The 53,593-nt window shown below is 44.1% G+C and carries 47 protein-coding genes and 1 riboswitch; of the genes, 22 read left to right on the forward strand and 25 right to left on the reverse strand.

The features are described from left to right. Nucleotides 1-755: 755 nt before the first annotated feature. From NNC77_RS03735 to NNC77_RS03765, 7 genes are all read right to left on the reverse strand, one after another. Nucleotides 756-2,741 (reverse strand): heavy metal translocating P-type ATPase, encoded by a 1,986-nt coding sequence (locus NNC77_RS03735; protein ID WP_254969913.1) that lies wholly within the window; start codon nucleotides 2,739-2,741, stop codon nucleotides 756-758. 92 nt (nucleotides 2,742-2,833) lie between these two features. Then, on the reverse strand, nucleotides 2,834-3,652 hold the full coding sequence (locus NNC77_RS03740) for a Fic family protein (RefSeq protein WP_117693879.1): 819 nt from the start codon (nucleotides 3,650-3,652) through the stop codon (nucleotides 2,834-2,836). Further along, nucleotides 3,645-4,325: a hypothetical protein gene (locus tag NNC77_RS03745; protein WP_254969912.1), complete on the reverse strand. Its 681-nt coding sequence runs from the start codon at nucleotides 4,323-4,325 to the stop codon at nucleotides 3,645-3,647. The genes NNC77_RS03740 and NNC77_RS03745 overlap by 8 nt, the downstream gene beginning before the upstream one ends. A gap of 2 nt (nucleotides 4,326-4,327) precedes the next feature. Next, the gene (locus tag NNC77_RS03750; protein WP_254969910.1) at nucleotides 4,328-5,212 is read right to left on the reverse strand and encodes an NAD-dependent protein deacetylase; all 885 of its coding nucleotides are present in this window, start codon (nucleotides 5,210-5,212) and stop codon (nucleotides 4,328-4,330) included. A 14-nt stretch (nucleotides 5,213-5,226) separates the two neighbouring features. Continuing rightward, entirely contained in the window at nucleotides 5,227-6,054 is an 828-nt protein-coding gene (locus tag NNC77_RS03755; protein WP_367379666.1) for an MBL fold metallo-hydrolase, read from the reverse strand. A 124-nt stretch (nucleotides 6,055-6,178) separates the two neighbouring features. After that, entirely contained in the window at nucleotides 6,179-7,072 is an 894-nt protein-coding gene (locus NNC77_RS03760) for a helix-turn-helix domain-containing protein (protein ID WP_117693873.1), read from the reverse strand. A gap of 328 nt (nucleotides 7,073-7,400) precedes the next feature. Next, nucleotides 7,401-7,838 carry an Hsp20/alpha crystallin family protein gene (locus NNC77_RS03765; protein ID WP_022121596.1) on the reverse strand — a complete coding sequence of 146 codons (438 nt, stop codon included), beginning with the start codon at nucleotides 7,836-7,838 and terminating at the stop codon, nucleotides 7,401-7,403. Nucleotides 7,839-8,162: 324 nt separating this feature from the next. On the opposite strand from NNC77_RS03765, the gene NNC77_RS03770 reads away from it, so the two are divergent. From NNC77_RS03770 to NNC77_RS03780, 3 genes are all read left to right on the forward strand, one after another. Next, nucleotides 8,163-8,378 carry a fibronectin type III-like domain-contianing protein gene (locus tag NNC77_RS03770; protein WP_117729723.1) on the forward strand — a complete coding sequence of 72 codons (216 nt, stop codon included), beginning with the start codon at nucleotides 8,163-8,165 and terminating at the stop codon, nucleotides 8,376-8,378. Between the two features lie 228 nt (nucleotides 8,379-8,606). Then, nucleotides 8,607-11,261 (forward strand): SusC/RagA family TonB-linked outer membrane protein, encoded by a 2,655-nt coding sequence (locus NNC77_RS03775; RefSeq protein ID WP_437183273.1) that lies wholly within the window; start codon nucleotides 8,607-8,609, stop codon nucleotides 11,259-11,261. Between the two features lie 12 nt (nucleotides 11,262-11,273). Further along, the gene (locus NNC77_RS03780; RefSeq protein WP_254969908.1) at nucleotides 11,274-12,956 is read left to right on the forward strand and encodes a RagB/SusD family nutrient uptake outer membrane protein; all 1,683 of its coding nucleotides are present in this window, start codon (nucleotides 11,274-11,276) and stop codon (nucleotides 12,954-12,956) included. Between the two features lie 74 nt (nucleotides 12,957-13,030). On the opposite strand, the gene NNC77_RS03785 is transcribed toward NNC77_RS03780, so the two are convergent. Next, nucleotides 13,031-15,079: an outer membrane beta-barrel protein gene (locus NNC77_RS03785; RefSeq protein ID WP_254969907.1), complete on the reverse strand. Its 2,049-nt coding sequence runs from the start codon at nucleotides 15,077-15,079 to the stop codon at nucleotides 13,031-13,033. 193 nt (nucleotides 15,080-15,272) lie between these two features. Here NNC77_RS03785 and NNC77_RS03790 point away from each other — a divergent pair, with 193 nt between their 5' ends. Together NNC77_RS03790 and NNC77_RS03795 are read left to right on the forward strand one after the other, a co-directional pair. Beyond that, complete coding sequence (locus tag NNC77_RS03790; RefSeq protein WP_254969905.1) at nucleotides 15,273-16,793, forward strand: sensor histidine kinase; 1,521 nt, start codon at nucleotides 15,273-15,275, stop codon at nucleotides 16,791-16,793. A gap of 87 nt (nucleotides 16,794-16,880) precedes the next feature. Then, entirely contained in the window at nucleotides 16,881-17,612 is a 732-nt protein-coding gene (locus tag NNC77_RS03795) for a response regulator transcription factor (RefSeq protein ID WP_254969904.1), read from the forward strand. A gap of 142 nt (nucleotides 17,613-17,754) precedes the next feature. Here NNC77_RS03795 and NNC77_RS03800 read toward each other — a convergent pair whose 3' ends face one another. After that, complete coding sequence (locus NNC77_RS03800; RefSeq protein ID WP_022121591.1) at nucleotides 17,755-18,030, reverse strand: hypothetical protein; 276 nt, start codon at nucleotides 18,028-18,030, stop codon at nucleotides 17,755-17,757. Nucleotides 18,031-18,264: 234 nt separating this feature from the next. Here NNC77_RS03800 and NNC77_RS03805 point away from each other — a divergent pair, with 234 nt between their 5' ends. The 5 genes from NNC77_RS03805 (at nucleotide 18,265) to NNC77_RS03825 (ending at nucleotide 25,323) form a co-directional block, all read left to right on the forward strand. Continuing rightward, nucleotides 18,265-19,353, forward strand: a complete 1,089-nt coding sequence (locus tag NNC77_RS03805) for a glycerate kinase family protein (protein ID WP_254969903.1) — start codon at nucleotides 18,265-18,267, stop codon at nucleotides 19,351-19,353. Nucleotides 19,354-19,404: 51 nt separating this feature from the next. Continuing rightward, complete coding sequence (locus tag NNC77_RS03810; RefSeq protein ID WP_254969902.1) at nucleotides 19,405-20,043, forward strand: HAD family hydrolase; 639 nt, start codon at nucleotides 19,405-19,407, stop codon at nucleotides 20,041-20,043. An 85-nt stretch (nucleotides 20,044-20,128) separates the two neighbouring features. Beyond that, nucleotides 20,129-20,348: riboswitch (cobalamin riboswitch) on the forward strand. A 75-nt stretch (nucleotides 20,349-20,423) separates the two neighbouring features. Then, nucleotides 20,424-22,415, forward strand: a complete 1,992-nt coding sequence (locus NNC77_RS03815) for a TonB-dependent receptor (protein ID WP_254969901.1) — start codon at nucleotides 20,424-20,426, stop codon at nucleotides 22,413-22,415. A 5-nt stretch (nucleotides 22,416-22,420) separates the two neighbouring features. After that, complete coding sequence (locus tag NNC77_RS03820; RefSeq protein WP_254969900.1) at nucleotides 22,421-24,481, forward strand: YncE family protein; 2,061 nt, start codon at nucleotides 22,421-22,423, stop codon at nucleotides 24,479-24,481. A 38-nt stretch (nucleotides 24,482-24,519) separates the two neighbouring features. After that, a complete protein-coding gene (locus NNC77_RS03825) occupies nucleotides 24,520-25,323 on the forward strand; it encodes a DUF4465 domain-containing protein (protein WP_254969898.1) in 804 nt (267 codons plus the stop codon). Between the two features lie 134 nt (nucleotides 25,324-25,457). Here NNC77_RS03825 and ettA read toward each other — a convergent pair whose 3' ends face one another. Both ettA and NNC77_RS03835 read right to left on the reverse strand, forming a co-directional pair. Further along, on the reverse strand, nucleotides 25,458-27,155 hold the full coding sequence (gene ettA / locus NNC77_RS03830) for an energy-dependent translational throttle protein EttA (protein WP_254969896.1): 1,698 nt from the start codon (nucleotides 27,153-27,155) through the stop codon (nucleotides 25,458-25,460). Nucleotides 27,156-27,299: 144 nt separating this feature from the next. Further along, the gene (locus NNC77_RS03835; protein WP_118064019.1) at nucleotides 27,300-28,220 is read right to left on the reverse strand and encodes a thioredoxin-like domain-containing protein; all 921 of its coding nucleotides are present in this window, start codon (nucleotides 28,218-28,220) and stop codon (nucleotides 27,300-27,302) included. Between the two features lie 186 nt (nucleotides 28,221-28,406). On the opposite strand from NNC77_RS03835, the gene NNC77_RS03840 reads away from it, so the two are divergent. Then, nucleotides 28,407-29,060, forward strand: a complete 654-nt coding sequence (locus NNC77_RS03840) for an MgtC/SapB family protein (RefSeq protein ID WP_119227246.1) — start codon at nucleotides 28,407-28,409, stop codon at nucleotides 29,058-29,060. Between the two features lie 59 nt (nucleotides 29,061-29,119). Here the strand turns inward: NNC77_RS03840 and NNC77_RS03845 are convergent, their stop codons facing one another. The 6 genes from NNC77_RS03845 to NNC77_RS03870 form a co-directional block, all read right to left on the reverse strand. After that, a complete protein-coding gene (locus NNC77_RS03845; protein WP_117693838.1) occupies nucleotides 29,120-29,845 on the reverse strand; it encodes a class I SAM-dependent methyltransferase in 726 nt (241 codons plus the stop codon). Nucleotides 29,846-29,882: 37 nt separating this feature from the next. Continuing rightward, complete coding sequence (locus NNC77_RS03850; protein WP_254969895.1) at nucleotides 29,883-30,572, reverse strand: DUF4476 domain-containing protein; 690 nt, start codon at nucleotides 30,570-30,572, stop codon at nucleotides 29,883-29,885. 191 nt (nucleotides 30,573-30,763) lie between these two features. Continuing rightward, nucleotides 30,764-32,467, reverse strand: coding sequence for an acyl-CoA dehydrogenase family protein (locus tag NNC77_RS03855; RefSeq protein ID WP_254969894.1), 1,704 nt, complete (start codon nucleotides 32,465-32,467; stop codon nucleotides 30,764-30,766). A 35-nt stretch (nucleotides 32,468-32,502) separates the two neighbouring features. Then, complete coding sequence (locus tag NNC77_RS03860) at nucleotides 32,503-33,525, reverse strand: electron transfer flavoprotein subunit alpha/FixB family protein (protein ID WP_006847062.1); 1,023 nt, start codon at nucleotides 33,523-33,525, stop codon at nucleotides 32,503-32,505. 13 nt (nucleotides 33,526-33,538) lie between these two features. Further along, nucleotides 33,539-34,408 carry an electron transfer flavoprotein subunit beta/FixA family protein gene (locus tag NNC77_RS03865; RefSeq protein ID WP_235305062.1) on the reverse strand — a complete coding sequence of 290 codons (870 nt, stop codon included), beginning with the start codon at nucleotides 34,406-34,408 and terminating at the stop codon, nucleotides 33,539-33,541. A 271-nt stretch (nucleotides 34,409-34,679) separates the two neighbouring features. Then, the gene (locus tag NNC77_RS03870) at nucleotides 34,680-35,282 is read right to left on the reverse strand and encodes a riboflavin synthase (protein ID WP_022120073.1); all 603 of its coding nucleotides are present in this window, start codon (nucleotides 35,280-35,282) and stop codon (nucleotides 34,680-34,682) included. A gap of 168 nt (nucleotides 35,283-35,450) precedes the next feature. Here NNC77_RS03870 and pepI point away from each other — a divergent pair, with 168 nt between their 5' ends. Next, nucleotides 35,451-36,332, forward strand: a complete 882-nt coding sequence (gene pepI / locus NNC77_RS03875; protein WP_254969893.1) for a proline iminopeptidase — start codon at nucleotides 35,451-35,453, stop codon at nucleotides 36,330-36,332. An 11-nt stretch (nucleotides 36,333-36,343) separates the two neighbouring features. Here pepI and NNC77_RS03880 read toward each other — a convergent pair whose 3' ends face one another. From NNC77_RS03880 to NNC77_RS03910, 7 genes are all read right to left on the reverse strand, one after another. Next, the gene (locus tag NNC77_RS03880; RefSeq protein WP_118154102.1) at nucleotides 36,344-36,664 is read right to left on the reverse strand and encodes an outer membrane beta-barrel protein; all 321 of its coding nucleotides are present in this window, start codon (nucleotides 36,662-36,664) and stop codon (nucleotides 36,344-36,346) included. A 141-nt stretch (nucleotides 36,665-36,805) separates the two neighbouring features. Beyond that, nucleotides 36,806-37,414, reverse strand: a complete 609-nt coding sequence (locus tag NNC77_RS03885) for a hypothetical protein (RefSeq protein ID WP_147346976.1) — start codon at nucleotides 37,412-37,414, stop codon at nucleotides 36,806-36,808. Nucleotides 37,415-37,508: 94 nt separating this feature from the next. After that, nucleotides 37,509-37,655 carry an ATP-binding protein gene (locus tag NNC77_RS03890; protein WP_117693818.1) on the reverse strand — a complete coding sequence of 49 codons (147 nt, stop codon included), beginning with the start codon at nucleotides 37,653-37,655 and terminating at the stop codon, nucleotides 37,509-37,511. A gap of 189 nt (nucleotides 37,656-37,844) precedes the next feature. After that, nucleotides 37,845-37,976, reverse strand: a complete 132-nt coding sequence (locus tag NNC77_RS03895) for a hypothetical protein (RefSeq protein WP_254954980.1) — start codon at nucleotides 37,974-37,976, stop codon at nucleotides 37,845-37,847. Nucleotides 37,977-38,206: 230 nt separating this feature from the next. Then, a complete protein-coding gene (locus tag NNC77_RS03900; protein WP_254969891.1) occupies nucleotides 38,207-38,932 on the reverse strand; it encodes an ATP-binding protein in 726 nt (241 codons plus the stop codon). Between the two features lie 57 nt (nucleotides 38,933-38,989). Continuing rightward, nucleotides 38,990-39,337: an AlbA family DNA-binding domain-containing protein gene (locus NNC77_RS03905; RefSeq protein ID WP_254969890.1), complete on the reverse strand. Its 348-nt coding sequence runs from the start codon at nucleotides 39,335-39,337 to the stop codon at nucleotides 38,990-38,992. Nucleotides 39,338-39,379: 42 nt separating this feature from the next. Beyond that, nucleotides 39,380-39,979, reverse strand: a complete 600-nt coding sequence (locus tag NNC77_RS03910; RefSeq protein ID WP_254969889.1) for an HU family DNA-binding protein — start codon at nucleotides 39,977-39,979, stop codon at nucleotides 39,380-39,382. A gap of 1,154 nt (nucleotides 39,980-41,133) precedes the next feature. Here NNC77_RS03910 and NNC77_RS03915 point away from each other — a divergent pair. From NNC77_RS03915 to NNC77_RS03960, 10 genes are read left to right on the forward strand one after another with little or no spacing between them, the layout of a single operon-like run. Continuing rightward, complete coding sequence (locus tag NNC77_RS03915) at nucleotides 41,134-41,871, forward strand: UpxY family transcription antiterminator (protein WP_254969888.1); 738 nt, start codon at nucleotides 41,134-41,136, stop codon at nucleotides 41,869-41,871. A 33-nt stretch (nucleotides 41,872-41,904) separates the two neighbouring features. Beyond that, a complete protein-coding gene (locus NNC77_RS16680) occupies nucleotides 41,905-42,675 on the forward strand; it encodes a zinc-ribbon domain-containing protein (RefSeq protein ID WP_367398721.1) in 771 nt (256 codons plus the stop codon). Between the two features lie 26 nt (nucleotides 42,676-42,701). Beyond that, the gene (locus NNC77_RS03925) at nucleotides 42,702-44,051 is read left to right on the forward strand and encodes a protein kinase domain-containing protein (RefSeq protein ID WP_254969886.1); all 1,350 of its coding nucleotides are present in this window, start codon (nucleotides 42,702-42,704) and stop codon (nucleotides 44,049-44,051) included. A gap of 13 nt (nucleotides 44,052-44,064) precedes the next feature. Continuing rightward, complete coding sequence (locus NNC77_RS03930; protein WP_254969885.1) at nucleotides 44,065-45,600, forward strand: FHA domain-containing protein; 1,536 nt, start codon at nucleotides 44,065-44,067, stop codon at nucleotides 45,598-45,600. Between the two features lie 8 nt (nucleotides 45,601-45,608). Further along, nucleotides 45,609-46,529 carry a hypothetical protein gene (locus NNC77_RS03935; protein WP_254969884.1) on the forward strand — a complete coding sequence of 307 codons (921 nt, stop codon included), beginning with the start codon at nucleotides 45,609-45,611 and terminating at the stop codon, nucleotides 46,527-46,529. Further along, a complete protein-coding gene (locus tag NNC77_RS03940; protein ID WP_254969883.1) occupies nucleotides 46,529-47,962 on the forward strand; it encodes a PP2C family protein-serine/threonine phosphatase in 1,434 nt (477 codons plus the stop codon). Before NNC77_RS03935 ends, NNC77_RS03940 begins: the two co-directional genes overlap by 1 nt. A 2-nt stretch (nucleotides 47,963-47,964) precedes the next feature. Beyond that, nucleotides 47,965-49,488 carry a serine/threonine protein kinase gene (locus NNC77_RS03945; RefSeq protein ID WP_254969882.1) on the forward strand — a complete coding sequence of 508 codons (1,524 nt, stop codon included), beginning with the start codon at nucleotides 47,965-47,967 and terminating at the stop codon, nucleotides 49,486-49,488. Between the two features lie 3 nt (nucleotides 49,489-49,491). Then, nucleotides 49,492-50,190: a hypothetical protein gene (locus NNC77_RS03950; RefSeq protein WP_254969881.1), complete on the forward strand. Its 699-nt coding sequence runs from the start codon at nucleotides 49,492-49,494 to the stop codon at nucleotides 50,188-50,190. 4 nt (nucleotides 50,191-50,194) lie between these two features. Next, nucleotides 50,195-51,154, forward strand: a complete 960-nt coding sequence (locus tag NNC77_RS03955; RefSeq protein WP_254969880.1) for a hypothetical protein — start codon at nucleotides 50,195-50,197, stop codon at nucleotides 51,152-51,154. 27 nt (nucleotides 51,155-51,181) lie between these two features. Continuing rightward, a complete protein-coding gene (locus NNC77_RS03960; protein ID WP_254969879.1) occupies nucleotides 51,182-52,960 on the forward strand; it encodes a hypothetical protein in 1,779 nt (592 codons plus the stop codon). 112 nt (nucleotides 52,961-53,072) lie between these two features. Here the strand turns inward: NNC77_RS03960 and NNC77_RS03965 are convergent. Next, a partial coding sequence (locus NNC77_RS03965) for a hypothetical protein (protein WP_254986859.1) occupies nucleotides 53,073-53,593 on the reverse strand: 521 nt, incomplete at its 5' end.

The raw sequence follows: 53,593 nt of genomic DNA on the forward strand, positions 1-53,593 counted from the left end.
GAAGACTGTTCTTTCGATTGCCGGTGCAAAGATACAAAAAATCTAAGCAGAAAGCAAGCTTTTTCCGGTAGAATGTTGAAAAATAGTGCGTAAGTAGCTGATGTGTAGAGGTATAAGTGTTTTCGGTTTGTGCATCTGATTGCAAAAGCTGCCTTTGGAATCGTTTTTTGATGTTGGGAAAGCGGTCATTTTCGGTCACGGTCATTTTCGGTCATTTTCAAAAATGATTCGGTCATTTGGGTCTATAGTATATATAAATATATATTTATATAATACTTATAGGGGAGATTTGCGCCCCCGAAAACGAAAATGACCGAAAATGACCGTGACCGAAAATGACCGGATTAGGCTTCTGATAGTTATTCGAGAAGAAGAGATGGATGATTGTAATATAATGGTAATCAGCAAATTAGCTTATATTATAGTTTCGGCTTGTACCATGTTTTGTATTGTAGGAACAGCACATATTCATCTTTTCTCTACCCCAGTTTTCTTGCTTTTTTACTAGAATCTTGTCAAAAATATATCAAGAAATTCCTCGTTTTTCCCCTTTCATCCTACCTTTTACCCCTCTTATTTTAGCTTTCTGAAGGGGTGGAAAGTGCCATCGGAACCACTTTTTCTTGCTCCTAAGAGCATTTTTCTCCTTCTTTCTCTGTAAAAGAAAGGTGTATTTTGGTATGCTTGAAAGGGAGGAAAATATATAATGGCAGGTTCCAAATTAACGCATCAGGAACCTGCCATTATCTATCATTTTACGCTAATCTCAGTCTCAGCGAATTAAGCACTACGCTTACGCTGGAGAAGGCCATCAGGGCACTTGCCCACATCGGGGTTATCTGGAAATTAATGCCGAAGATATGAAGGGCGCCGGCTGCCAACGGGATGCAGATGATGTTGTAGATGAACGCCCAGAACAGATTCTGCCAAATCATGTGAACCGTCTTCTGGCTCAGTTTTACGGCTTCCGGAATCGCCAGAAGGTCGTCGCTCATCAGCGTAATCTGCGCCACATCCATCGCCACATCCGTTCCCTTTCCTATCGCCATGCTCACGTTGGCAAGGGCCAGGGCCTGGGTGTCGTTGATTCCGTCGCCTACCATCGCTACCTGTTTGCCTTCGTCCTGAAGTTTCTTTACCAATGCCTGCTTGTCGCCAGGCAGCACCTTGCTCTGGTAATGCTTGATGCCGGCTTTCTCTGCCCAGTAGTGAGCCGCTTCCTCCTTGTCGCCACTCATCATATAGACCTCTATTCCCCTTTCCTGCAACTGCTTCATCGCTTCCTGGGCATGAGGCTTGAGGGTCTCTCTCGTCTCCAGATCCAAATCCTCCTGCTTGGTGAAATCAATGTTCTGGTTAGGAATGGTGAGGGTGCCGGTCTTGTCGATGACGAGGGCGTTGATCTTGTGGAGATTCTCCAGTGCCGACGCGTCCTTGATGAGAATCTGCTTCTGCGCCGCCTTGCCGATGCCTACCATCAGGGCGGTAGGAGTAGCTAAGCCCATGGCGCAAGGACAGGCGATGACCAATACGGCTACGGCTGAAAGAATGGCCTGCGGAAGAGCAGCGTTGCCGCCTATTAGCCACCATATTATAAAGGTGATAAGGGCGATGGCTGCCACGGCTGGAACGAAAATCAGAGCCGCCTTATCCACGATGCGCTGCACGGGTGCCTTACTGCCCTGCGCCTCCTGAACCATGCGGATGATGTGTGCCAGGGCGGTGTTCTCGCCAATCTGCTTGGCTCTCATGCGGAGCTTTCCCTGACTCGGAATGGTGCCGGCCAGCACGTTGTCGCCTGCCTTTTTCATCGCCGGAGTCGGTTCGCCGCTAATCATCGCTTCATCTACATAGGCAGCATCGGGAGTCATGAAACTCTCTGCCTGGGTAACCACGCCATCCACCGGAATCTTCTCGCCGGCTCTTACCTCTATCATGTCGCCTATCTGAATGGTGGAAATCGGAACTTCCTCCATCTTGTAGTCGTTGGTGCCTTCTATCTTCTCGTAAGTCACCAGTCGGGCGGTTTTCGGCTGCATTCCCATCAGTTGGCGGATGCTGCTCGCCGTACTGTCCTTTGCCTTTTCTTCCAGGCATCTGCCGGTCAGCACGAAGGTGATAATCATCACGGAAGCATCAAAATAAGTGTGCCATTCTATGCCTCTCGCTCCCCATACCATTTCTCCGAAGAAGGTGTTGAAGGTGCTGAAGAGGAAGGCGATGAGGGTGCTGAGTGCTACGAGTGAATCCATGTTTGCCGTATGATGCAAGAGCTGCTTCCAGGCGGAAACATAAAACTGTTTGCCGCAGTAGAGCAGGTTGGCGAGTGCCAGAAGCAGACAAATCTGGTTGGCGAAGGAACTGGTATGATGAGCCGAGGCAACGCCATCTGAAATCATATTCTGCTCCATACCCAGGGAAATCCAGCCCATGGAGAAACACATGGTCAGGATGGCGAAGAGCCAGGAGGCGAGGGTTCGGCGGCGCAGGAGGGTGAACTCACGTCGGTTGATTTCCTCCACGCTTCTGTCGTTTTCGATAACGAGATCGTAGCCGGCGTTGCTGATTTCCCGTTTCATATCTTCCAGAGAGATAATGTCGGGGTCATAATCTACCAGGGCAGTTCGGCTCGCTAGGGAAACCGAGGCGTAGTTGATGCCTTCGAGCGACTGCAGCTTCTTTTCTACATTGGCAGAGCATACGCTGCAAGCCATGCCTATTACAGGAATTGTTTTCTTCATTTTTTGTTCTATTTTAAATCCTATTCTTATTTCTTGCATTTTAAAGTGGGCTCAGTGCTCTAATTCAGTGCTCTAATAATGTAATTAAACATTTAATGTAATTGTTGTAGAAAATACTTCACCCATTTTTCGTATGTTCCAGATACTTCAACAGAAGCAATGCCGGTGAAGTATTTGAAAGAACTGCTCATCAGATTTTTTGAAAGCGAGAGCACAGGTTGTTGGATGACATTCCTATCCATCAAAAAGAGCAGGGTTAGCAACCTGCCTATTCTTCCATTTCCATCGATGAATGGATGAATCATTTCAAATTGATAATGAATGAGCGCCGCCATGATGAGGGCGTCAGTCTGTTCTTCGTAATGGATATAGTTTTCTAAGTCGGCAATAGACTTTGCCATATCCTCATAGACAGGTGGAATGAAGGGAGCAGTTGCCAGTGTGTCATCTTTTGTTCCAAGCCAGATAGGTGAGGTGCGCATCTCACCAGGGTATTTCCTTTCATTGTGCTCACCTTGCATCATTACCCAGTGTACATCCTTGAGCAATCGGCTGCTAATAGGCAGTTTCTGCATGCGTTCTACGGCAAATCTTGTGGCTTGAAGAAGGTTTTGTTCATCTAATTTGCGTTTCTTGTCTTCCTTATCTTCCTTATCATCTGTTTCAAAGAAAGCTAAGGCTAAAGACTTCTTTTCGCCATATACCAGATTCATGGAATTCTCAACTTCTTCCTTCTGCAATGCATCCATATCAGAGAGGTTGCGATTCTTCAATCTTTCATGTGCTTGAGCAAGCAGTGTTTGCATTTCTTCATCCATTTCCAAGTGAATATCCTGCAAAGGGGTTGGGACGAAAGAGCGGTATGCTCTCTCGTCCCTTCCTATTGTTCTGTAATGTCCTTGTCTATCCATTTGAATTCAATTCTTTGAGCGACTGGGCTATATCGCCAGCAATACCCACGCTCTTTTCTGCTATCTCCTGTGGAATATATAGCTCTTGAGGCATGTTGAGCGTGATATATTTAGCATTCGGCTCACGATAAGCCAGCTGCATGATAGGTAGCTTGATGAGTCGGTTGCGCGAACCAATACCCAACTCTAAGATAACGAGTTTTTTGCCAGAATATTTTGTAAGAAAGTGATGGAAGAGTGTTTTTTTCTTGGGGTCTGGTGCTGCAAAAAGGTCGGTCATGACACCTTCTATCTCGAAGATGCGTTTTTCATCAAACCCTGATTTCTCCAGATGCAAGTCGCCATTGCTGGTAAGGATGAAGTAATCCTTCTGGCCAATCACTTTCATGAGGTTATGCATTACCTGTGAAGGTTGGTAATCTTCTACCCAAAACTTCACCAATCGTCTGTGGAACTCTAAGCGTGCTTCAGCAGTAGGATACTGAAAGTAAAGACCTTCCACAACATTTCTGAAACCATATTGCTGCTGCATGTCGCCAAACTGCCTTCGAAACATCTCGTTGTTGGCAAAGATATGATAGCCCTCGGCGATAGAGAGTCCGTTGCTGGCTCCTATGAGAATGGCATCTGCCTGGGCAATCCATTCTTGGGCTAGAGTGATATTTGCATTCATATTTAATATATTCTTCCTGGTTCGAAATTTGTATCTGATACGATATGATCTGCCGGTTTGCCTAACAGTTTCTTTAATGTCACAGCGATATCTTCCTTAATGGCAATACTCTTTTTGGCAATCTCCTTTGGAACATAGGCATCCTTTGGATTGAGGACTGCATAAGTGGCATTGTGCCAGCGATATACCATGTTCATAAATGGCTCCTTGATAAACATTGGAGTCATCATACCCACACCAAGTTCAAGGAAAAGCACTTTCTTGTTCATGTTTTCCTCGAGGAAATCCAGATAGCGTTGCATTTCTTTTCGGTAATAGCTACCCTCCAGAAACTCGCGACTGCGCCACCATGGAACCATCTCCGTACCGCAATGTGGACAACGGGGAATCAGGTCATCGGGCAGTCTGTCACCTTCTATCTTGTCCAGCAACTCATACACCTTTTCCTTGTTGGGATAAATCTCGTCTGTACAAGTATGCTTACACTGCCAGTAGCGGAAATCTCCCTGAATGCGAGTGATCTTCTCGGCAGGGAAGGTGCGGAAAAACTGCGCATCCTGATTGGTGGTGGCAATATAATAGTTCTTGCCATCGAGTGGTTCTGCCAAATCCTCGTATGGCTCACCAGTATGACACTCATACAAGTACTTGTACTCGCGGAGCAATGTTGCCCATAGTTCCCCTTTCTTGATTTGCGGATGATAAAACAGTGGGAAAAAACCATCAGCATGATATTTCTCGCCCAACTGTCCGGCTATCTGTTTGAATGTGGCATCATTCATATAATAAAAGCGGAAACCTGCTGCTGCCGACATTCCAGAGGCACCACCCACGATGATGGCTTCTGCCTCCTGAATATTTTTTTTCAGTATTTCTATCTGTGTCATAATTTCTATCTGTGTCATAGTATCAATACTTGTCCGTCTTCTGGTATCATCAGGCGTTTTTTATCCACCTTTTCATATTCAGCCTGATTACGGAGAATAGCCCTTGTTGTCTGTCCATGATCTATGGCATCCATATGAACCGCAATAAAACGAATCTGAGGATCGCAGTCCTTCAGCATTTGCATAGCTTCCATTTCATTCATCGTGATATCTCCATCTGTCTTTGACTGTGGTAGGAAAATGTTTCCACCAGTATTGATTACTATATAATCTGGCTTATAGGTAGATACAGCTATCTGGGTCTTCTCATCCCAAATGCAATCGCCCATAATGTAAATGGTTGGCTGTTTCTTGGCTTTGAGAATGTAACCAGAACTTGGTCCCATTTGCGCACCAAGTTGTCCACGTCCGTGATTGCCTCTGACGCGGATAATGGTGATTCCTTCATGCTCAATGCTGTCTGCAACGCCCACGGCATGAAAGAAGCCGTCTTTCTCCTTTACCTGCTCTACATCTTCAGTCTGTACGAACCACGGCATATCCTTGCGAATCAGCTTGACTGCTGTTTCATCATAATGGTCAGGATGGTTGTGGGTTAAGAGAGTGAAATCCAGTCCATCAAGCACTTCTTCCACGGGCATCGTCAAGTTTACACGAGGATTTGGATTTACGCCAAGAGCCGACCCGAAAGAGCCTTTGGCACCAAGCAATGGATCAACAAGAATTTGCTTACCTGCATATTCCATCTTCAGGGTTGCATTGCGAATGAGGCGGATGTAGTTCTTTGCACTCAACTGAGTAAAAGCCGACATTAAAGCCAGCATCAAAATCATTTTTTTCATACTTATGCGAATTTTAATTCCATTATATATTTACCTTCATTATTCCGACTGCAAAAGTATGAAAAAACACTGATGTATCAGATACCGGAAAACCGCCAAAAACTACCAAAATGATAAATTGTTCTCATTCATACACCCCATTCTTATAGTCCTCTTGGAATTTTCGACATGTCTTGCCCGTCTGCTGCTTGAAAAAACGCATCAGGTGGGGTGGTTCGGGGAAACTGAAAGCGTAGGCTATCTCACTTATAGACTTGCTGGTGAACAGAAGCTCGTTTTTGATTTCTGCCAGCAGTCGCTGTTTTAGCAGATAGGTAGCCGATACTCCATACTGCGCCATCACGCTATGGTTCAGGGTGATACGGCTAATCTTGAGCAGCGAGGCGTAGTCTTGCACACGCTGCAACTTCCGGATGTGGGTTTCCATCAATTCCACAAACTGAAAGGCGTAATAATTCTTAGGAGCAGCCTGAGGCAATTGATGCTCACGGACATAATGGCGATTCATAATTGCCAGCAGATAGTAGAGTACGCTGACGATGATGTTGTAGCTGTCGGCTTGAGGCTGCCGAAGTTCTGTCCGTATTTTCTTGAGCAGCTGATGATATTCTTCACATTCATTTCCTGAACACATCAAATAGGGCGGTGTTTCGGTCTGCTGGCAGTATTGCAGTCGATAGACAAAGAATTTGTCGGCAATGAAGGTTCGCATAAAATCTTCACGGAATATCAAAAACTCGTAGTCGAGAGCTGGCTCATCAATGTGCCATTCCTGCTGCTGGTGTGGCTTCACAATGAGCACCATGCTGTCTTTCAGGTTTATCTTCCTGTAGTCTATCAGCACGTAGCCATTAGCTTTCTTGATGAAAAATATTTCGAAGAAGTCGGTCTTGAACACTTCATGCTCCGTAAGCACCCAAGGGCACTCTCCGCCATAAGCTGTGTTGATGTAGAAATCTACGCCGCAATCCGTCTTGTTGAACGGCACTTCTACCAGACGCTGTCTTTGCTTTGCCATAATCTTAATCTTTAATCTGAAGTTTCGCAAGTGAATAAATATCTACTTGCCTGTTTATAAATATACATTATGTGGCGTATGGGCAACAGAAAATGATAGCCCATATCTTGTCCGTTACGGATAAGCAGAAGCTTTCCTATCTGCTTTTCTGCCTGCAAAATTACATATTAATTATGGAAGAAAAAAGATTTATGGTAAAAAACTTTTGGCTGCTCCATGAAAATCATTATAATAAGGTAGATGAAAATGCGATGTTTCAGGTAAGGACACAAAAAAAGGCAGGTTCCAAATTGCTTTGGAATCTGCCTCCATCATTTATGGGAGATGATTATTTGACTTCGATGTTCTTTGTTGTCTTAGCCTCCTCCTTAGGAGTAAGCTTTGGAATCTCGACCTCGAGTATACCATCAGCTACCTTTGCTGAAATCTTCTCACGATCAGCATCCTCAGGCAGCGTATAACACTGCTGGTAGTTGCTGTAAGAGAATTCGCGGCGCAGATAGTGCTCGTGCTTGTCTTCATCCTTGTGTTCCATCTTGTTCTCGATGGCGATGTTCAGATTACCATCGTTATCGATGTTTACACGAACCCACTCTTTCTTCAAACCAGGAGCTGCAACCTCCATGATGTAATTCTTATCTGTCTCCTTGATGTTAATGGCAGGAGCAGTAGCATTCATACGTGACATTACTTCGGTATTGAATAAAGTATCATCAAAGAAGTTACTCAACCAATCTGAATCATTATTTCTACGTGCTAACAACATAATTAAAACCTCCAAATTTTATTTTACTCGTCCTCTCGGTTCCTTACGGCTCCGTCGGGATTTCTGCTTGTTAATATTCTTGTTATTTTTTTGCTTTCGCCTCGAAACTCCGTTGTTCTTCCGAACCCCTTTATTTTTTAGCTTCAGCTTTCACTCTCTGTTTTTGCAACTTATGTGCCAGCGGACTGAAAGTGGTAATGTTGGCACGAAAGGATAAATATTTTAAACTTTTCTGCCAGATGATGCGGTTATCTCAACAAAAAAGTGTAACTTTGTCACCAACTTAAAAATCAAAGCATAAATCGAATAAATAATATAAGTTCAATGAAGAAACAACTATTTTTTATGGCGATGCTGATGGCGATGTCGCTTTCTGCCAGCGCACAGCAGCAGGTAACCATCAGTCTGCCTCGCCAGAGTTTCGAGGGTTGGGATTCCCAGACCAATACCATGCGTGTGGTTCCCGGCAAATATCAGATCTTCGTAGGTGGTTCGAGTGCTGAGGCTGCGAAGAATGTGATAGAAGTGAAAGTGAAATAAAAAACTGATATAAAAAGAGAAAGCTCGCTAAGATTTTGAACGTCTTGGCGAGCTTTTCTTCTGTCTTAACTCTTAAGCCTGCGTTTTTTTTGAAGTTTTTTCAAGGAAATGGACTTTGAATCACTCTTTTTTATTATATTTGCAATCGAAAATCGATTTGAACCTTGACTAAACGATGAAATAGTTATGGAACAGAACTTAAAAATCATATTTTATGCGATGGGTGCGATGATTCTTGCACCACAAACCCTCAGTGCTCAGTCTGTGAACATCGAAGGGCTAGACTCCTTGCGCTTATCAGGTTCGGTGGGTGTAGTGGAGCCTGAACTTCTGAAGAAGGGTGTGCTCAATAATGCCCTGGATGCCTTGAGCGGACAGACGGCAGGTGTTAACGTCACTACCAATGGTCTTGACCGTATTGCTATGTTGAACTCCGTCCGGGTTCGCGGTACAACTTCTATCATGGGCGGCAATGATCCTCTGGTGATTATTGATGGTGTTACTTCTGATGTGGCGACGCTTGCTACAATCTATCCCGCCGATATCGAGAGCTTTACAGTACTGAAGAATGCCAGCGAAACGGCACTCTATGGTTCCCGTGGTGCTTCGGGCGTTATCCAGGTAAAGACCAAGAAGGGTACGGGTAAGGGATTTCAGATTTCTTACGAGGGAAACTATGGTATAGAGGCAATGTACAAAAGTATGGAGATGCTCAATGCCGCCGAATACATAGCTGCTGCACAGAAGTATGGGCTGGAGTATAACAATAAGGGATATGATACCAATTTCCGCAAGGCGATTACCCGAACCGGAAATATTCAGAACCATTATCTGGCCTTCAGCGGTGGCACTCCGCAGAGCAACTACCGCGCTTCTTTTGGCTATATCGACCATAACACGATTATTCGGAGCAAGGGCTATCGTAATCTGGTGGCTAAGATTGATGTCACCCAGAAGGCGTTTGGCGATAAACTGACGGGAGATTTCGGCGTGTTCGGTTCGTCTTTCAAGAACAATGATATCTTCGACAGTCAGATGCTTTTCTATTCTGCCGATGCCATGAATCCTACTTATCCTTATGATAAGCTGAACGGCAGTTGGGTGAAGAATGGGGCTGCATCTCAGGTGAATCCTCCCGGTGCCTTGCTCAAGGAGCGTAATGATACGAAGAACATGAACTTCAATGCTCATCTGAAGTTGAACTATGATATGACAAATTCTCTGAGTGTTTCTGCCTTCGGAGCATACAGTTATGCTTCCAACGAGAACAACCAGTTCTGTCCTACCTGGGTTTGGGCGCAGGGCAATCTCTATCGTGGGGAGTTCAAGAGCGAGGACTGGCTTGCTAATGTATCGTTTAACTATCAGCATTCGTGGGAAATCCACAATCTGAAGGCAATGGTGGGTGCTGAATATCAGAAGAATATCCGAACGGGATTCTGGACTTCTGCGAAGGGAATCACCAACAACGACATGTATTACCATAACATAGGTGCTGCTGCATCACGGCCTTTCGGTGGGACAGACAGCAAGTACGAAGATCCGACCCTGGCTTCTGTGATGGGCAATGTCGACTACACCTTATATAATAAGTATAGTCTTTCGGTTTCCATGCGTGGCGATGGTTCTTCGATGGTGGGCAATGACCATACCTGGGGTTTCTTCCCATCCGTCTCTCTTTCCTGGGATATGAAGCAGGAGAAATGGCTCCGTTCTCTCCAGAAAATTACCATGCTGAAACTGCGTACGGGCTATGGACGCTCAGGTAATCTTGGCGGAATATCTTCTTATACCACTTTGAATACGGTGCGGCAGAATGGTATTGTTTCGGTGAACAGTTCTCCTACGGTTACGATGGGAATGATTAGCAATAACAATCCTGATCTGAAGTGGGAAACCCGCGCTACCTGGAATATCGGAGCTGATTTGGGATTGTGGAACAACCGGCTGGTTCTGACGGCAGAATATTACTATTCCAAGACCACCGACATGCTCTATGCCTATGATGTGCCGGTTCCGCCTTTTGCCTATGATAAACTGTTGGCAAACCTGGGTTCTATGAGCAACCAGGGTTTGGAGGTCGGCGTTTCCTTCACTCCTATCCAGAAGAAGGACATGGAACTGAATATCAATATGAATCTCTCCTGGCAGAAGAACAAACTCCTCTCGCTGAGTGGTGAATATGACGGAATGCAGATGTCGGCAGCCGATATTACTGCAATGGGTGCCTTGTCGGGTGCCGGTCAGCATGGTGGTTACAACAATGTGGTCTATCAGATAGTTGGTCAGCCTTTGGGGGTATTCTATCTTCCTCATTGCAAGGGAATTATAGAAGATGGAAATGGGCATTACCGCTATGATATCGAAGATTTGGACAAGAACGGAACCGTAGATTTGAGTGATGGCGGTGACAGATATATTGCCGGTCAGGCTACTCCTAAGGTAACGTTGGGTTCCAATATCAGTTTCCGTTATCGCGACTGGTATCTTTCATTGCAGATGAACGGAGCCTTCGGACATAAGATATTCAATGGTACGGGCTTAGCCTACACCAATATGTCGAGTTTCCCGGATTATAATGTGCTGAAGGGAGCTCCTGAGAAGAATATCGTTGACCAGAATGTTTCTGATTATTGGCTGGAGAAGGGCGATTATCTCAACTTAGAGAATCTCACGCTGGGCTATGATATCCCTATCCGAAAGGGCGTGGTGCAGTCGCTCAGAGTTTCGGCGAGTGTCAACAATCTTGCCACCATCAGCAGTTACAGCGGCTTGACTCCGATGATTAACAGCTACGTGGTGAACAGTACGATGGGTATTGATGATAAGCGGACTTATCCTGTTTACAGAACCTTCTCATTGGGTTTAAGTGTTCAATTCTAAAATCAGAAAGTTATGAAACGATATAGATTTTTATTTCTGCTGTTGGCGGCATTGTCTATGACATCCTGTCTGGACGAACATCCTAAGGATCAGTTGGACGAGGATGCCATCTATGGCTCTGCATCTGATATTTATATCAATGCCGTGGCTTCTCTCTATAATTATATAGGTGGAGCTAACGAGAGTGAGGGCATCCAGGGCACCTGCCGTGGCATTTACGATTATAATACGCTGACCACCGATGAGGCGATGATTCCGATTCGAGGCGGCGACTGGTATGATGGTGGCCTCTGGAATGCCATGTACCAGCATCGGTGGAGTGCCGATGACCAGTCTCTTTATGATACGTGGAAGTACCTTTATAAGGTTATCGTGCTGGCTAATAAGTCTTTGGATATTATCAGCAACAAGTCGGTCCTGCTTTCTGCCGCACAGCAGGAGGAATATCGGGCTGAGATAAGAGCCATCCGGGCTATGTTCTATTACTATGCTATGGACATGTTCGGTCGGGTTCCATTGGTCCTTTCCAGTGCAGAACAGCTCCATTCCAGCCTGTTCCAAGGTCAGACAGATCGCAGTTCTATCTTCCAGTTTGTCTTTCAGGAGTTGCAGCAGGTATTGCCTTCACTTCCCGACCAGCACAGCAATAAGGAAGGCAATTATTATGGTCGCATCACCCAGCCGATAGTCAACTTTCTGTTGGCGAAGTTGGCTTTGAATGCAGAAATCTATATGTATGATGACTGGACCCAGGGTTATGCGAGCCGTCCGAAGGGAAGTGACATTCATTTCTCTGTGCCGGCTTCTGATGCCTCTTTGCGCAATGGCAATAAGGTGGACTGTAGGAAGTTGAATGCTTGGGAAACCTGCATTTATTATTGTGATAAACTGGCAGAAGAAGGCTATGTCCTGGAGTCGGATGATTCATTCAATTTCTCTACGCATAATGAGACATCGAAGGAGAATATCTTCACGATTCCGATGGATAAGAATATCTATACCAACCAGTTCCATTATCTCTTCCGCTCTTACCATTATACGCATGGCGGTGTCTTGGGATGGGGAAGTGAGAATGGTACCTGTGCCACGATTTCTACGATGAAAGCCAATCATTATGGCGAGGCTGATGAAGATGCCCGTTGCAAGATGAACTTTGTGGCGGGAGTGGTAAAGGTAGATGGTCATGAACTGCTGATGGATAATGGAAAGCCGTTGGAGTATCAGCCTTTTGAAGTGGCTCAAAACCTGACCAACAGTAAGTTTGTCAAGACGGCTGGAGCGAGGATGGCGAAGTATGAGGTGGATAGAACCTCTTATATGGACGGCAAGTTGCAGAGTAACGACATAGTTCTTTTCCGATATGCAGATGCTTTATTGATGAAGGCAGAGGCAAAGGTCCGAAACGGAGAGAATGGCGATGAGGAGTTGAATAGGATTCGTGCCCGTGTGGGAATGCCTTATCGTAAGGCTACGCTCGATAACATTTTGGAAGAGCGGTTGCTGGAGTTGGTATGGGAAGGATGGCGTCGTCAGGATCTCATCCGTTTCGGCAAATTCACCGGTGCCTACGATCTCCGTACGCCTCTTCAGGGTGAATCCTCCGGCTACACCACTGTCTTCCCGATTCCTCAGAAATGCATCGATTTAAATTCTGAATTGGTACAGAATAAGGGATATGTCAATATTTTGAAGTAAAGAAACTTGAATAGAGTATATGAAACGAGAAAAGCTCGCCAGGACTTTGAGGGTCTTGGTGAGCTTTTCTCGTTTTATTTCCCAAATCTGGAAGTATCTACTTCTTCATGCTGCTTGGCCTTGTAGCCGCCGAATCGATAGGTGAGGGAGAGACCGATGATTCTGCCAAAGTACATTTTGTTGATGACGTGCTGACCTCGGTAGGTGTCGTGCAGATGGTTGTCGCCTGTCTCGAAGATGTCGTTGCAGTAGGCTTTCAGCTGGAACTTGTCATCCTTGAGAGGCTTCCAGGTGAGGGCAGCGTTGAGATAGCCTGAGGCTGGGATGTCGATGATTCCTTGGATGGCGTCGGTATGGACGGAAGCATCGAGGTTGAGAAGTACATGCTTGCCAAAGAGAAAAGTGCCGTTCCACTGGGCTTGACAGAACCATTTGCTGCGGTCGAATGGAAGATCATAGAAGTGGGAATTCTTGTCGTTCTGATATACGCCAGTGAAGGTAAGGCGATTCTGCCACCAGTTGCCTATGTTGATTGGGGCTGTGAGCATCAAGCCTACCTGGTTTACATGGTCGAAGTTGACATGCTTGTATTCCATCTCCTTCTTCTTGTCGCTCTGGTAAGGAAGCTGACGGAATTCATCTTTCGAGTTGTTGAAGAAGAGACTTGCCACGTATCTGCTGTGCAGAATGTAGGTAAGCGAGAGGCTGAGGTCTCGTGATGGCTTCAACGTCGGGTTTCCAACAATCTTTCCATATCCGCCCGCATTATAGGTGGTGAAATCCTTCACCGACCAATAGGTAGGGTAGTCTCTGTCGCAATCCAAGTCGAATTGGATGACGTGTCCTGCCTTTGGAAGATAGGTGATGGAGAGTGTCGGGAAGAGGTTCCACTCATCCCAGATTGGGGTATGATAATATTCTTCCATGAGCGATGCTTCCATCATGAGTTTTTGTCCGAATGATTTGCTGGCTCCGATGTAGAAGCTCATTTGATCTTCGGTTTGAATGGTATTGCCATCAGAAGACTTGTTGTTGTTCTCCTGCGAGCTTTTGTCTCTTGATGTGGTGTAATTGATGCCGTAGTTCAAGCCCCAGTCTTTTCCTAAGTCGTGCTCCTGCTTGAGGTAAGCGTGCCATTTGTCGATTCGTTGCTGGCTTGTGATGTCGTAAATCTCATCGTAGAGACTGCTTTTCAGCCATTGTTCATCCGGAGAATTATAATAGGTGTATTCTGCTCCTGCCGAGAAGCCGAATGGTGTGGAGTAATCCAGGCGGAAATTGTGAAACTGACTCTTGGCATGGATTCTGAGAAGGGATGTGAAATCGCCATCATCCTCTGAAGTTCCTCTCGTGTTATTGAGTTGTGAGGTGTAGGCAAAGCTGAGCTGATGATCCTTTGCCAGATGATAGTTGATTCCCAGTCGGATGTTGTGGTTGAGATGGCGTTTGATATTGTCGCTATGTGTAGAGAAGGCATAGAAAGTGCCATCAGTCAAGGTGTGGGCAAACTCATTTTCATAGTAATAATATCTCTTGCCATGACCGAAGGAATAGAGCATGTCTATTTCCCATTTCTTGTTGGTGAAGAGCAAGGAGGCGCGCTCTGTGTAACTGTTGCGGTTCTGGTGGGTGTAGCCGCCGAAGAACTCGCCTTGCAGGGAGTGGAAGCCTGTGTTGTGCTTCAGCAGGAGGTTGATGACTTGTCCCTTTACCTGATAGCGGGCTGGGGCTGAATAGATGACTTCGGCGTTGGCGATGCGGCTGGTAGGAATCGTTTTCAGAAGCGAATAGAGCTGCTCGCTCGTCATGGTGGTAGCCTTGCCGTCTATCATCACGGTTACGGATTGGGCGTTGAGGGTCAAGGCTTCATCTTGTTCGCTCACGCCAGGCAGTTGCTTGATGGCTTCATAGGCATTATCTACCGGATGGTTTTTGATGAGTTGAGGTAGGTCATAGGTCAATGTCGCCCCTTTTACCTTTACGATAGGTCGGTTGCCTTTTACCATCACATCGGGGAGGGAATGGATGATGCTGTCCATTCTCAGGGAATCATTTCTGTTTCCTTGTGCCCAGCCGGCAAGACTGATGGCCAGGCAAGCGCTTAATATAACCAATCTTTTCATATTCTTCTTATCTTTTTATCGTTCTTTCGGAAAAAAACTCCCGATTTCGGTTGCAAAAGTACTGTAAAAATCTCGTGTCAGCAAGGAATTTTGGTTATCAAGTCTTATCAGAAGTGTTATTTAGTCTTATCAAATCAGAAATAATTTCCTGAAAAGTATCTTACTTATCTTCTTTTTTATTACTTTTGCAAGCATGAAGTTACATCTTAAATACATAGTTACGCTCGTCATCACGGCTCTGGTCTGCATCTTCGCATATCAGACCTATTGGCTCGTGGGGCTTTATCAGTCTCAGGAAAAGGAGGTTGAAGCGAAAATTAAGGGTGGAATGGAGTACGCTCACTTCATGGAGATGAAGAAGCGAATCGAACGATTGCGCAATGCTGATAAAGGGCCTCATAGACAACTGACGGGTGCTGTTGCTTTTTCTATGGATGAAGACGATGATATAGATCAAAAGGTAAAGGTTAAAAAGGTTCGTGGAGGAAAGGTTGTTCAGTCTGTTCAAACAACTTTTACCAAGCAAGAGAAACGTAGTGAAGATGACAATGGTCAGGAATTGATGATGATGATGTCGGGCAAGCTGGCAACTATGGTGCAACAAGCGCTGTTTGGCAAATTGAATGAAATCGCCAAACCAAACATCAATGACTATGACAGTGCATGGGTTGCCAAGATGCTTTCAGACAGTTTGCTGGTGGGCGATAATGCTCATCTCCTTCCGCATCAGATTCAGCTTTTAGCAGGAAAGAAGGTTTTGGCGAAAGTGGCAACGAAGGGGTATGTGCCTTCCGCCAATGCCAAGCAATACCAATATGTGGTTTGTAATGAGGAGGAGGCGAATGAGGAAAAATATGTCCTCACCCTAGAGCCGCTTACGATGACTGTGCTCAGCCAGATGGCAGGCATCCTTGCCACATCGCTCTTCATCATGCTCATCCTGGCTTTCGTCTTCTGGTTCCTGATTCATACGATGCTCAAGCAGAAGACGCTTGATGAGATGAAGAGTGATTTCACCAATAATATCACGCACGAATTGAAGACTCCGATAGCCGTAGCCTATGCTGCCACCGACTCCCTGCTGAACTACGGAATGCTCCAGCATCCTGATAAGGCGCGCAAGTATCTCACCATCGCCCAGGAGCAGTTGCAGACGCTCAGCGGATTGGTGGAACAGATTCTGTCGATGAGTATGGAACGACGGAAATCGATGCTTCTCAATATCGTGGAAGTTCCAATGAAGGAGGTGATTGAACCCTTAATCTCCCAGCATCAGCTGAAAGTGAAATCAGGAGAAAAAACGGATAAAAAGGTGAATATTTCGTTGTCCGTAGAACCGGAAAATCTGATGGTTCATGCCGACCGGATGCATTTCTCAAACATCGTGAGCAATCTCATAGACAATGCCATCAAGTATTCTGAAGATAGCATGAAGATAGAAATCAAGGCTTTCCAAAAAGCTGAGGATGAAGTGCTGGTTTCCGTATCAGATAATGGAATCGGTATTGCCCACGATAAATTGCCTTATATTTTCGACAAGTTCTATCGGGTGACGGATGGCAATAAATATACGGTCAAGGGCTATGGTCTCGGCCTTTTCTATGTCAAGAGCCTGATGGAGAAAATGGGCGGTTCTGTTTCCGTAGAAAGCGAGCCGGGAAAAGGAAGCTGCTTTACCCTGCATTTTCTTAAAGGTAAAAAGGTAAAAGGGTAAAAAGAACCTAGTCCCCTTTGCACCCCCGTTCCCAGCGATTCCATCGCTGGTCTCCCAAGTCTTAATCTTAAAAGTAAAAAGTAAAAAATGAATAAGATAAAAGTATTACTGGTAGAAGACGAAACATCTTTGGCGATGATTCTGAGCGACACCTTGGAGGCGCAGGGCTTCGAGATGCGCACGGCGCATGATGGCGAAGAGGGGCTTCGTATGTTTGATGACCAGAAGCCTGATGTGCTGGTTGCGGATGTGATGATGCCCAAAATGGATGGCTTCGAGATGGTGCGCCGTATCCGCAAGACGGATTCCCGTACCCCTGTGCTTTTCCTCACGGCTCGTTCGGCGGTGAATGATGTGGTAGAGGGATTTGAATTGGGTGGCAATGATTATCTGAAGAAGCCGTTTGCCATCCAGGAGCTCATCGTCCGTATCAAGTCGCTTTGTCATCGGGTTTCTGCAGGAAATATTTTTTCTGAAGAACAGGAAGGGGGGAATGTTTCTCCTGATAATCCGGATGCTGCTGATCTGTGGCTCTCCATCGGTCGTTATCGCCTGAATGTTACCAGTCAGATTCTGCAGTTGGAAGGTAAGGATACAGAACTGTCACATCGTGAATCCGAAATCCTTCGCATGCTTGTGGAGAGCAAGAACAATGTGGTAGAGAGCAAGGATATTCTCCTGCAACTCTGGGGCGATGACAGCTTCTTCAATTCCCGCAGTCTCCATGTTATCATCACCAAGCTCCGCCACAAGTTATCTGCCGATGAAAATATCAGAATCATCAATGTGAGGGGGATTGGGTATAAAATGATTTGCTAGAATCTTGTAAAAGAACTATTCTTCCTATCCATCAACAAGCGCATCGAATGCCTCTTTGAAGTATTTGTCGAACCACTCGGCTGGGTGATCTGTTATCTGATGCTTGCCTGATTTCTCGATGTGAATGGCAACACATTAATAATTAATGGAGCAAGTAGCTCATTTTCCCCTTTCCTGGAGCTGCAACTTGTTTTATGATAGTATATTCGCGTGTTGCAAAATCAAGAGTTGCTTCAACATCGCTTCCATCAGGATTAGCAAGATAGGTTTTTCCGTTTTCAAAATACGGCACGGAAATACCTTTCGCCCACGCTTCCAGGTAGATTCGTTCCACCTCATCGTGTACGGCATTGTTGGTTTCCCGAATCGTCTTGCCATTCGAGAGTCGCCAACCTTCTATTTCTTCATATTTGCACATAAGCCTTTAACCTTTAGAAAACCTTTGAAAAATCTACTGCAAAAATACGAGGAATCTTTTTAATAACCAAATGTTTTAACCTCTTTTTTCTATCAGCTCTTATCAGAAGCAACTGTTTTTGAAAGTTTTTCCCAAAAAGGTTTGTGGTTTCAGGAATAATGGCTAATTTTGCGGGCTGAAAGGGGAATCGCTTGATTGGCGATGATTCTTGGAATGATATAATATAAATAGGATATGGATAGGAAAAATGATGGCCTCAGACTGATGGATGGGGCTGGATATAAGAAGATAATAATTGCTTGTGACTCTTATAAGGGCTGCCTTTCGAGCAGAGAGGTGAATGAGGCGATTGCTTCGGGATTAAAGGAATGGAATGCGGATGATGCTTCTCCCGAAATTATTACCCTGGAAATGAGTGATGGGGGAGAGGGAATGCTCGATGCTTTTCTTTCGGCGATGAAGGGAGAGCGAGTGAAGATTCATGCCCATGATGCGCTGATGAGATGGATTGAGGCGGAATACGGAATCGTGGATGATACGGCGATTATCGAGATTGCGCAGACCGCCGGACTGGCTCTGATTGAGCCTGAACAACGCAACCCGATGAAGGCTACTTCCTGGGGCGTGGGCGAGATGATTATGAGTGCCTGGCGCCGGGGCGTGAGACGTTTCATCGTGGGCTTGGGTGGCAGCGCCACATCCGATTGTGGCATCGGAATGCTCAAGGCGATGGGCGACGACTGGAAGAAAATCCGCCAGGAATGCAGCTTCGTGCTGGCTTCGGATGTTACCAATCCGCTCTGTGGTGAAAATGGGGCGGCTCACGTCTTTGCGCCTCAGAAGGGAGCTGATGCTAAGATGGTGCAGATGTTGGATGATAGGGCGAGGAAGTTTGCCGAGGTAAGTGCCAAGCATTTCGGATATGATAGGAGTGAGGCTCCTGGGGCTGGTGCGGCCGGCGGACTGGGTTATGCATTCCTGCAATATTTCAATGCTGAGGCACGACCAGGGGCTGAATTGCTTTTAGAGAAAATAGAGGTTGATGTGCTCATTCAGGATGCTGATCTCGTGATTACGGGCGAAGGTCATAGCGACCGTCAGACCTTGATGGGGAAGTTGCCGCAAAGAATTCTGGAGCATGTTACTAATCAGAAAATATGGCTAGTATCGGGTGGAGTTAGCGATAGAAAGGCTATGCTGGATGCAGGATTTGATAGAGTTGTTCAGGTTACTCCAGAAGAAATGCCATTGGATGAGGCGATGAAGCCAGAAGTGGCTCGTAATAACATAATAAAGGCAATTCGTGAGCAATTTGCTTTGTAGTTTCAGCTATTATCTGTACCTTTGTGACCGTTTTCAAATAAGGTAAGAATAATGAAGTATATAATTTTTGATTTTGATGGAACCATTGGCGATTCGCAGAGTCTCATCGTGAAGACCTTGCAGGATACGATGCGGGCAAGAAAACTGGAAGTGAAATCGGATGAGGCTTGTGCCAAGACCATCGGTCTTCGATTGGATGAGGCCTTCGTTTCGCTCTTCGGAATGAGTGCTGAGGAGGGAATGGAATGCGCAGCAACCTATCGCGAGATTTTCCTGGCAAACAAGAAGACGATGATCGTGCAGCCCTTTCCTCACGTAATAGAAACCCTGAGAGCGTTGCACCGTCAAGGCTATGTTCTGGGAATGGCCAGCAGCAGAAACCATTGCTCGCTGGATGGATACGTGCATCAGATGCAGCTGGAAGATATTTTCTCTTCTATCGTGGCAGGCGATGATGTGGAGCATGCGAAGCCGGCACCCGATATGGTCTTCAAGGCATTGAAGGAGATGAAGGGAACGGCAGATGAAACCCTTGTAGTGGGCGATATGACCTTCGATGTAGATATGGCGCATCATGCCGGCTGCAAGGTCTGTGCCGTGACTTATGGCAACGGAACCCGCCAGCAGCTCGCCTCTGCGGAATGGATTATAGATGATTTCGCAGAACTTCTGAAAATCGTAAAAGAATAAACTGAACTCTGAATAAAAAGATAATTTTATCCTTGCTGGAATAAAAAAGCGGATAAAGTTATCTTTTTATTCATTTTTTTATAGTACCTTTGCACCCGCAATTGGTTCGCTGCCACCTTCTGCCGCCTCAGGCAGGATGAGTGCGTAGTGATTAAAAGGGAATCGGGTGAGAAGCCCGGACAGTCCCGCTGCTGTAAGCGTCTTATTGCGGCAAGCACCATGGTCACTGACATTTTTTCGGGAAGACCGCTTGCCATGAGTTTGAGGACGCAAGTCAGAAGACCTGCCGTTGCCATCTCTACCATCAGGAAGTGATGGAGGATGAAATCATTGAGCCTCGTGGGTTAGGCTTTTGAATGAAGATAAAAACATAATAGTAGATGAAAAGATTGTTTGCAATAGCCATGCTGGGTGTTGTTGCAGGGTCTGCCTTTGCCACTGGCGAAACGCAGGACTCTGTACGAGTGCATCACATCCAAGAGGTTGTGGTTACCTCACGATTGATATCCAGGGAAACTATTCCATCACAGACATTGGGAGGTGAGGAACTCAAAAAGTTGAATTCCTTGTCGGTGGCCGATGCCTTGCGTTATTTCTCGGGCCTGCAGCTCAAGGATTATGGAGGCGTGGGTGGCATCAAGACAGTCAACATTCGCAGTATGGGTACCAATCACTTGGGTATCTTCTATGACGGCATCGAACTGGGCAATGCACAGAACGGGCAGATAGACTTGGGGCAGTTCTCGCTCGACAATGTGGAGGAAATTTCGCTCTACAACGGTCAGCGTAGTGCCATCTTCCAACCAGCGAGCGACTTTGGTAATGCTGGCTCCGTCTATATCCGTACCAAGGCTCCTCGCTTCATGATGGGCAGGCGATACAACTTGTTGGTGAGGGCTAAGTATGGGTCGAGCGATACCTTCCGGTTTTCATCGCTTTGGGAGCAGAAACTCTCCGAACATATATCTTCCTCGTTAAGTACAAGTGTGCTGACGTCGAGCGGACGCTATAAGTTTCGTTATAGGCGAGTGACCGAAGATAATACGGTGGCTTATGATACCACCGCCGTGCGCCACAATGGTGACATTTGGGCTTTCCGTATCGAGGAAAACGTGAGGGGAGGCATTGCCGATGGATATTGGAACGTGAAGGCGTACACCTACCATTCGGAAAGGGGAATACCTGGTGCCATCGTCAGCAATGTGTGGCGACGAGGCGAACGCCAGTGGGACCACAATACCTTCGGACAGGCTGTATTCCAAAAGTCATTTGGTGACAAATTCTCTACCAAGGCATTGGCTAAGTGTGCCTATTATGTGACGCGCTATGTAAATAATGATGAGACGCAGATACATGTAGACAATACCTATCGTCAGCAGGAGATGTATTTCTCCACTTCGAATGTCTATGAGATATTGTCAAAGTGGAGTGTCTCAATGAGCTATGACTTCAAGTGGAACAAGTTGAATGCCAATATGGTGGACTTTGCTTTCCCTCATCGTTACTCCAACTTTGTGTCGTTAGCCACGGCATTGACGCTGTTACGCATCCAGGCACAAGCCTCGTTGGTGGAGCAGGTGGTCAAGGACCATGTGAAGTATGGGGCGTCATCGTCATCTCGCAGCACACTGACGCCAGCATTCTTTGTAAATGTCTATCCGTTCGAATCCAAGTTGCTGGCAGTGAGGGCCTTCGCTAAGAAAAGCTTCCGTATGCCGACCTTCAATGACCTCTACTATGCCGACATGGGTAACAGTAAGTTGAATCCAGAGTCGGCGTTGCAATATGACCTGGGATTTGTGCTGAACAAGGATTGGAAGCAAGGCATCGTCGACCATTTCCGCTTACAGGTGGATGGCTATTACAATACGGTGCACGACAAAATTGTGGCTTATCCCAAGGGACAGCAGTTCCGTTGGACGATGCTCAACTTGGGCAAGGTACACATCAAGGGCGTCGATGCCATGGCTGAAGTGGGACTGGAGCCAGCCAAGGATTGGAAAGTTACGGCCCGCTTGCAGTACACTTATCAGGATGCTCGCGACGTGACCGATCCCAATACCTCTTATTATAAGGACCAGATACCTTATATCCCATGGCACAGTGGGTCGGCTATCTTGGGCCTGTCATGGCGAGAGTGGGACTTGTCGTATAGCTTCATCTATTCCGGTGAACGTTATTCGCAGCAAGAGAACATCCTCTACAACCATCTCCAGCCCTGGTATACGCACGACATGAGCGTGGTTTATCATGCCAGGAAATGGTCGGCAAGACTGGATGTCAACAACATCTTCAGTCAGGATTATGACGTGATACTTAACTATCCGATGCCGAAGCGCAATTATATGCTGACATTGGAATATAACTTTTGAAAAAAATGAAGGATAAGATATATCATCAACCCAATCTGGCAAAGTCTTGGTTCTTAGCCTTGCTTTGTTTTCTGGCTCTAGGTATGCAGTCGTGTCGGGATAGCGACACCGTCATCTCATCTGAGCCTGAGGATACAGGCAGTAAGGCAGAGAAGGGCGATGTCATGGGACTCTACTTGCTCAACCAGGGCAATATGGGCAGCAACAAGGCTACCCTCGACTATCTGGACTTGTCGGGTAATAATAGTGAAAACGTCATTTATCATCGCAACATCTACTCTGAACGCAATCCTAACGAGATTAAGGAACTGGGTGATGTTGGCAATGATATCAAGATATATGGCTCCAAACTGTGGATGGTCATCAACTGCTCCAACAAGGTGGAGGTGGCAGATGCCTATACTTGCAAAAAAGTAGCGAAGATAGACATCCCCAACTGTCGATACCTTGCCTTTGATGGGGGATTTGCCTATGTGAGTGCCTATGTGGCTCCTGTGAATATGCGCCAGGATGCCGAAGTGGGAGCTGTTTATAAGGTGGACACGCTGACCATGAAGGTAGTGGACAAGGTGATGGTGGGCTATCAGCCCGATGAATTGGCTGTTGTGCATGGCAAACTGTATGTTGCCAACAGTGGCGGTTATCGCAATCCCAACTACGATCGTACGGTGAGCGTCATCGACCTCAATACCTTTAAGGAGGAGCGGAAGATTGATGTGGCAATCAACTTGCATCGCTGTCGTGCCGATAAGTATGGGCAGCTATGGGTGAGTTCCCGAGGCGACTACAAGGAGGTGCCTTCACGATTGTATTGGCTCAAGCCTAATGCTGCAGGGCAGATGGAAAAGGGAGGTGAACTGGAAGTGCCGGTCTCCAACATGTGTATCGTGGGTGATTCACTATATTATATAGGTGTGCAGTGGAATGAGACTTCACAGAAGAATTCGATAGAGTATGGCATCGTGAATGTCAGCCAACACAAGGTAATTGCTCATTCCTTGTCTATTGCTCCTGAGATACAATCCATCGAAATGCCATACGGCATCATCGTCAATCCTCAGAAGAAAGATTTCTATCTGATGGATGCTAAGAATTACGTGTCAAGTGGTGAGTTGTTTCACTTCAAGGCGGATGGCACCTTCGATTGGCGAGTGTGGACGGGAGATATTCCGGCAGAGGCAGCGTTTGTTTATCGCAAACCTCAGTTGCCATCGTCGGATCCGAGCCAACCAGCCGAGAAGTATAGCAAGTATATCTTGGCGGTGGATGAGTATGTGCCGGCTCCAGGACAATTCGTCAATATGATGCCTCAATATGAGGAGGGTGACGATGCTAAGGAGATGGCAAGAAAATGTACTGAAGCCATCGGTGGAGACAAGGGCGGTTTGGTGAGTCTGGGTGCCTATGGTGGTTACATCACCTTTCATTTCGATCATTCTATAGCGAATGTGAAAGGTGAGAAAGACCTTTACATCAAGGGCAATGCTTTCAAGGACAATAGCGAGCCTGGCATCGTGATGGTATCGCAGGATGTGAATGGCAATGGTTTGCCCGACGATCCTTGGTATGAACTTTCCGGCAGTGCTGATGTTGACAGTGTGGGCAAGGTGGTATATGGCTATGAGATAACCTATACCAAAGATGCCATGCAAGATATTCCATGGACAGACAATCAGGGAAGGAGTGGAGTTGTTAATCGCAACACTTTTCATGCCCAGGAATATTTCCCTTTGTGGTTGTCAAGTCCATTACGCTTCGAGGGTACCCTTTTGCCGCGTAATGGCCATGATACCAGCGGCAATGGAACCCATTGGGTTTGTGATGCCTTCCGGTATGGATATGTTGACAATGTGAGCAATAGCGACATCGATGGATGTAGTTTCGATATCTCTTGGGCGGTAGATAAGAATCGAAAGCCAGTGGCGCTCGACCACATCGACTTCGTGAGAGTGTATTGCGCACAGAATCAAATGTGTGGTTGGCTAGGTGAAACTTCCACAGAGGTGAGTGGGGCTGAGGACCTGCATCTCCAAAAGTCAATCAGTGCCAAGAGTAGAAAGAGATAATAAATAATAAGATAATTTTAGTAATAAACAAAACAACAATGATGAAAAAGTATTTTTATTTGTTGGCACTTGTGTGTGCCACTAGTTTCTTCACAGCATGTAGTGACGACGACGATGACAACACTCCTAAGTATGAGACCATCACTTTCGAGGGTAGTAACTGGAATGCATTGATAGATAATGCTCAGTATGGTGGAAAGATGCTCTATGGAGAGAGTGGTAGCGGCTTTACAGAGGATAATGGTGTGTATGAGTGGACTGATGCTACAACTTCTTTGCATTCAAAGATAAATGGTGCAGATTATGGTTATGGTATGTCTTGGGCTTATTGGAATGGTGGTGCTGCTGTTTCTAACTATCATAGTACCATTGCTGAAGGTACATCTAATACACAGCTTTCTATTCCTGCAGATCTTGCAGCTCACTCCGGCAGCAACTTCTTGATGATTTATGGTTCAATAGATGGATATAATGCTCCTGTTCTTGACTTTAAGGATGGTAAGGCTCACACCATGAAAGGCCTTTGGATTACCAATGGTACTTACTTCCTCAATGTGATGGCTAATGGCAATGACTACTGTGCAAAGGCTAAAAGTTCTACCCAAATCTCTGTCGTGTTCGAAGGCTTCAAGGCTGATGGTACTACATCTACAGGTACAGTTAAGTACACAGTTCAGGATGGTACAAACTCTTTGAAGAGCTGGCAGTATGTTGATCTCTCTTCTCTTGGCGAGATTAGCAGCTTGAAGGTAAACTATGAGGCTTCAGAAGATATGAAGGGGAAGTATGGTTATAATGCGCCTGCTTATATAGCTGTAGATGACGTAGAAATCTATAAGTAAATCTGATATAGCGATAGTTTCTTTTGAAAACAGCTGCATAGAAACAAAAAAGGTGTGTCTTAAGGCAAAGACACACCTTTTCTTTTGTTTTTTATTGTTTCAGAACCGAGTTCTTCTTTATCTTTTTCGAATCTTTATTCTTCCATCAACTTGCGGTAGCGACCCTTCTTGATTTCTGTATCGCCCAGGCGGCGCGCCTTGTTGATTTCATACTCAGAATAGCTGCCCTCAAAGAAGAAGACCTCACCATTGCCCTCGAAGGCAAGAATGTGGGTACAGATTCGGTCGAGGAACCAGCGGTCGTGGCTGATAACCACCGCACAACCGGCAAATGCCTCCAAACCTTCCTCCAAGGCACGGAGGGTGTTCACGTCGATATCGTTGGTAGGCTCATCGAGGAGCAAAACGTTACCTTCCTGCTTCAATGCCAAGGCCAACTGCAGACGGTTGCGCTCACCACCCGAGAGAACACTGCAGAGTTTGCTCTGGTCGGTGCCCGAGAAGTTGAAACGGCTGATATAAGCACGTGCATTCACATCTCTGCCACCCAGACGCAAGGTCTCATTGCCCTGAGAAATCACCTCGTAAACGGTCTTCTGAGGGTCGATGTCCTTGTGCTGCTGGTCAACATAAGCCAGCTTCACGGTCTCACCCACCTCGAATGTACCGCCGTCAGCCTGCTCTAATCCCATGATGAGACGGAAGAGGGTAGTCTTACCGGCTCCGTTAGGACCGATAACACCCACGATGCCGTTAGGAGGAAGCATGAAGTTGAGGTCGTTGAAGAGAACCTTTTCGCCGAACGCCTTCTTTACATGCTGAGCCTCAATCACCTTGTTGCCTAGACGAGGACCGTTAGGGATGAAGATTTCCAGCTTCTCCTCGCGCTCCTTCTGCTCCTGGTTGAGCATCTGCTCGTAAGAGTTCAGACGAGCCTTACCCTTAGCCTGACGGGCCTTAGGCGCCATGCGAACCCATTCCAACTCGCGCTCCAATGTCTTGCGGCGCTTAGAGGCAGTCTTCTCCTCCTGAATCATTCGCTTGGTCTTCTGGTCGAGCCATGAAGAGTAGTTGCCCTTCCATGGAATACCCTCGCCACGGTCCAACTCCAGAATCCACTCGCTCACGTCGTCGAGGAAGTAGCGGTCGTGGGTTACGGCGATTACGGTACCCTCATACTGCTGCAGGTGCTGCTCCAGCCAGTCGATGCTCTCAGCATCCAGGTGGTTGGTAGGCTCATCGAGCAGGAGTACGTCCGGCTTCTGCAAGAGCAGGCGGCAGAGAGCCACACGGCGGCGCTCACCACCCGAGAGATTGGTAACTGGCCAATCACCAGAAGGACAATGTAGGGCAGCCATCGCACGCTCCAGCTTGGAGTCGATGTTCCAGGCATCGGTAGCATCGATGATGTCCTGCACCTCAGCCTGGCGCTGCATCAGCTTGTCCATCTTATCAGGGTCTCCGTAATATTCTTCGAGACCGAACTTATTGTTGATGTCCTCGTATTCTGCGAGTGCATCATAGATTTTCTGCACACCCTCCATCACGTTTTCCTTCACGGTCTTGTTCTCGTCGAGCGGAGGATCCTGAGGCAAGTAGCCCACAGAGTAGCCTGGGCTCCAAACCACCTCACCCTGGGTAGGTTGCTCAAGTCCTGCGATGATTTTCATCAACGTAGATTTACCGGCACCGTTCAAACCGATGATACCGATTTTTGCTCCGTAGAAGAACGATAGGTAGATGTTCTTCAGAATCTGTTTCTGGTTTTGTGGGATAATCTTAGATACGCCCACCATTGAGAAGATAATCTTCTTGTCGTCAACTGTTGCCATGTATATAAATAAATGTGTATTTGTGAATTTATAGAATTTCTATTTGTCTCCATATTCATCGAAACTTTTGGTCTTGGGGTCGCCAAGAATGTCGATGACTTCCAGTTTGGTCATACCACGTGTCTTGAAACTTGTCAGCCCATTCTAATGTAGTCTGAATACAATGGGAACGGTATAGTGTACGCGTGTAGCCTCGCCCCTTATTTTGCCGGGTGTCCATTTCCCCAATGTGCTCACAACACGGATGCCTTCCTGTTCGAAGAGAGTGCGAATTTGTGAGCGGACTTGGGTTTGCTCAGCTCCTGACAGCTTGTTGAAATCTTTGCCGTTAGGGTTGTCTAACACCTGGTAACTTTGTATTCCGACATCAGAGACGTTTCCATCTTTCTCGACGATAAATTCCACTTTTACTTTGGCTGCGGCTTTATACTTTTGGCACAACTTTGGAAACTTGGTATTGACGGATAGTTGCTTCATCAAGACCGCCTCTCCACCAGGGTAGTGGGGCATCTCTATAAAGGCTGTTAGCTTACCTAAATTGTTGAGCGAGTCCAGTTTCTGCATCATTTCCTCGGCCTTGACGGTAGAGAAGTATACTTTTCCCTCAGGGTCGATGAGATAGGAGGTTGGAATCCATGAGATGTGGTAATCCTTGGAAATCTGAGTTTCCTTCCATTTCTTTCCCTCGCAGTATTGCATCCACTGATCGTAGTGGTTGCTGCTGAGATATTTGTTCATCTTTTCCTTGTCGGTATCGAATGAAATCCCGACGAGCTGTATCTTCGTGAGATATTTTTTTGATATTTCTTTTACCTTTGGCATGTCCTTGCGACAGTCTGGACACCATGAAGCCCAGAAGTCGAGTACGGTCCATACGCCTGGTACCACCTTGCCGTCTGCATCGGTCTTGGTCTTCCAATCGGACAGACGGAATATTTTCTTGCCTGTCTTGTCATTGGTGATTTGGAAGTCAGGTGCTTCAGTGCCAACTGGTAGCAACTCTGTGGTTGTTTGTGCTCTGCCGACAACAGCTGTTGCCAAGAGCAAAAATAATGTTATCTTCATATCTTTTGTCGTTTAAAAAAGGTGAATCATGTATATTGATACGAATATCATTTGTGGCAAAGATACGCTTTTTTTCTTAAATAACCAAAGAAAAATGATGTTTTCGTAATAAAAAAGATAGTTTTATTTTGTATAGTCTTCGAATTATATTATCTTTGCAAGCAAACTATAAAAGAAAGGAATAATATGGATGCAACTTATATTGACCTGACCATTCGCCTGTCTCTCGCCCTGCTTTTGGGAGGTGCGATAGGAATAGAGCGAGAATATCGTGCCAAGGAGGCTGGTTTCCGTACTCACTTCCTCGTGGCATTGGGAAGTGCGCTTTTCTGTGTTGTTTCCCAGTATGGATTCGGATTTGACTTAAAGGATTCTTCCCGTGTAGCTGCGCAGGTGGTTTCAGGCATTGGATTCCTGGGCGCAGGAACGATTATCTTTCAAAAGAACGTGGTGAGAGGATTGACTACTGCTGCAGGCTTGTGGGTGACGGCAGCCATCGGTCTGGCGTGCGGTACGGGAATGTATGTGGCTGCAATTATTACTACGGCGATGGTGCTACTGGGACTGGAAGTATTGAACTACTGGATTCCGCAGTTGGGAACCTCTACCATCGAACTGAATTTCTCTGCTCCATCAAGGGACAGCGTGAAGGAATTCATCAGTAAAATCAAACAGAAAGGCATGGAAGTTCATTCTTACGAACTGAAAGAACGGAGATTTTCTAAGGAAGAATTTGTGGAGGCGAGCATTGAAATAAAAGCCAAACGGGGTTTCCATACGCTGGAGATTCTGGATTATATGAATGATTTCTCGGACGTCACGATTTCGACGATTAAATAGAAAGAAAAGATAAAAAGGAGTTAAGACCATCATCTTAACTCCTTTTTATCTTTATATGCTTAGAAAATCCTAGCCAGATAGTCGTAGTGTTCTCCTTCTGCCACGAGTTCGCCATGCAGACCGCAGGTTTCGGCGATGGATTTGAGCAATGGGAAATCTACGTAGAGCCAGTCGAAACAGTCTCCCTTTATGTCTTTGTAAATCATCTGATAATCCACTTCACCATAGTAGGCACCATTCAGATTGATGTCGAAACTTCCGTCTTCATTCTCGTAGATGTATTTCAGGTCGGAGGAATCGATAAGAATCTGTCCGCCCTTGTTGAGCAAAGCCTTGAGACGGTTGAAGAGGGCAGGGAGATGTTCTATCTTTCCGGCGATACCCGTTCCGTTCATCAGAAGGAGGATGGTGTCGAACCCTGTTTCCAGATGTTCATCGAAAAGATTGATGCATTCCGCATCCTTTACTCCTCTCAGTTCCATCGCTTCGCAGCTCAGAAGAGAAATATCAATGGCTTTTACCTCCAAGCCCTTCTCCTGCAAGGCGAGCGTATGGCAGCCGCTGCCGGCTCCGATATCCAGTACACGCCCTTTTGTGAGTTGCAAGGCCTTCTGCTCCAGCATCGGCATCTCCTCAACTTTTCTGAAGAGATGTTTCACCGGCATTTCGTCCTCTTCGAACATAGAAGAGAGCACACGTAATCTTCCTGCTCTTCCCGATTTCTGATAATCAAGGATAGCGGCACCCATCGGGTCTTTGTCTTTTGATAATATCTTTGTATTCATTTATTTTGCAGTTTTTGAGTGCAAAATTAATGTTTTTTCATTGAATATGCAAGTTTTGAGGAGATATTCTGCTGCTTCTTAATATTTCTCCTACCTTTTGCTTTTCGCTTTCAAAATTGAATTGCTGATAGATGATAATGGCATTCTGCAAATCTATGATATGAGGAGCCATCAGTCTGAGGGCTTTCATCTTGCTGTCACCAAAAGTGAATATATTCATCATGCTGACGGCTTGGGCACAAGAATAGTAACAGCCGAGACTTGCCACTTCTATCAGGTCGAACTTGTTGTCATCAAAGCTTGCCTTCTTCACCTTATTATATAGTTTGGTGAAGGAAGCATCATCGAGACAATAGCCGTAATCCATTCTGCCATCAGGATCACATCTTCCATCGTAGAGGGGTGGAGTTGGGTGTGGCTGCTGTACATTCGATGTTTGGCTGTTTAGTTCTATGATTTTTGTATCGTACTGCACAACCTTTCCGTTTCTGTCGAAGAAGACCGTGATGTACTTGGAATCTCCAGACAGATAATTATATTTGTCATATTCCCATTTGTCCCCATACATGTCGAAACTGGTGAGCTTAGGTTTTCCAAGAATGGCTATTACTTCCTGCTTGGTCATTCCCCGCTCCACGTTTCTTTTTCCTTTAGCCGAAGCCGAGAGGCATACGGCAAACATCAATATGGTTGTGGCGATGAGCGCCATTACTTCATTCCTTTTCATAAGCTAAACTGTTTTTATAAGTTATTATATTGTTTTATGGTTGCAAAAGTACAGCTTTCTTTTGAAATAAAAAGAGAAGGATTCCCTAAAGTAGAAGGGAAAATCCCTATCTTTGTATAGAAAAGAAAAATCCGTGGACAAGAAAAATTTCCTGCCCACGGACTTTTTATATAATATTTGTAATGATAATCTTATGCCTTGAAGCTCTCCAAGTCTTCTGCCTTGAAGTTCTGGATGTATGCTGAATGACCGAGAACTTCCTCCTCTGCCATGCGAACATAAACATTGGCACTCTTCTGGAACATCTCTGGTGCCTTGGTTGCATCGTCGAGGATGAGGAGAGACATCACGATGTCGCCAGTCATGTTATAGAGACGGCGAGCCAGGAAGTCGTGAACTGCCTGATCGTTTGCCTCCTTCACCTTGTTGATGGCTGCCTCGTAAAGTTCTACGAGCTTAGCCACGCGCTCCTTCAATGCCTTCAAATCATCTGATACCTCGCTCTCCAACATCTCCTTGATGATGCTGAGATAAGTACCGTTGGTGATGTAGCGGATAGCTGCTACTACCTGAAGCTGGGTGGTTCCCTCGTAGATAGAGAAGATGCGGGCATCACGGAACAGGCGCTGGCACTTGTACTCCATGATGAAACCAGAACCACCGTGGATGCTGATGGCATCGTATGCATTCTGGTTGGCATACTCAGAGTTCATACCCTTTGCCAATGGAGTGAACGCATCAGCCAAGCGGGTGTATTTCTTCATCTCCTGACGCTCCTCTGGAGTCAGCTTGCTGTCGCGGGCAATGTCTTCCAAAGCCTTGTAGATATCTACGTAGCGAGCGCAGCAGTAGAGGAGTGAACGGCCTGCATCCAACTTAGCCTTCATTCTTGAAAGCATGTCATAAACGGCTGGGAAGTTGATAATCTTCTCGCCAAACTGAGCACGCTCCTTGGCATAAGCCAGGCCCTCGTTGTAAGCCTCCTGCTCAACACCTACACTCTGAGCTGCAATACCCAGACGGGCACCGTTCATCAGAGCCATCACGTACTTAATCAAACCGAGACGGGTGTTACCGCAAAGCTCTGCCTTGGCATTCTTGTAAACCAACTCGCAGGTAGGAGAACCATGGATACCCAACTTGTGCTCGATGTGACGAACGGTTACGCCGCCATCACGCTTGTCGTAGATGAACATAGAAAGACCACGACCATCCTTGGTGCCTTCTTCAGAACGGGCCAGAACCAGGTGGATGTCTGAGTCACCATTGGTGATGAAACGCTTCACACCATTCAGACGCCATGTGCCGTCCTCATCCTGTGTAGCCTTCAGCATTACGCGCTGCAAGTCAGAACCTGCATCAGGCTCAGTCAAGTCCATACTCATGGTTTCGCCTGCGCAGATGCGAGGGATGTACTTCTGGCGCTGCTCCTCAGAACCGAACTCATAGAGTGTATCGATACAGCTCTGGAGCGACCAGATGTTCTGGAAACCGGCATCGGCTGCAGCGATGATTTCAGAAGCCATAGAGAAGATGGCGTTAGGCAGGTTCAAGCCACCGTAACGACGAGGCATTGACAAGCCCCAGAGGCCAGCCTTGCGGGTAGCATCGAGGTTCTCGAATGTCTTGCTGGCATAGATCATGCGGCCATTCTCCAAATGTGGACCTTCGAGGTCAACATCCTCAGAGTTTGGTTCGATGATGTTAGCAGCTACATCGCCGGTAATATCCAGCAATCGCTTGTAGTTCTCGATGGCATCCTCGTAGTTTACTGGAGCATCTTCAAACTGGTCTTTTTCTACATAATTTCTTTCCTTCAAGTCCACAACACGCTTCATAAGCGGATGATTCAAGTGGAACTCTATCTCAGGATGGTCTGTATAATAATTAGCCATTTTGCTTTTCTTATTTAAATAATGTGTAATGCAGATTACTTAGAATTCTGCTTGTAGTACTTGATGAGCTTAGGAACCACATCTTCAACATTGCCGTTGATAACGTAGTCGGCAATCTTGTTGATTGGAGCATCAGGATCGTTGTTTACAGAGATGATGATGCCTGAATCCTGCATACCGGCGATGTGCTGAATCTGACCAGAGATTCCGCAAGCGATATATACCTTAGGATGAACGGTAACACCAGTCTGACCAATCTGACGGTCGTGATCTACCCAACCTGCATCTACTGCAGCACGGGAAGCACCTACCTCACCATGGAGGAGATGAGCCAATTCGAAGAGCTGGTCGAAGCCTTCCTTGCTTCCTACGCCATAACCGCCGGCTACGACGATGGCAGAACCCTTCAGGTTGTGCTTGGCAGCCTCTACGTGGTGGTCGAGTACCTTTACTACGAAGTCCTCAGCAGGAACATACTTGCTTACCTCAGGGTAAACTACTTCCTTCTTGCACTCACCCTCGTAGATGCTCTTCTGCATCACGCCAGAGCGGACTGTAGCCATCTGTGGACGGTGGTCTGGGTTTACGATAGTAGCCACGATGTTACCACCGAAGGCAGGACGAATCTGATAGAGCAGACCCTCGTAGTGCTTGCCGCTCTTCTTATCGTCGTAATCACCGATTTCAAGTTCTGTACAGTCGGCGGTAAGACCACTGGTCAATGAAGAAGAAACACGAGGACCGAGGTCGCGACCGATAACGGTAGCACCCATCAATGCAATCTGAGGCTTCTCCTCCTTGAAGAGGTTGACGAGAATGTCTGTATGAGGAGCTGAAGTATATGGGAACAATCCCTCAGCATCGAAAACAAATAATTTATCTACACCATAAGGGAGAATCTGATCCTCTACCTGACCCTTGATGCCGGTACCTGCTACGATGGCATGGAGCTCCACGCCCTGCTGGTTAGCGAGCTTACGACCCTTGGTGAGCAATTCCTGAGATACTTCGGCAACGGTTGTGCCTTCTACCTCGCAATATACAAATACGTTGTTCATTGTCTTTTCAAAATTATCCGATAATACTTTCGTTCAACAATTCCTTCATCAGTCCGTCGATGTCTTCATCGCTGCTGGTCAAGGTCTTGCTTTCCTTAGCCTGGAACACGATGTTCTTCACGGCCTTCACCTTGGTAGGTGAACCGCTCAAACCGCACTGTGCAGGGTCGCCGTCAACATCGGCAACACTCCACTGGTTCAGAGTGAGGTAAGGGCGCTCTTCATAGAGGTTGGCCCAAGGCTCATCACCCTTGCGCTCCATAGGGCAGGTAGCGTATTTATATTTCATCACGAGCTTCACGTTGCATGGGCGACATGGAGCAGCACTTCCGTTTACGGTAATTACCAATGGCAATGGAGCCTCAACAGTCTCCACACCACCGTCAATGAGGCGGCGTATAGTAGCCTTGCCATTCTCTACCTTGAGGATTTCCTCTGCGTAGGTTACCTGGTTCAATCCCAACTTCTGAGCCACCTGCGGACCTACCTGGGCTGTATCACCATCGATAGCCTGGCGACCACCGATTACGATGTCTACGTCACCAATTTTCTGGATTCCGGTAGCAAGGGCATAGGAAGTAGCCAATGTGTCAGCACCGGCAAAGAGACGGTCGGTAAGCAACCAACCTGTATCAGCACCACGATAAAGACCCTGGCGGATGATTTCGCCAGCACGTGGAGGACCCATAGTCAAAATACCAACTGTAGAACCTGGATTCTGCTCTTTCAATCGGAGAGCCTGCTCCAATGCGTTCAAATCTTCAGGATTGAAGATTGCAGGAAGGGCAGCACGATTTACTGTGCCTTCGGCGGTCATCGCATCCTTACCCACATTTCTTGTGTCAGGTACTTGCTTGGCAAGTACTACGATTTTTAAACTCATATTTTTAAAAATGGTTATTGTTATAATTTCCTAAGTTTGTTAGTGCTCAGTACTCAAGTTGTACGTCGTCTAGTGCGATTGTCAGACTTGCTATCGTCCAATAAGTTACTGTCCAATGTTCAATTTGGGACAAAACACGGGGGCAAAAGTAACACTTTTTTATGGCTTACGCAAATATTTTATTAAAAAAATGCCCATTTAGTCTTGCTTTGTGCGCAAAACGCAAGAAATGTGCAAGTTTTTTAGAACGTCCGTACTTAACTTTGCTGGCTTATTCAAAGCTCTTGAGTCGAGCGATATATTTGCCCAGAATGTCGAATTCGATATTCACTACCGTTCCCACTTCGATGTCGCAGAAGTTGGTATTCTCTCTGGTATAAGGAATGATGGCAACGGTAAATGTGTTGTCTGTAGGATCACAGACGGTGAGCGAAACGCCGTTAACGGTAACGCTGCCCTTGTCCACCGTGAAATAGCCTTTTCTTGCCATTTCCTTATTGAGCTCATATTCGAAAGTAAAATAAGTAGAGCCATCAGCGTCTTTCATTGCGATACATTTGGCAGTCTCGTCCACGTGTCCCTGTACGATATGACCATCCAGACGGCCGTTCATCACCATAGAACGCTCTACGTTCACCTTGTCGCCTACCTTGAGCAGTCCCAGATTACTGCGGTCCAGGGTTTCCTTCATGGCGGTAACGGTATAGGTGCCGTCTTTTATTTCCACTACGGTGAGGCAGACGCCGTTGTGCGCCACGCTCTGGTCGATGCCGAGTTCATCAACGAAAGAGCACTTCAACGTAAAGTCGATGTTCTCCTTATCATGTCTGATAGCTACGACGGTAGCCATTTCTTCTACGATTCCACTAAACATATATTCTATTTTATTTGGTTTCATTATTATTTAGAATGCAAAGATATTGCATTAGCTAGAAACAGCCAAATTATTTAAGTTCTTTTGATAAAATAAGCAAGATATATTTGTTTAATTGCCATATTTTTTATATTTTTGCACATTATAATATATAAACATTTGAAGACAATGGAAATCAAGGAAGGATATATGCCCTTCATGGGCTATCAAACATATTATCGTATCGTAGGTAAAACAGAGGAGGGCAAGAGCCCTATCATCCTCTTGCATGGTGGACCAGGCAGTACCCACAACTATTTTGAGCTCTTGGATAGAGTAGCGGAGACAGGGCGTGCCGTCATCATGTACGACCAGTTGGGTTGTGGCAATTCTTTTGTAGAGGGACATCCCGAACTCTGGACTCCTGAGACATGGCTCAAAGAACTCTGTGCCCTCATCGACTATCTCCACATCGACCATTTTCATCTCTTAGGACAGTCGTGGGGTGGCATGCTCGCCATCATCTATCTGATAGAGAAGCAAGCAAAGGGCGTGAAGTCAGCCATCCTCAGCAGCACCCTTTCGAGCAGCAAACTGTGGGCAAGTGAGCAACATCGTATGATTAAGTTTATGTCGGAGGAAGACCAGCGTGCCATTGCCGAGGCTGAGGCGAAGGATGACTTTTCGAGCGAGGCGTATGCCAAGGCGAATGAGCACTTCATGCTCTTGCATTGTGCCAGTGAGGTGACGGAGGATAGTCCAGAGTGTCTTCGCCGGAAGAAGCGTGCTGGTGCTGAGGCTTATCTCCATGGTTGGGGACCAAACGAATACACTCCTACAGGTACGCTCCGTGATTATGATTACACCGACCGCCTTGGCGAGATTCAAGTGCCTTGCTTGGTGATGAGTGGCACCAATGACCTCTGTACTCCATTGGTGGCAAAGACCCTCTATGATGGTATCCAAGATTCCAAGTGGCATCTCTTCGTAGGGGCAAGACATATGCCTTTCGCCGAGCAAAACGATGAGTATTGCCAGGTGCTGGAAGAATGGTTGGAGGAGAAAGATTAGGCTCTTTAGAATTATTTGAAGCGATTCAATTCCTCATTACCAGCACCTTGACCCTTGTATCGACTTCTTGACGTATTGAAGTTATACTGGAATGTCAAGAGCAAGGAACGGATATCGCTAGTGCTGCTTTGCCAAAACGTAACATCCTTATTGTAGAATCGTATGTCACGATTGCTTTTGTTGAAGATGTCGTTAGCTTCAAGCGTAACCGAGAAACGATTCTTGCAGAAAGCCTTGTAAAGCTTGGCATTGAGGCTAGAGGAAGAACTGAGCTGCATGTTCTCCTTGTTTCCACGGCTGTTCCATTTAAACTCTTTATTAAAGTAAACGATTTATAAGTTGTCCATAATTAAAAAACTGTGTCAAACTACATTTATTGTAGTTTGACACAGTTTAGTTTACACTCTCGAATTTTATTTTATTTTTCCCTTTCAAGCAAAGTTATTTAGTTGTGTTTTAAGCCATTAGAACTCTTATTTCTTAAAATATTCTTCCTTTAATTCTCTCTCTACGCTTAGAGGTGGATGATTATATATCTGCAAACGACATACTTCATTCGGTATTTTTTCATAAGATGGTGTATTTTCTATCCATATAAGGTGATTATCATCTATAGAATAGAGGTATTTTGTATCCGGTGTAGTTATATAATCACTAATATTTTTAACATAAAGTCTATTTGCTTTTTCATTATACATATAAGGTAATATGACACTTCCTATTTTTTGTGGCGGAATAAAATATAATAATCTAAAAGAAGTTTTCTTACGAATTTTATAAAAACCAGTACATATATCTCCAACGATGTCTCCAACTTTTAAACTGTCTAATATTACATTTGATTTGCCAATAATATATGTTTTCTGCCATTGCCAAATTCTTTCATTATCCATATATTTATTTAAAGAGTTTAAAGCTACTTTCGGTAAAATGAAATAGTTTTTGCCTTTATATACTTGCATTCTAAAATGAATATTCTCAGAAGGAATATCTATCTTTAACTTTGTCTTTGAATACCTTTTAGAAAACGATTGGAAAAAAGGAATAGACATTATGCAAAGAGTGATAATCATTCTTTGCATAATGTCTATTTTGTCTTTTGGGAGAAATATTAACATAAGCAGATATATTAGAATTACTGAACCCACTTTAAAAAGGGGCTTAGTTAGTTTATATTTATGATTTGCCCAATAGTTGCTTTACAAGATGGGTCTTTCCAATTCTTCTTCTGCCATAGATGGCGACAAACTCAGACTTATTGGAGTTGATGCAATTCTCCAACAAGTTGATTTCTCGCTTTCTTCCGATTATATTTTGCTGCATATCTTTTGTCGTTTTGATGATGGGGCAAAGATACTATAAAATATCGAAAAATAAGCAGAAAAACATAGAAAAGTGCCGATAGTGGTGCCAAAAGTCGATTTTTTAAGCACTTTTGGCATCAGTATCGGCACTTTTTGCAGAATTGTTGTTGCTTTTGTAACTTCTATAGTGTTGGCTTCATAATGAAAATTAGCATTTTTTCTTGATGCTTTTGCATGTCATTGGCATTCCACTCATACCCAAATTCTCGCTTGCAGCCAGTCTTGATGCCTTCATCGTAATTGTCCTTGGCATACCTGTAGCATGATTCTGAATTTCCATGGATCTACGTTTATCACTGCATCCCAAAGTAGTGAAGAATCTTTCTCGAAGAGATGAACTTTATTTTTATTCTTTTTTGTGACATAGTTACCAACATGGTTACCGACATAGTTACTATAGCTCTGTTACTATTTCGTGAAAAGTAACAGAGTTAGTAATTGCTGACTCTGTCGTTGACTATATCGTTGACTCTGTCGTTCAGTACTAAAAAAGCGACAGAGTCGTATTGTTTATATTGTCTCCAAGAACAACAAACCCTTTTTGGTCGTTCTGTATTGCTGCTTAGGACTTGTCGGCTTGTCTGGTACCGTAAGTTCCAGATAATCATGAAGTAGCAAAGGTTCGATGAATGCCTTGAAGTTCCATTGTTGATACGTAACACCAATTAAATCGTATATTTCCTTTCTGTATTTTGGTTCTTTGCAGAACTTAAGAATGGATACAACTTTGTCTGTTGCATCTGTATATGTATTATCACCTTCAGCTCTGTTAGTAGCTCTGTTAGTAGCTCTGTTAGTAGCTCTGTTAGTAGCTCTGTCACTAGCTTTGTCACTATCCAGCCAAAAAGTGACAGTGCTGGTGCAGATATCACTCTCAAAAGTCACGTCATTTCCTGTGATTTCCTTCCACTCATTCATCATGTCGAAACCATAACCGATGGTTTCTGATAGATTTACCAGTCTGAATATCTTGGCGATAATCGGGTTGCGAGGATTGGAATAGAGATGGTTGCCCAGTTGGGATATAGGCACAGGATAGCCACCAGCATTGAAGAACTCGACTCTGTCGGTATAGATATGAATGCACGAGTGGATGGTGCTGAATGGATCGAAGTGGGAGAGCATGTTGACCAATGCTTCTCGCAAAATCTTAAACTGCGAGCGGTCTTCCACATTGAAACCCTCATCGTTCATCATGAAAGGAGTATCTACTATTAGGCGCAATCGTCTGATCATAATCTGAAAATACTCCCAAAGGTTCTCTTGCTCTGGGATGCGATAGGTATAGCGTGTTCAGGCTTCTCTCACGCTTCTGCCAGGAATCTCCACCAAATCCATCCAGAAAAACCTGTGTCCATCTATATGATAGAGCATGCTCTTGGCATCGACTGGCTCATTGAACTTTTGGGAACGCAAGGTGCCCAAGAAGTCTTGTTCCAACTTCTCTGCATTGTCAACTCCTGATATTTCAAACTTCTTGCCATTCTGCTTTACTCCAAGCACTATCCATCCGCCGGAAGTATTGGCGAATGCACTTACGGTTTCCCATATATTCTTAGGGAGTTCGCTCTTGGCCTCCTTAGCCTCGAAGTCCTCCCATTCGATGTCGTTGATTCTGTCTATCAGTTCTTCCTTTGTCATAATAATGATGATTAAATTGAAATATAGAATTTCTTCCTCCCTTCACTTCAAGAAATAGATAGGAGCATGCTGGGTGCCTTCCTTCACCATGATACCCTTCTCGCAGAAATGAGTGAGCCACTTCTGAGCCATGTATGGAGTCAAGCCGAAGTGGATGCGCATGATACGTGTGGTGATGTAGCGATTCTTTTGAAGATACTCCTTGATTTTCTCCAACATCTTTTCTTCGGAGTATTTTGTAGATTGGTTGGAATAACGAGAGCGGACAAAGTGGACGTTGCGCTGTACTTCCTCCATTAGCTTACCTTCTGGTCGGAAGTTGATGCCGGTGATGCGTACTTCCTTGCCCGTAATCTTCTTGTCTGGATTCTCCTCTGGCATCTCTAGGCTAGCCGACATGGAGAAGTAGCCTATCTCTGGGATATAAAAGCGGCGTCCTATGGAGAATTCTTCCACCATAAGGTCGTGAAGCTCTGCCAACACCGCAGCCACATCTCCCTTGGTGAGTGAGCAGCGGTTCTGGATTTTCTCTTGCAATTGCTTCTCGGTCATAGGTTCATGCTGCACGATACGAACGTATTGGCGCTTTTCTCCTGTGCCCTGGGCATTGTTGAGAGTGTAAATGTCGTATTTCAGTTCCATATTTCTTGTTGTTTGATGGTTCGTTGTTTTCTATATTCTTTGTCTTCTATGAAAGATGATGCAAATATATATAATAATGTGATAACTTGTATCTTTTGGTGTAAACTATTAGGTTTATTTAAACATTGGTATATGTCATGTGATTATACGGCATTTGTCATCCGACCGTATGATAAGTGTCGTATAATCACATGACAAATGTCACGCAATCTTTATAATAGCTTTCTTGCATCGTTATAATAGCTTCCTTGCATAATTTGAGTCACAATAAAATCTTTTATTAATTGAATATCAACGAATTAAGTATTTCAAAGAATGTAACTGCTAACGATTTAGAAACGAGCTATATTCTTTTTCTTTCTCAACTTTGCAATATACAAAGAACGCTTTGATTACGAGTGCAAAGTTATATTTATTTTTTGAAAAACAACATATTCTGCTCTGTTTTTATAAAATCTTAAGTTTTTCTCTCCATTCACATTTTCAAAAAAGAAGAATAAGGTTAATATCGTTGTAAAAATTTAACTGTATAATAATGTTCGCTTTGTTCATTTTGTGGCTACATAGTTTTAAATACGGCACTAAATATCGGTAAAATGTTAAAATTATACCTTATTGACAAAAAAACGGCAAAATATTGTCCGTATTTCAAGAAAAATACTTAAATTTGTCACGGCTCTCAAGTCTGTATGCCTATTTGAATTCTCTCAATGCAGACAAACAGACAGCCAACGCCGAGCTGAAAGCTGAGAAGTCCAAACAACTTTCTCGGTAATAAGCGGGCTATGGGTGGGAAGAGAGTCAAGACATATAAAAGGCGTTTATCTGACGCTGTGTTTAAGACGGACTGGAATCTTGCAAATGAAAGTTTATTATAGTCTTGAACGTAGCCAACGGTAGATGTCCCGGGTGTGATTACATCAATCCCGTGGAGACCTTGTAAGCATGGATTGTACCCTTTTGGATGCAATCAAATGTATTATATAGGTCTCTTAACGGTAATGATTTTCATATCGGCGTGGGCTCTGACGTTGTCTGTTCAACTATAATAGGCAATGCAAGAGCCTCAGTTCGTGGAATAGACAACAGGACGATTCCACGCTTTTTTGTGCCTATTATTAACTGGGTTCTGCTTAGAATAAGTTAACACCGATATGGAAATCTATGAACGAACATCGCAAGATGTTTGCGCTGAAGGAGGAGTAAGAATGCCTCCCTGCGTTGGACTTACATCCAATGCCCTCCCCGAAGCTCGAAACATTGTTTCATCTACGAGTTCACAAACAGGGGTGTCCACCAAAAGTGCCTTTTCAGGAATTACTTCTAAGCGTATTTGTAGCAAAGAAAAAAGTGTTCCTCATTGGTATGCACTTCGCACTACATATGGTAGAGAGAAGAAAGCATATGATTATATGGTAGCAAGAGGTGTTACTGCTTTCTATCCCACCAAGGATGTTGTTAAACTTGTCAAAGGTAAGCGCAAAATTATTACAGAATCTCGTTTACCCAATATTTTTTTCGCTTATGGCACCGAAGAAGAAATTAAGACTTATGTTTATGACAATGTAAACCTTCCATTTCTCCGTTTTTATTATCGTCATATTCACGTTGGTTGTAAAATTGAGAAAACACCAATAATAGTACCAAACTATCAGATGGAAAGCTTGAAGATAGTATGTGCAGCCGAAGTTGATGACATTATAATTTCTAATGAGGAAATACCAAAATTCGAGACAGGGCAATTGGTGCGTATTACCAAAGGAGCATTTGCTGGAGTTATAGGAACAGTGGCACGCTATAAAGGGCAACAGAGAGTAGCTGTAATAATGAATGGTTTGGTTACTGCTGTAACAGCCTATATTCCAACCCCTTATTTAGATCCAATTGTCTGATAATTTTAAAATATATAAATAAAACAATAAAATATGAGATGTAATAATTGTGGATGGCAAAATCCTGATGGAGTTGTTTGCTGTGAAAGATGTGGTTCAGCCCTAAGTAGTCAAAATAACTTGGACGCAGATAAATCTATTCAACAAAATGACTATAATCAAGAAGCGTCTTCTCCACTTTGTTCTACATTAAGAGAGGCAGTTGCTTTTGGTGGTAATCTTTCCCCTGAGAGTAATAGCGGAAGTACAGAAAATCAAAATGATGTTTGCCGTAATTGTGGTTACAGCTTGTCACCTGTAATGAACATTTGCCCACAGTGTGGAACTTCTCGAAATCGAGAACAATGTGAGAGAATGCAACAGAAAGTTAGTAGCATTTATCAGAAGTCACAGGCAGGTAATAAGCAGTGTCCGAAATGTGGAGCGGATGTGCTGCGAAGTGCAAAATTCTGTCCTTCATGTGGGCAACCATTAACTATGCGTGGAACTGTCAATGCTTGGGATAACCCACAAGGTAATGATTTCTGTTCTTTAAAGCCAATGCCTTGGTCTCGTGAAAACACGGAATATGCTCCTATTTCATATTCGGGGCAAAGAATCGTTTTGAATCGTGCGAACACAGACCCTAACAACCAATCTATAACGTCTCGTGAGCAAGCAGTGCTTACCAATGATGGGAAAGATTGGTATATCGAGGATTTGAGCGACCAGCACTCTACGATGATTCGTGTTTCCAGAAAGACTAAGTTGCAGTCTGGAGATGTTATTGCTTTAGGCAACCGTCTTTTCGAGTTCAGAGATTAGTTTGGAATTTTCACCTTATTATATATATGAGCAGTCATTACATACAATGTGAACGTTGTGAATTTTGTTCTGGTGACAGAATTGACAATGATTATCTTGTGGAAAAAATGCTTGGTGCAGGAACTTTCGGCTGCGTGTATAAAGTAAATGGGAATGATGGAAAGGTATATGCCTTGAAACTCCTGAAGTTATGGGAGTCGCCATCCGCAGAACGAGAGGAACTGTTGAAACGTTTCGATATGGAGTATGAGACAGGTCATATTGAAAGTAACTATCTCGTACATTCTTACACCAAAGGACAAGTCGGCGGTAATCCTTACATTGTCATGGAGTATTGTCCTTATGGCGACCTGATGACGGCTGCCGAAAAAGGGAATGTCGATTTCGCAGCTGTAGGGCGTGATGTACTTTATGGACTTCGTGACTTGCATCAGCGGGGAAAGGTTCATCGTGATTTGAAACCTGAAAATGTTCTGATAAGAGAAGATGGAACGGCAATACTTACAGATTTCGGTATATCGGGCGACCAGAATAACCGACTTACTCAACGAGGAATATTTGGTATCCCACAACAACAGTTTGGTACATTTCCTTATATGCCTCCTGAGCAAATAAATCCAAGGAGAGGCAATGCTACTGTACTTCCGACTACTGACATATTTTCTTTTGGTGTCATGATGTATCAACTTCTTACTTATGAGCTGCCATACGGTGAATGTGCTACGGAAGCCGACTTGCCTGCCTATGTAGAACGAGGTCGTAAGGGGATGTGGAATCGAACACTTTTGCAACAAGTGCCAAATGGAACTCAATGGGAGAAAATGGTGGAAGGTTGTTTGATACCTAATTTCAAGGAAAGGCTTCAGAGTGTTGATGATGTTCTGGCGTTAATGCCGCAGTCTATTAAGGCAAAAGATTATCGACCAACCTTGAAAACTTCGTTTGAATCATGGAGCCAAGGTGACAGTGGCATTCAACTGCATATTATGCAAGGAGAAGAGTATGGCAAGATATATAAGCTAGATGATATGGTGAATGGTGTATGCCGTTTGCTGACGATGGGAAGAGAGGACGATGAAGTTGTCAATTCAATACCGATTAAAGACACCTTGAATGCTTATATCTCTCGTTGTCATTGTACTTTGGAACAAAATGCCGAGACCGGTCTGTGGATTATACGTGATGGTCAATGGCGCAATCGGCAATGGAAAAATAGTATGAATGGTACTTATGTCAATTCCACAGAGGTAGGTAGTCATGGCTTTGTGCTACAAGTGGGAGACATCATAACCATTGGTGATACAAAATTACGTGTGGAAGGTTATCCGAAAGCAAACTCTAGAAAGTATTCTTTTAAAAGCAAGTGGGACACTTAAAAACAATTTAAATATGACTCAACCAACTCAACGCTACAAGCGAACGCTCAAAGGCTCTATTGGAGCAGGTGTACAGTCTGTGCTAGGCTCAGACCGCCGTTTTTATATCTTGGAGCACAAGATTTCTTCTAAGTATCACAAAACTGGTGAAAATCAGCAGATTATTGTTGACCAGATTGAACTTGGACGAGCTTCTACTTGCCAAGTCAGATTTGACGAATCGTTTCCAACTGTTTCTCGTCGTCATGCAGCTATTGTGCGTGATGGGGACAATTGGAAATTGGTTCAGTTGTCGCAGACCAATTCGACATTCCTTAATGGGCATCAAGTTCAGAAGGAATGGTATCTCCAGAATGGTGATGAAATCCAACTTTCTGTGAATGGTCCCAAGATGGGGTTCATTACTCCTTCTGGAAAGAAAGGTACGGTAGGTTCGCTTGGGCTTACACGCCGACTATCTTTGTTTGGACAGCAAGCTTTGAGACCTTATAAGTATGCGATAGCAGTTTTGTCAATACTTTTAGTCCTATCTGTAGGTGGTTTGGGAACATGGAGCTATCTCCGCGGTAATGAATATGAGAGATTGATAGCTGATGCTCAACAAAGACTAGAAACGTTGAAAGGTAAGAATGGAGAATTGGAGAAACTTATGGCAGAATCTGCCAAAGAACAAAAAAGATTGGATTCTTTGTTAAAGCTTAAACAGCGTCCAATAAGAAAAACGGTTGTAGTACGTGGTGGAACTGGTACTCATGTTGGGACAAGTAGTACTGGTGGAGAAGCTGCTAATTTACAGGCTTATGAGAAGAATATATATTTTATTCAGGCTGTAGTGATGGCAGTATATAATGGTCAGAGAATACCATTGGAAACTTCTGATGGCGGATATATAGGATGGACAGGTACTGGTTTCTTGTTGTCGGATGGAAGATTCGTGACAGCCAAGCATTGTGTTGAAGGTTGGAAATTCGATGTTGCTAGTTTTCTAAAGTCATATGTGTCGAAAATGAAAGACGATACACACGAAGCTCTTTTGTTGTCTGGTATGGCAGGAGAAAATGGAGTAAAATTAGTATCCTATATATTAGCTACTTCTCCTACGGATGAAATAAAACTACTATCTACAAACTTTAGGATGCCAACGAGTGAAGAAAGAACCATGGCTATAGATGAGGAAGGCAAGATAAAAGTAAGGGTCTCCACAGGTGGAGGAAACGATTGGGCTTATGCTAGAGCAAACAAGAGTGGAAATATTCCTGGGGATGCTTCTTTGTCTTCTTCTTTACCTGCAGGGGTAAAACTTCAAGTGTTAGGTTATCCGCTTGGAATGAAAGCAGATGGAGGTTCTTGTCTTTATGGTTCTTGCCAGACATCCAGTAGAGGGTTAAAGGGTGGAGTTATCCTTATAACGGGTAATAATTACGAACATGGTAATTCTGGAGGTCCAGTTTTCTATAATGACAATGGTAAGCCGAAGGCTATAGGTATTGTATCTTTTGGTACAGGACAACATATGGGAGGTATTGTTCCACTTTGTAATTTAAGATGATAATTGATATGAAAAAGTTTTTTATTTTATTTTTTTGTTTTTTATGTGCTTCATTTTCTTATTCTCAAAAGGTCATTCCTGGGCAAATCATCCGTGAAGATCTATTGAAAGGGATAGATAATGTAGGGCAAGCTTTGGATAAAGGTTTAGTGATAGATGCAGTGTGTTCTGCTTTTTTCCTTTCACGACAGAGTTTTCAAGTTGCCGATAAAAAGACTGGTGAATTATATGGACTGAATAACCATGACGAGTTCGGTACGGAAATCACATTTGGTGTAAAGTTGAGGGATGGTTTCTTGTTGACGGACAAAGCGGTTAGACCTTGGGAGTACAACTCTAAGTTTAATAGTTATCGGGATGGGTATAAGCCTGTTCCATATTTATCAGAATATACAGAACAAGGGGAAAAAACAGACTATGATTCTCTAACATATTCTCTGCAAGAGACTATGAACCCTTTAGAGGCTTATTGTTTTAAATCAAATATATTTAAAGGAAAAGGCTTGGATTATGATATAGTAGAAGGTGTTCAAAAGGGATGGGTAGTTTGGGCTTATACTGATAAGGATGCTGATTTGAATAAAACGGCTAAGTTGTCTTTTGTTTACATAGAAAAAGAACTGAATGTGGCAACAGATGGAAAGGAAAGTGTGTTGCCACCAAAAGATAAAAATATCCTTGGCGGTATTTTCATTGTACCAAGCGTAACAGGTGTAGGTGTAGTGAAGTTCTTGCTTTGTGGTATAATAACAGAGAAGGAAGATAAATGGAATGTTTCATTTCCTTTTGTTGGCATAAAAGAAAATGATGGGTTGCAAAAGGAAAGTAACGTTGAGCCAAATGTAACTAAAGATAGTTTGACTCCTGTTGAAGATGATGTCTATGTAAAGAAAGGCAATAAGAAACAAAACAAGAAAGGCAAGAAATAATGGCAGAGCATATTATTTTCCGTATGGCGGCATGGACGGATGCTGCAGGCAAGTACGCCCCGAATGCCCCTCTCGAAGGCAATGAGGACAACTATTATGTAGATGATGACCTAGGGGATAATACTCCTAGTCATTTGGTTGCCGATGAAGATATCTTGCTTTCAGATTGTGGTATGCTGATGGCTGTAGCCGATGGCATGGGTGGCATGAATGCAGGAGAGGTTGCCTCGCAAATAGCCCATGACACGGTGGCTGAGTTCTTTGCCCCAGGAAAGATAACGGCACAGTTGTCTGCAACCCATGAAAGCCGTAGCCGTTATTTGGAAGAGGTGGTTCGAGAGACAGATCGTCGGATCAAAGAGGATGCTCGGATCAATAGCGAACATGAAGGGATGGGTTCTACACTCATTATGGCATGGATTGTAAATGGCGAGTTGACATTGACTTGGATTGGTGATAGCCGTGCGTATCGTTTTAATCCAGTAACAGGTATCGAACCACTGTCAAGAGACCACTCTTATGTACAGGAACTAGCCAACAAAGGCATCATTACATACGAGCAAACTTTCGAGCATCCGCAAGGAAACATTGTTACTCGCAGTCTTGGCGATACGACTCAAAAGGCAAAGCCAGAGTCACGCTTGTTTAAAGTGTGCAATAATGATATCATCCTTCTCTGTAGCGATGGTTTGAGTGGCGTGTTGCGTGACAAGAAAACGTATGATGAAAATGGACAACTTTACCCTGGTGATAATCTTGAAGACATTATTAGAAACCATCAAGAATCTCTTCGTGAATGTAGAGAGGCTCTGTGGATAGCGGCAGAGAAGGCTGATTGGTATGACAACGTAACTGTCATACTTTGTAAGATATGCTCTGGGGCAGGTGATTGTGTGGCTAAAGAGAGAACGAAGGGAATTGTAGGTTCAGCAAGTCCCCAAGAAAAACCACTCAATAAAACTTTTGATGGATTGACGATTCGAGTTTCACGAAAAAAAATAGTGTTGGCTTCCGTATTTTGTTTCTTATTGCTCTGTGGTGTGATTGCAGGATTGAACTTTCATGGAAAAGGGAAGAAAAATGTTGAAACTCCATCTAAGGTAGAGTCTGTAGATTCCACAAAAGTCAAGGAAAATGTTGACACGGTGAATGTTGATTTTCCAAAAAAGAAGATTAAAGTTAAGAAGCTTCAGAAAGCAGAGAATAAAAGTCATAACGAAAAAAAACGACCAGTACAGTTGGAGAAGAAGCAACAAGACGGAAAGAAAGACGCTAAGCAAGGAGAAAACAAACCTTCCAAAACGAGTAAGACGGGTGGCTTTAAGTTGGTTCCAATGGAAAATGGTCAAGACAAACTGACTCCTGTTCCTGCCAAAGGTAGCGATAAAGACGAAGTTACACCAGTGAAGAAAAAACAAGAACAAAGCAAGTAACTATGGTTGAGATACAACAAGGTGAAGAAATTAATGGTCGTTATGTGCTGAAAGAGTACAAGGGACGTGGTACGTTCGGGCAAGTATGGTTGGCCTATGACAAAGCCAAGGACGAAAATGTAGCCATTAAGTTTTATGTGGCTCTTGACCACAAAGGCCGTGAGGAGTTTATACAGGAATACCGTATAGCTGCTGGTCTTGAACATCCGAATCTATTGGTGACAAAGGACTTTGGGGTATGGCAAGATTATCCTTGGCTGACGATGAGGTTTTGTGACTCAGGTTCTGCTGGTGATATGGTTGGTACACTCAGACCGACATCGGAAGATGAACGTACAATATGGCGATTTATCCATGATGTGGCAGCAGGACTTGCCTATCTGCACCATGTCAAGCCTGAGCCTATAGTCCATCAAGACATCAAGCCGGACAATGTACTGATAGCTTCGGATGGAACTTTCCTCATAACAGACTTTGGCATCAGTAAGCGAATACGCAATACGATGAGCAAGCAATCGACTCGGGCTTTGAAGGCTGGTGCACCAGCTTATATGGGACCAGAACGTTTTTCTGCCAATCCAGAACCCATTCTGGCAAGTGATGTATGGTCTCTTGGTGCATCTATCTATGAACTTGCAGAAGGGGAACTGCCCTTTTCTGGTATGGGTGGCGTAATGATGAACCAAGGGGCGGAGATTCCATTGCTTGGTGCTGGATGGTCTAAGAATCTCAATGACATCATGCGATGGTGTCTGGAAAAGGAAACTTGGGATAGAGCTAGGGCTGACCAAGTGGAAAAAATAGCTAAGGAAGTTATAGATTCACAAGGTGAGGTATGCGTTGAAGAACTCATCGCAAACATGAAAGGGAAAGCAACTTCCACTGTAAAAGGTGAAAAGAGTGATCCAAGGGCAACCAATCCTCATGTAAGTGGAGCTATTGGCAATACTCAGAGTGAAAGCAAGCAGGAAATAGATGAACATGCCAACTATTCTGAGCCTATTGCTTCAAATACTTGGTGGAAGAAACCTTTATTTGGGTTGACTGCTGTTGTAGTTCTTGCTTTGGCTGTATTCTTCGTATGGAATGGAACTCGTGAAGAACAACCAAAGGGGAATACTGTTAAGGTGGTAAAGGAAGTGACGCCTGCGAAATCGCCTGAGGCAACAAAAAAGAAGGTTGTGGTAACTAAAGAAGAGAAAAAAACAAGTTCTGCAATCGCAAAAGTAAAACCTAAGTCTGTAAGGGTAGTTGCACCAAAAGTTGAAACTCAGGCCAGTACTGCCAGACAAGGAACTCTTTCTCTAGGATATGCAACTTGGGAAGGAGGTATAAAGAGTGGAAAGCCTGATGGCAGAGGAATAATGAGGTTCTCTTCAAACCATCGTATCGACTCTCGTGATCCTAAGGGGCGTATTGCTGAGACTGGAGATAAAGTGGAAGGATCGTATGTCAATGGGCATCTGAGTTTTGGCAAATGGTATAAATCTGATGGAACTACAGAAACTATTATGTTAGGAGAATAAAAAATGAGACGACTACTATTATTTATGACAATGAGTTTGTGCTGTTGTGTCGCATCTTCGGCACAACAAGCAGATTCCAAGCGTAAATCCATGGAGGATGCTTTCATTGCGCAGATGAAGGTGGCTGCCAAGATGGATGTTTTATCTCGTATTACCAATGATTCTACTGTGATGAGCCGTGTCGAAGGCGAAAACTTTTATGTGCATCCTGGAGAGACTTACATTGTTGATGGTATTTCTACTGCTACGTATTATGAGTGTAAGGACAAGTGTTTTGTTCCTCTTTGTGATGCAAAATATCCTAAAGAGACGATTGCCAATCGGCTGCTCCTACCGAATAGGGAATTGCCTGATGGCAACATCAAATTGAAATTCCAAAAATATCGTTACCAATCTGATAGTGTAAAAATTCAATTCAAGCAATTGATGACTTTTTGTAGAAACAAAGGCTATGAAATGTTTGTTGGCATAGAGGGTATGGGTAAGAAAGAGATGAAAGTTGATTTATTTCTTTTCAACAATGAGAACAAATGGCTTCATGTCCTAAATCTATCCTGGCCTATCAAGAAAGTTGCAGATAAAGGTCTTGTTGTTGAGGGGGTGGCATGGCTATTTATTCCAACATCAAATGTTCGGCAACTGATGGGAAAGGAACTGCCAAAGGATTTCATGGATAAATTGAAGAAGAAAATAAAGAAATAGCGATATGAGAAAATTGTTGTTAGTTTTTATGGGGGTACTCATGACTGTGAGTATTTTGGCGCAAGAAGTCTCATTCCATTTTACAGATGGTATCTATAACGCTGCTTTGAAATCAAGAATGGAGCGTAATGCTTCCGCCTTGCTGACTGAGATAAATCTGGCAGCGGAGCAGGGACGTTCTTTGCAATTGAATGGAAAGGTGGGAACTGTAGCTGCTGAACGTCTAAAAATGCTGTGGGAAAATTTCGGTTTTGCATGTCAAAGCAACGCTAAAAGCATTTGCTATGGACTAACGAGTGGTTATCAAGCACGAGGTATTCAGGCGACGGTTGTTCGACAGCCTGAAGATTGTACAGACCCGAAGACAAGAGAGTTGACCATTTCTTTTGATAAATCGGGAAATATCACACGTGTAGGCTTTGCTCTCTTGAACAATCATCTTTCAGTTCCAAAGGGTGAACAGGAAGTGTATGATGTGCGCCGAAAGAACGAAATATTGAAGTTTGTAGAGGATTTTCGCAATTATTATAATGAGAAGGATTTGGAGTCTTTGAGAAAGATTTATAGTGATGATGCTCTCATCATAACAGGTAGGGTGGAAACTCGTAAAGAATCGGGTGACTTTAGTCAACAGATTAAAAAGAGAACAACCTATACAGTTCAAGATAAGGAAGAGTACTTGAATAATTTGGCTATGTTGTTTAGAAACAATAAGTACATAGATGTTTCTTTTGATGAGATAATGATATCGCCTGCTAATTCGGAAGCAATGAGTAATTATTATGGTGTAAACCTTATTCAGCATTGGAAGAGTAAAAACAAAAGCGGAAAGGAATATGAAGATACAGGGTATCTGTTTCTGCTTTGGGATTTCAATGAAGACCCTCCAGTCATTCATGTCAGAGCTTGGCAACCTAAAGATACACCTGATGATGATTTCATAATGGTAGATGATTTTAGATAAACTGATTATAAACAAAAAATGAGTATTATGATTAAAGCGTTTTTAATGAAGACCTTGGCAATAGGTCTGTTAGCTGTAGGCTTCTCTAGCATGGAAGCAAATGCACAGCAAGCTGCTTTAGGAAGAGAGTTGAAAATAGTCTCTTTTACTGAAGCTGACAAAAGTGATTTTGATGTCACCACACCGTCAAATTTCTCTGGAAAGTTGGCAAACTCAGCCTTGGTAAAAGTCTTTATGCCAGGAGAAGTGGAATCAACGGACCCAAGACCAACAAAGTCGATAGATAGAAAGTTGTCTCCTGGTGGAGGTGGGTATGCCAATTATATTTGGGTAGAGCAACATAGTAATAGCCTACGTATTGTTCCTAAAGGAAATTTATATCAGTCTCTGTTGATTAATTTCTCGGAATATGGAATTTCTAAATATACAGTTCGTAACAAGAAAGGTGGCTTGCAAGCAGGAAAAGTCTATCGTCTTGTACTTCGTGACCCTGCTCCTGTTCTTATAGATACACAATTGCCTGGTGCTTACGCCGTTATTAATGGAGATACGAAGAAGCACTATGCCGACAGCAATGGTAGAATAACGATAGAAAATGCTCCGTCTGGTGACCATGTAGCAACTATATATGCTGCTGATGGAAGTGTTCGTGGTACTGTAGATATAAAGGATGATACAAAAATCTACACCCATGATAGTAGAGCAAAATACACTCTCAACTTAAAAACAAAGCCAGAGGGGGCACGATTGGTTATCAAAGATGGCGAAATGGAAATGGAGTACCAACCTAATATGCAACTTGCAGAAAAGGCATACGAGGTGATTGCTTATTTCCCTGGAAATCCTGATGCTGTGAAGAATATGATAACACTGCATGGAAATACGACCAAAACTATCTTTAATACCAAGACCTATACTGTTACGCCAATGTACAATGGTAAGCAGGCTGGTACAAGTGCTTCTGTTTTTGAAAACAATAATATGCTAAAAAATACAGACGAGGGTGTAGTAGTAAGTGGAAACTCCTATGAAGTTACCCGACCTATAGGTCAAACTTTTAAGTATTATGCAACTTACTATGGACAAAAGTCAAGAACAAAATCTATCAAAGTAAGTGCTAATATGCCGTCAGATATACAGTTGGCAGTAGAGACACGCAAGGATTTCCAATGGCCTTGGGAAAGAGAGTATAGTCCTACTCCTGTTGATATCTCTGTTGGATATGTTCAGAAACAGATTGTTACTTCAGGTAATGGTGAGAAAGTAAAGGAGTCTCCTGCGTGGTTTGAAGGTGACAGCAAGTGGTTGCGTGGTTTCCAGATAGGTGTCGGTGTGCATCCTTGCTTTAAGTTTGGACTTGGATTCTACTCTGGTGTTTATTACGAAATGTATATATCTTCGAATGATGATTATGATTGGAGTAGCTTCCAAGAGCACAATATTTATATACCTGCTCATGCTTTGTTCCGATTCCCATTTGGAAACAAAGTGGCATTGTGGGTACATGGCGGTCTCGGATTCAATATTGGTATTGCAGCATCATATAAGGCTGATGATTCTGACTATAATGAGGACATAACAGATTATTATGGGGAACCAGTGTTCAACACTGATAGTTATGACATCTATGGTCCAAAACGTTTGAATATGACAGCAGAAATAGGACTCAATATGCGAATTAAAGGTTTTGCCTTAGGCGCAACTTATTCAAAGGGTATTACAAATAATGAATGTTACCAAGATGTTGGTGATGGATATAAGACACGAATGAACAAATGGGCTTTCAATGTTGCTTATACATTCTAAATCATTTATAAAAAATGCTCCACGTTTTTATGTGGAGCATTTTTTATGTTATGACAATTCAATGAGAGAGGTTATTATGGGGTCACTTCCTGTTTTCTAATATTCGTTTGATTCACTTGGATTCTTCCCAAAGTTTATTAGCTATGCTATCCTTGTAAGCAGCCATTTCAAGCATTTCATGGAGGCGACGAATAGAATCCTCGTAAACAGTGACACGATTTCTCACATCATTTATTACATTTTCGTCTCGGCATACAGAGAAGTTCTTTTCGATGTAGCGAATGTTCGGGTCGTCAGATGGGAGAACCATTCGCAAGGCACGATATTTCAAATCCGCCTCCTCCCAATCTTGATGTTCTCGCCATTGGGTGAGATTGCCCCAAATGGAGAAAACAAGCGATAAAACCAGGCCAACGACGAAAAGAAGAATATACTTAGAGGTTGGCTCAAAGCGGTGAGTCACTACTTTCTTCAGAGGTGTGTTATCCATTGCGTGAAGTTTGTCCTGCACAATTTTTGATGTGGCATTCAGCTCTTGTTTCACCTGATTAACAGTATCAAACAAGAGTTTACTTCGCTGTTCATCTTTGCTTGCTTCTTTTTTGGTAAGGTCGGTAAAAATGCAGATAGCTT

This window comes from Segatella copri (assembly GCF_024330485.1).
GTDB lineage: Bacteria > Bacteroidota > Bacteroidia > Bacteroidales > Bacteroidaceae > Prevotella > Prevotella copri_L.

Excerpts from the sequence above, each read along its gene's own strand:
- NNC77_RS03735 (WP_254969913.1), bottom strand. The coding sequence starts at position 2,741 with ATGAAGAAAACAATTCCTGTAATAGGCATGGCTTGCAGCGTATGCTCT.
- NNC77_RS03740 (WP_117693879.1), bottom strand. The coding sequence starts at position 3,652 with ATGGATAGACAAGGACATTACAGAACAATAGGAAGGGACGAGAGAGCA.
- NNC77_RS03745 (WP_254969912.1), bottom strand. The coding sequence starts at position 4,325 with ATGAATGCAAATATCACTCTAGCCCAAGAATGGATTGCCCAGGCAGAT.
- NNC77_RS03750 (WP_254969910.1), bottom strand. The coding sequence starts at position 5,212 with ATGACACAGATAGAAATACTGAAAAAAAATATTCAGGAGGCAGAAGCC.
- NNC77_RS03755 (WP_367379666.1), bottom strand. The coding sequence starts at position 6,054 with ATGAAAAAAATGATTTTGATGCTGGCTTTAATGTCGGCTTTTACTCAG.
- NNC77_RS03760 (WP_117693873.1), bottom strand. The coding sequence starts at position 7,072 with ATGGCAAAGCAAAGACAGCGTCTGGTAGAAGTGCCGTTCAACAAGACG.
- NNC77_RS03765 (WP_022121596.1), bottom strand. The coding sequence starts at position 7,838 with ATGTTGTTAGCACGTAGAAATAATGATTCAGATTGGTTGAGTAACTTC.
- NNC77_RS03770 (WP_117729723.1), top strand. The coding sequence starts at position 8,163 with ATGAAGAAACAACTATTTTTTATGGCGATGCTGATGGCGATGTCGCTT.
- NNC77_RS03775 (WP_437183273.1), top strand. The coding sequence starts at position 8,607 with ATGATTCTTGCACCACAAACCCTCAGTGCTCAGTCTGTGAACATCGAA.
- NNC77_RS03780 (WP_254969908.1), top strand. The coding sequence starts at position 11,274 with ATGAAACGATATAGATTTTTATTTCTGCTGTTGGCGGCATTGTCTATG.
- NNC77_RS03785 (WP_254969907.1), bottom strand. The coding sequence starts at position 15,079 with ATGAAAAGATTGGTTATATTAAGCGCTTGCCTGGCCATCAGTCTTGCC.
- NNC77_RS03790 (WP_254969905.1), top strand. The coding sequence starts at position 15,273 with ATGAAGTTACATCTTAAATACATAGTTACGCTCGTCATCACGGCTCTG.
- NNC77_RS03795 (WP_254969904.1), top strand. The coding sequence starts at position 16,881 with ATGAATAAGATAAAAGTATTACTGGTAGAAGACGAAACATCTTTGGCG.
- NNC77_RS03800 (WP_022121591.1), bottom strand. The coding sequence starts at position 18,030 with ATGTGCAAATATGAAGAAATAGAAGGTTGGCGACTCTCGAATGGCAAG.
- NNC77_RS03805 (WP_254969903.1), top strand. The coding sequence starts at position 18,265 with ATGGATAGGAAAAATGATGGCCTCAGACTGATGGATGGGGCTGGATAT.
- NNC77_RS03810 (WP_254969902.1), top strand. The coding sequence starts at position 19,405 with ATGAAGTATATAATTTTTGATTTTGATGGAACCATTGGCGATTCGCAG.
- NNC77_RS03815 (WP_254969901.1), top strand. The coding sequence starts at position 20,424 with ATGAAAAGATTGTTTGCAATAGCCATGCTGGGTGTTGTTGCAGGGTCT.
- NNC77_RS03820 (WP_254969900.1), top strand. The coding sequence starts at position 22,421 with ATGAAGGATAAGATATATCATCAACCCAATCTGGCAAAGTCTTGGTTC.
- NNC77_RS03825 (WP_254969898.1), top strand. The coding sequence starts at position 24,520 with ATGATGAAAAAGTATTTTTATTTGTTGGCACTTGTGTGTGCCACTAGT.
- ettA (WP_254969896.1), bottom strand. The coding sequence starts at position 27,155 with ATGGCAACAGTTGACGACAAGAAGATTATCTTCTCAATGGTGGGCGTA.
- NNC77_RS03835 (WP_118064019.1), bottom strand. The coding sequence starts at position 28,220 with ATGAAGATAACATTATTTTTGCTCTTGGCAACAGCTGTTGTCGGCAGA.
- NNC77_RS03840 (WP_119227246.1), top strand. The coding sequence starts at position 28,407 with ATGGATGCAACTTATATTGACCTGACCATTCGCCTGTCTCTCGCCCTG.
- NNC77_RS03845 (WP_117693838.1), bottom strand. The coding sequence starts at position 29,845 with ATGAATACAAAGATATTATCAAAAGACAAAGACCCGATGGGTGCCGCT.
- NNC77_RS03850 (WP_254969895.1), bottom strand. The coding sequence starts at position 30,572 with ATGAAAAGGAATGAAGTAATGGCGCTCATCGCCACAACCATATTGATG.
- NNC77_RS03855 (WP_254969894.1), bottom strand. The coding sequence starts at position 32,467 with ATGGCTAATTATTATACAGACCATCCTGAGATAGAGTTCCACTTGAAT.
- NNC77_RS03860 (WP_006847062.1), bottom strand. The coding sequence starts at position 33,525 with ATGAACAACGTATTTGTATATTGCGAGGTAGAAGGCACAACCGTTGCC.
- NNC77_RS03865 (WP_235305062.1), bottom strand. The coding sequence starts at position 34,408 with ATGAGTTTAAAAATCGTAGTACTTGCCAAGCAAGTACCTGACACAAGA.
- NNC77_RS03870 (WP_022120073.1), bottom strand. The coding sequence starts at position 35,282 with ATGTTTAGTGGAATCGTAGAAGAAATGGCTACCGTCGTAGCTATCAGA.
- pepI (WP_254969893.1), top strand. The coding sequence starts at position 35,451 with ATGGAAATCAAGGAAGGATATATGCCCTTCATGGGCTATCAAACATAT.
- NNC77_RS03885 (WP_147346976.1), bottom strand. The coding sequence starts at position 37,414 with ATGCAAAGAATGATTATCACTCTTTGCATAATGTCTATTCCTTTTTTC.
- NNC77_RS03890 (WP_117693818.1), bottom strand. The coding sequence starts at position 37,655 with ATGCAGCAAAATATAATCGGAAGAAAGCGAGAAATCAACTTGTTGGAG.
- NNC77_RS03895 (WP_254954980.1), bottom strand. The coding sequence starts at position 37,976 with ATGGAAATTCAGAATCATGCTACAGGTATGCCAAGGACAATTACGATG.
- NNC77_RS03900 (WP_254969891.1), bottom strand. The coding sequence starts at position 38,932 with ATGATCAGACGATTGCGCCTAATAGTAGATACTCCTTTCATGATGAAC.
- NNC77_RS03905 (WP_254969890.1), bottom strand. The coding sequence starts at position 39,337 with ATGACAAAGGAAGAACTGATAGACAGAATCAACGACATCGAATGGGAG.
- NNC77_RS03910 (WP_254969889.1), bottom strand. The coding sequence starts at position 39,979 with ATGGAACTGAAATACGACATTTACACTCTCAACAATGCCCAGGGCACA.
- NNC77_RS03915 (WP_254969888.1), top strand. The coding sequence starts at position 41,134 with ATGGAAATCTATGAACGAACATCGCAAGATGTTTGCGCTGAAGGAGGA.
- NNC77_RS16680 (WP_367398721.1), top strand. The coding sequence starts at position 41,905 with ATGAGATGTAATAATTGTGGATGGCAAAATCCTGATGGAGTTGTTTGC.
- NNC77_RS03925 (WP_254969886.1), top strand. The coding sequence starts at position 42,702 with ATGAGCAGTCATTACATACAATGTGAACGTTGTGAATTTTGTTCTGGT.
- NNC77_RS03930 (WP_254969885.1), top strand. The coding sequence starts at position 44,065 with ATGACTCAACCAACTCAACGCTACAAGCGAACGCTCAAAGGCTCTATT.
- NNC77_RS03935 (WP_254969884.1), top strand. The coding sequence starts at position 45,609 with ATGAAAAAGTTTTTTATTTTATTTTTTTGTTTTTTATGTGCTTCATTT.
- NNC77_RS03940 (WP_254969883.1), top strand. The coding sequence starts at position 46,529 with ATGGCAGAGCATATTATTTTCCGTATGGCGGCATGGACGGATGCTGCA.
- NNC77_RS03945 (WP_254969882.1), top strand. The coding sequence starts at position 47,965 with ATGGTTGAGATACAACAAGGTGAAGAAATTAATGGTCGTTATGTGCTG.
- NNC77_RS03950 (WP_254969881.1), top strand. The coding sequence starts at position 49,492 with ATGAGACGACTACTATTATTTATGACAATGAGTTTGTGCTGTTGTGTC.
- NNC77_RS03955 (WP_254969880.1), top strand. The coding sequence starts at position 50,195 with ATGAGAAAATTGTTGTTAGTTTTTATGGGGGTACTCATGACTGTGAGT.
- NNC77_RS03960 (WP_254969879.1), top strand. The coding sequence starts at position 51,182 with ATGATTAAAGCGTTTTTAATGAAGACCTTGGCAATAGGTCTGTTAGCT.